52 protein-coding genes, 1 tRNA gene and 2 pseudogenes (1 of these 55 cut by a window edge) are annotated in these 57,446 nt (G+C 42.5%); 40 read left to right on the plus strand and 15 right to left on the minus strand.

From position 1 onward, the window contains the following. From LCH52_13015 to LCH52_13130, 24 genes and pseudogenes are all read left to right on the plus strand, one after another. A protein-coding gene (locus LCH52_13015) for a TonB-dependent receptor (GenBank protein ID MCA0389404.1) crosses the window boundary here: on the plus strand, positions 1-1,110 show its 3' portion. Its footprint begins 1,719 nt before the window's first position; the window shows 1,110 of its 2,829 coding nt (coding positions 1,720-2,829); its start codon lies off the left edge, out of view; the stop codon is at positions 1,108-1,110. Between the two features lie 17 nt (positions 1,111-1,127). Further along, entirely contained in the window at positions 1,128-4,706 is a 3,579-nt protein-coding gene (locus LCH52_13020) for a hypothetical protein (protein MCA0389405.1), read from the plus strand. A gap of 67 nt (positions 4,707-4,773) precedes the next feature. Then, positions 4,774-5,793 carry a PorV/PorQ family protein gene (locus LCH52_13025; GenBank protein MCA0389406.1) on the plus strand — a complete coding sequence of 340 codons (1,020 nt, stop codon included), beginning with the start codon at positions 4,774-4,776 and terminating at the stop codon, positions 5,791-5,793. A 76-nt stretch (positions 5,794-5,869) separates the two neighbouring features. After that, complete coding sequence (locus LCH52_13030; GenBank protein ID MCA0389407.1) at positions 5,870-7,225, plus strand: GWxTD domain-containing protein; 1,356 nt, start codon at positions 5,870-5,872, stop codon at positions 7,223-7,225. A 41-nt stretch (positions 7,226-7,266) separates the two neighbouring features. Beyond that, complete coding sequence (locus LCH52_13035; protein MCA0389408.1) at positions 7,267-8,136, plus strand: lysophospholipid acyltransferase family protein; 870 nt, start codon at positions 7,267-7,269, stop codon at positions 8,134-8,136. After that, positions 8,133-9,155 carry a glycosyltransferase family 9 protein gene (locus LCH52_13040; GenBank protein MCA0389409.1) on the plus strand — a complete coding sequence of 341 codons (1,023 nt, stop codon included), beginning with the start codon at positions 8,133-8,135 and terminating at the stop codon, positions 9,153-9,155. The genes LCH52_13035 and LCH52_13040 overlap by 4 nt, the downstream gene beginning before the upstream one ends. After that, a complete protein-coding gene (locus LCH52_13045) occupies positions 9,142-9,783 on the plus strand; it encodes a threonylcarbamoyl-AMP synthase (GenBank protein ID MCA0389410.1) in 642 nt (213 codons plus the stop codon). The genes LCH52_13040 and LCH52_13045 overlap by 14 nt, the downstream gene beginning before the upstream one ends. Continuing rightward, a complete protein-coding gene (locus tag LCH52_13050) occupies positions 9,784-10,224 on the plus strand; it encodes a hypothetical protein (GenBank protein MCA0389411.1) in 441 nt (146 codons plus the stop codon). Between the two features lie 7 nt (positions 10,225-10,231). Beyond that, positions 10,232-10,642, plus strand: coding sequence for a polymer-forming cytoskeletal protein (locus tag LCH52_13055; protein ID MCA0389412.1), 411 nt, complete (start codon positions 10,232-10,234; stop codon positions 10,640-10,642). Then, positions 10,632-10,883 (plus strand): AtpZ/AtpI family protein, encoded by a 252-nt coding sequence (locus LCH52_13060; protein MCA0389413.1) that lies wholly within the window; start codon positions 10,632-10,634, stop codon positions 10,881-10,883. Before LCH52_13055 ends, LCH52_13060 begins: the two co-directional genes overlap by 11 nt. Continuing rightward, positions 10,870-11,271 carry a hypothetical protein gene (locus LCH52_13065; GenBank protein MCA0389414.1) on the plus strand — a complete coding sequence of 134 codons (402 nt, stop codon included), beginning with the start codon at positions 10,870-10,872 and terminating at the stop codon, positions 11,269-11,271. The genes LCH52_13060 and LCH52_13065 overlap by 14 nt, the downstream gene beginning before the upstream one ends. Further along, positions 11,261-12,109: a F0F1 ATP synthase subunit A gene (gene atpB / locus LCH52_13070; GenBank protein ID MCA0389415.1), complete on the plus strand. Its 849-nt coding sequence runs from the start codon at positions 11,261-11,263 to the stop codon at positions 12,107-12,109. The genes LCH52_13065 and atpB overlap by 11 nt, the downstream gene beginning before the upstream one ends. A 32-nt stretch (positions 12,110-12,141) precedes the next feature. Continuing rightward, positions 12,142-12,360, plus strand: a complete 219-nt coding sequence (locus LCH52_13075) for an ATP synthase F0 subunit C (GenBank protein ID MCA0389416.1) — start codon at positions 12,142-12,144, stop codon at positions 12,358-12,360. Between the two features lie 25 nt (positions 12,361-12,385). Continuing rightward, positions 12,386-12,928, plus strand: coding sequence for a F0F1 ATP synthase subunit B (gene atpF / locus LCH52_13080; protein MCA0389417.1), 543 nt, complete (start codon positions 12,386-12,388; stop codon positions 12,926-12,928). A gap of 2 nt (positions 12,929-12,930) precedes the next feature. Continuing rightward, a complete protein-coding gene (atpH, locus tag LCH52_13085) occupies positions 12,931-13,491 on the plus strand; it encodes an ATP synthase F1 subunit delta (protein MCA0389418.1) in 561 nt (186 codons plus the stop codon). A 16-nt stretch (positions 13,492-13,507) separates the two neighbouring features. After that, complete coding sequence (gene atpA / locus LCH52_13090) at positions 13,508-15,052, plus strand: F0F1 ATP synthase subunit alpha (GenBank protein MCA0389419.1); 1,545 nt, start codon at positions 13,508-13,510, stop codon at positions 15,050-15,052. 12 nt (positions 15,053-15,064) lie between these two features. Next, positions 15,065-15,928 carry an ATP synthase F1 subunit gamma gene (atpG, locus tag LCH52_13095; GenBank protein MCA0389420.1) on the plus strand — a complete coding sequence of 288 codons (864 nt, stop codon included), beginning with the start codon at positions 15,065-15,067 and terminating at the stop codon, positions 15,926-15,928. Positions 15,929-15,936: 8 nt separating this feature from the next. Next, positions 15,937-17,244, plus strand: coding sequence for a signal recognition particle protein (ffh, locus tag LCH52_13100; GenBank protein MCA0389421.1), 1,308 nt, complete (start codon positions 15,937-15,939; stop codon positions 17,242-17,244). A 29-nt stretch (positions 17,245-17,273) separates the two neighbouring features. Beyond that, a pseudogene (gene rpsP, locus LCH52_13105) lies at positions 17,274-17,489 on the plus strand (30S ribosomal protein S16). Positions 17,490-17,766: 277 nt separating this feature from the next. Beyond that, on the plus strand, positions 17,767-18,000 hold the full coding sequence (locus LCH52_13110) for a KH domain-containing protein (GenBank protein MCA0389422.1): 234 nt from the start codon (positions 17,767-17,769) through the stop codon (positions 17,998-18,000). Between the two features lie 14 nt (positions 18,001-18,014). Further along, a complete protein-coding gene (gene rimM, locus LCH52_13115; protein MCA0389423.1) occupies positions 18,015-18,527 on the plus strand; it encodes a ribosome maturation factor RimM in 513 nt (170 codons plus the stop codon). After that, positions 18,517-19,206 (plus strand): tRNA (guanosine(37)-N1)-methyltransferase TrmD, encoded by a 690-nt coding sequence (gene trmD / locus LCH52_13120; protein MCA0389424.1) that lies wholly within the window; start codon positions 18,517-18,519, stop codon positions 19,204-19,206. Before rimM ends, trmD begins: the two co-directional genes overlap by 11 nt. Continuing rightward, entirely contained in the window at positions 19,203-19,550 is a 348-nt protein-coding gene (gene rplS, locus LCH52_13125) for a 50S ribosomal protein L19 (GenBank protein ID MCA0389425.1), read from the plus strand. Before trmD ends, rplS begins: the two co-directional genes overlap by 4 nt. Before the next feature lie 69 nt (positions 19,551-19,619). Next, positions 19,620-20,375, plus strand: coding sequence for a hypothetical protein (locus tag LCH52_13130; protein MCA0389426.1), 756 nt, complete (start codon positions 19,620-19,622; stop codon positions 20,373-20,375). A gap of 159 nt (positions 20,376-20,534) precedes the next feature. Here the strand turns inward: LCH52_13130 and LCH52_13135 are convergent, their stop codons facing one another. From LCH52_13135 to LCH52_13150, 4 genes are read right to left on the minus strand one after another with little or no spacing between them, the layout of a single operon-like run. Further along, entirely contained in the window at positions 20,535-21,725 is a 1,191-nt protein-coding gene (locus LCH52_13135) for a phosphoglycerate dehydrogenase (protein ID MCA0389427.1), read from the minus strand. 16 nt (positions 21,726-21,741) lie between these two features. After that, complete coding sequence (hutU, locus tag LCH52_13140) at positions 21,742-23,400, minus strand: urocanate hydratase (protein ID MCA0389428.1); 1,659 nt, start codon at positions 23,398-23,400, stop codon at positions 21,742-21,744. 2 nt (positions 23,401-23,402) lie between these two features. Beyond that, positions 23,403-23,744 (minus strand): hypothetical protein, encoded by a 342-nt coding sequence (locus LCH52_13145; protein MCA0389429.1) that lies wholly within the window; start codon positions 23,742-23,744, stop codon positions 23,403-23,405. A gap of 6 nt (positions 23,745-23,750) precedes the next feature. Further along, the gene (locus LCH52_13150) at positions 23,751-24,842 is read right to left on the minus strand and encodes an adenosine deaminase (protein ID MCA0389430.1); all 1,092 of its coding nucleotides are present in this window, start codon (positions 24,840-24,842) and stop codon (positions 23,751-23,753) included. A gap of 164 nt (positions 24,843-25,006) precedes the next feature. On the opposite strand from LCH52_13150, the gene LCH52_13155 reads away from it, so the two are divergent. The 6 genes and pseudogenes from LCH52_13155 (at position 25,007) to LCH52_13180 (ending at position 31,533) form a co-directional block, all read left to right on the plus strand. Continuing rightward, positions 25,007-26,173, plus strand: a complete 1,167-nt coding sequence (locus tag LCH52_13155) for a hypothetical protein (protein ID MCA0389431.1) — start codon at positions 25,007-25,009, stop codon at positions 26,171-26,173. A 2-nt stretch (positions 26,174-26,175) separates the two neighbouring features. Further along, positions 26,176-26,510, plus strand: a pseudogene (locus tag LCH52_13160) (DUF3467 domain-containing protein). Between the two features lie 216 nt (positions 26,511-26,726). Next, a complete protein-coding gene (locus LCH52_13165) occupies positions 26,727-27,650 on the plus strand; it encodes a T9SS type A sorting domain-containing protein (protein ID MCA0389432.1) in 924 nt (307 codons plus the stop codon). Between the two features lie 191 nt (positions 27,651-27,841). Beyond that, entirely contained in the window at positions 27,842-29,917 is a 2,076-nt protein-coding gene (locus LCH52_13170; GenBank protein MCA0389433.1) for a hypothetical protein, read from the plus strand. 10 nt (positions 29,918-29,927) lie between these two features. Next, positions 29,928-31,349, plus strand: a complete 1,422-nt coding sequence (locus LCH52_13175) for a DUF5723 family protein (GenBank protein ID MCA0389434.1) — start codon at positions 29,928-29,930, stop codon at positions 31,347-31,349. Positions 31,350-31,460: 111 nt separating this feature from the next. Continuing rightward, positions 31,461-31,533: transfer RNA gene (locus tag LCH52_13180), tRNA-Gln, on the plus strand. A 40-nt stretch (positions 31,534-31,573) separates the two neighbouring features. On the opposite strand, the gene LCH52_13185 is transcribed toward LCH52_13180, so the two are convergent. From LCH52_13185 to LCH52_13205, 5 genes are read right to left on the minus strand one after another with little or no spacing between them, the layout of a single operon-like run. Beyond that, entirely contained in the window at positions 31,574-32,569 is a 996-nt protein-coding gene (locus LCH52_13185) for an FAD:protein FMN transferase (GenBank protein ID MCA0389435.1), read from the minus strand. Further along, positions 32,553-33,224: a NusG domain II-containing protein gene (locus LCH52_13190; protein ID MCA0389436.1), complete on the minus strand. Its 672-nt coding sequence runs from the start codon at positions 33,222-33,224 to the stop codon at positions 32,553-32,555. The genes LCH52_13185 and LCH52_13190 overlap by 17 nt, the downstream gene beginning before the upstream one ends. A gap of 18 nt (positions 33,225-33,242) precedes the next feature. Beyond that, positions 33,243-34,385, minus strand: coding sequence for a DUF3570 domain-containing protein (locus LCH52_13195; GenBank protein MCA0389437.1), 1,143 nt, complete (start codon positions 34,383-34,385; stop codon positions 33,243-33,245). Beyond that, positions 34,378-34,599, minus strand: coding sequence for a DUF4266 domain-containing protein (locus LCH52_13200; GenBank protein MCA0389438.1), 222 nt, complete (start codon positions 34,597-34,599; stop codon positions 34,378-34,380). The genes LCH52_13195 and LCH52_13200 overlap by 8 nt, the downstream gene beginning before the upstream one ends. After that, on the minus strand, positions 34,589-34,888 hold the full coding sequence (locus tag LCH52_13205; protein MCA0389439.1) for a hypothetical protein: 300 nt from the start codon (positions 34,886-34,888) through the stop codon (positions 34,589-34,591). The genes LCH52_13200 and LCH52_13205 overlap by 11 nt, the downstream gene beginning before the upstream one ends. A 219-nt stretch (positions 34,889-35,107) precedes the next feature. On the opposite strand from LCH52_13205, the gene LCH52_13210 reads away from it, so the two are divergent. Next, positions 35,108-35,755, plus strand: a complete 648-nt coding sequence (locus LCH52_13210; GenBank protein ID MCA0389440.1) for a MarC family protein — start codon at positions 35,108-35,110, stop codon at positions 35,753-35,755. Positions 35,756-35,870: 115 nt separating this feature from the next. After that, the gene (locus LCH52_13215) at positions 35,871-38,018 is read left to right on the plus strand and encodes a response regulator (GenBank protein MCA0389441.1); all 2,148 of its coding nucleotides are present in this window, start codon (positions 35,871-35,873) and stop codon (positions 38,016-38,018) included. 13 nt (positions 38,019-38,031) lie between these two features. Here the strand turns inward: LCH52_13215 and LCH52_13220 are convergent, their stop codons facing one another. Further along, positions 38,032-41,016, minus strand: coding sequence for a CotH kinase family protein (locus LCH52_13220; protein ID MCA0389442.1), 2,985 nt, complete (start codon positions 41,014-41,016; stop codon positions 38,032-38,034). 156 nt (positions 41,017-41,172) lie between these two features. Here LCH52_13220 and LCH52_13225 point away from each other — a divergent pair, with 156 nt between their 5' ends. Genes LCH52_13225 through LCH52_13235 form a run of 3 tightly spaced genes read left to right on the plus strand, consistent with a single transcriptional unit; the run spans position 41,173 to position 43,311 of the window. After that, the gene (locus tag LCH52_13225) at positions 41,173-42,204 is read left to right on the plus strand and encodes an aldo/keto reductase (protein MCA0389443.1); all 1,032 of its coding nucleotides are present in this window, start codon (positions 41,173-41,175) and stop codon (positions 42,202-42,204) included. Next, on the plus strand, positions 42,201-42,878 hold the full coding sequence (locus tag LCH52_13230; GenBank protein ID MCA0389444.1) for a DNA alkylation repair protein: 678 nt from the start codon (positions 42,201-42,203) through the stop codon (positions 42,876-42,878). The genes LCH52_13225 and LCH52_13230 overlap by 4 nt, the downstream gene beginning before the upstream one ends. Positions 42,879-42,882: 4 nt before the next feature. Further along, complete coding sequence (locus tag LCH52_13235; GenBank protein MCA0389445.1) at positions 42,883-43,311, plus strand: GNAT family N-acetyltransferase; 429 nt, start codon at positions 42,883-42,885, stop codon at positions 43,309-43,311. Positions 43,312-43,356: 45 nt separating this feature from the next. Here LCH52_13235 and LCH52_13240 read toward each other — a convergent pair whose 3' ends face one another. The 5 genes from LCH52_13240 to LCH52_13260 all read right to left on the minus strand — a co-directional run bounded on the left by LCH52_13240 (position 43,357) and on the right by LCH52_13260 (position 50,933). Continuing rightward, positions 43,357-46,050, minus strand: a complete 2,694-nt coding sequence (locus tag LCH52_13240; GenBank protein ID MCA0389446.1) for an immune inhibitor A — start codon at positions 46,048-46,050, stop codon at positions 43,357-43,359. An 84-nt stretch (positions 46,051-46,134) separates the two neighbouring features. Continuing rightward, positions 46,135-47,286 carry a SpoIIE family protein phosphatase gene (locus LCH52_13245; protein MCA0389447.1) on the minus strand — a complete coding sequence of 384 codons (1,152 nt, stop codon included), beginning with the start codon at positions 47,284-47,286 and terminating at the stop codon, positions 46,135-46,137. 4 nt (positions 47,287-47,290) lie between these two features. Further along, positions 47,291-47,629, minus strand: a complete 339-nt coding sequence (locus LCH52_13250; GenBank protein ID MCA0389448.1) for an STAS domain-containing protein — start codon at positions 47,627-47,629, stop codon at positions 47,291-47,293. A 24-nt stretch (positions 47,630-47,653) separates the two neighbouring features. Beyond that, positions 47,654-49,033, minus strand: a complete 1,380-nt coding sequence (locus LCH52_13255; protein MCA0389449.1) for a sigma-54 dependent transcriptional regulator — start codon at positions 49,031-49,033, stop codon at positions 47,654-47,656. Continuing rightward, entirely contained in the window at positions 49,026-50,933 is a 1,908-nt protein-coding gene (locus tag LCH52_13260) for a PAS domain-containing sensor histidine kinase (GenBank protein ID MCA0389450.1), read from the minus strand. The genes LCH52_13255 and LCH52_13260 overlap by 8 nt, the downstream gene beginning before the upstream one ends. Positions 50,934-51,100: 167 nt before the next feature. Between LCH52_13260 and fumC the strand changes: the two genes are divergently transcribed. The 5 genes from fumC to LCH52_13285 form a co-directional block, all read left to right on the plus strand. Continuing rightward, positions 51,101-52,492, plus strand: a complete 1,392-nt coding sequence (gene fumC, locus LCH52_13265) for a class II fumarate hydratase (protein ID MCA0389451.1) — start codon at positions 51,101-51,103, stop codon at positions 52,490-52,492. A gap of 1,080 nt (positions 52,493-53,572) precedes the next feature. Then, positions 53,573-54,418 carry a hypothetical protein gene (locus LCH52_13270; GenBank protein MCA0389452.1) on the plus strand — a complete coding sequence of 282 codons (846 nt, stop codon included), beginning with the start codon at positions 53,573-53,575 and terminating at the stop codon, positions 54,416-54,418. Beyond that, the gene (locus tag LCH52_13275) at positions 54,379-55,740 is read left to right on the plus strand and encodes a T9SS type A sorting domain-containing protein (GenBank protein MCA0389453.1); all 1,362 of its coding nucleotides are present in this window, start codon (positions 54,379-54,381) and stop codon (positions 55,738-55,740) included. The genes LCH52_13270 and LCH52_13275 overlap by 40 nt, the downstream gene beginning before the upstream one ends. Positions 55,741-55,820: 80 nt before the next feature. Then, a complete protein-coding gene (locus LCH52_13280; protein MCA0389454.1) occupies positions 55,821-56,717 on the plus strand; it encodes a T9SS type A sorting domain-containing protein in 897 nt (298 codons plus the stop codon). Positions 56,718-57,194: 477 nt separating this feature from the next. Then, the coding region (locus LCH52_13285; protein ID MCA0389455.1) for a hypothetical protein at positions 57,195-57,446 on the plus strand (252 nt) is incomplete at its 3' end.

Below are 57,446 nucleotides of genomic sequence, written 5' to 3' on the forward strand. Positions count from 1 at the left end.
TACATTTTTGGAGACCCGAATAATTTCGATGCTGCTGACTTTGTGTCAAAAGAAGCAGAGATTTATTTCTCACCAAGAATTGGATTGGGCTTCCCTGTTAGTGCCAATACAGTATTCCATGCACAATATGGTAAATTCATTCAGCAGCCTTCACTTGATCAGATTTACACAACTTATCAGGACCTCGGTTCCCTTGTTACTGATAACAATCTTGGTGTAAACAATGGTCATGTAAAGAGCGAAATTACCACTCAGTATGAAATTGGTTTCCGTCATGTTGTAAGTGATCTTGCTGCAGTTAATCTTACTGCTTTCTACAAGAACACTGAAGGACTTGTAAACTCAGCAACCGTATTCTTCAGAAGATCTGAAGGTGGCGAGCTGTTGAGATACATCACCCCGACCAACACAGATTTTGGAACCATTAAAGGTCTTGCTCTTTCACTTGATGTTTCAAGAATCAGCTACTTCTCATTCTCGTTGAACTATACCTACTCTATTGCAGAAGGTACAGGATCATCCACAGGATCATCATTCACTGCTGCTTTCAGAAACAATAATGGTGAAATTCCAAAAGTCATTGCCCCTCTCGATTTCGATCAGAGACACACCGGTGTTGTTAACATCGATTTCTTTGTTCCACAGGGTCAGCTCGGCTTCCTCGAGAATCTTGCAGCAAATCTTTTGCTCAGATTCAACAGCGGAAGACCGTATACCCCGCTTGAGTCACAGAACCTTCTTGCCGGTGCAACAAACTATGGCGATACCAAAGGTTATGTAAACTCGGCTTACGGTCCCGGCAATTTTAGAGTGGACTTCAAAATTGAAAAAGCTTTCAAAATAAGCAATTTCATTTTGACTCCGTATCTCTGGATTGAAAACCTGTTGGATTCAGACAACCCTGTTTCAGTTTATCAATCTTCAGGCGATCCTTATACTACCGGTTGGATCAATACCCTCGAAGGTCAAAGAACTGCAGCATCGACTCCAAATCCGGCGATCTACAAATCAGATTACCGTGCATTTGAAAGAAATCCTGGCAACTTCGGTATTCCAAGACTCATAAAGCTTGGTTTCAAAGTTAACTTTACAAGTCAATCCGGTAAATAATATTGGGAACTTGGAATATGAACAAAAAAATATATATAAAAGAATTCATCCTCCTCTTTATCCTTGCGGCAGGTTTAGTGTCGTTTGGGTTCAGAGGTAATGACAACGGAGGCAAAGGCGGCGGCAAAGGGAACAACAATTCTCCTGCTCTGAAAGCCGGTGACTCCTACAGAATGTTTATCAATAACCTTAACATTCCGATGAACAGATCGGGTGTTATGGGTGATGTGTCTATTTTCGATCCCGAGACCGGAGGCAACACTTCCGGTGGTCGTTTCGCGGGAACTGTATTCCTGTTTTCAGGAGGTTTCTTCCTTAGCGGCAAGACCAATGGAGTGCTCTGGACAAACGCTGTTGCATCAGCTTCCCGTATTCAGGATTATGTACCTGGTACAGTGGCAGGTGGCAGAAACGATTCAAAAGCTCAGATATATGTACTCAGAGCTGCAGAAGGCGATTTTGCACCGGCATGGGATGAATGGAGAGATGCTGTAAAACTCGGCGCGTATTTTTACGATGGCGACGGTGACGGTGTTTACGATCCGATAGACAAAAACGGTAACGGTAAATGGGATAACACAGAAGACAGACCTGACCTTATTGGTGATGAAACTGCCTGGTGTGTTTATAACGATGCTACAGATCCTGCTTTGAGAAGATTCAATGATGTTTCTCCTCAGGGTATCGAGATCCGTCAGACAGTATTTGCTTTCAATACCAAAAGCTTTGTTGGTAACATGATGTTCCTCAGGTATTCACTTTTGAATACCGGTACGGTTGTAGATGTTATGGACTCAGTATATTTCGGTGTTTGGGCAGATCCTGATCTTGGTGATGCCTATGATGATCTCGTTGGTTCTGATACCATTATCAACGCCGGTTATGTTTATAACGATGGAGATGATGCGGAATACGGTTCCAACCCGCCGACATTCCTTATCGACTTTTTCCAGGGACCAAAATCCTACATTCCAGGTGTTACATTTACAGATGTAAACAACAACGGGAAATGGGATGACGGAATTGATATTCCACTTGATACAGCCCACTATGTTGGTGGTCAGGTAAGAGGAATAACATCATTTCCTGGTTCAAAGAACCTGGGACTTTCGTCCTTTATTCACTACATCCAGAGTCACCCGACACATGGTGATCCTAACACCCGTCAGGAAGCAAGAAACTACATGGAAGGAAAAAACCGTGTTGGAGATGCTCTCAATCCTTGTACCTGGGCGTTTGGTGAAGTCCGTGGTGGTGTAGACTGTGCAACAGTTGATCCGAGATTCTCATACTCAGGTAACCCTGTTACCAATGTTGGTTGGATCAACAACACTGGTGCAGATCAGCGCCAGATGTCTAACACAGGACCTTTCAAACTTGAAAAAGGTGTTCCTGTTGATATCGTTGTAGCTTATGTTCTCGGAAGAGGATCAGATGCCAAGAATTCTGTTACTGTTGCAAAACAGTACTCGGAAATTGCTCAGCTTCTTTTTGATTCAAACTTCCCTTCACCACCACCACCACCACCGGTTAAACCTACGCTTGTTACCGGAACTTCAACAAGTGGTGCAGGCTTCATAGATATTAACTTTGATACTTACGATCAGCTTAAGTATCGTGCTGTTGATACAGTATTGAACATCGACAGAAGAGTTAAAGGATTCTATGTAACAGCTTACAGAACGAACTCCAAAGAGTCTGTTATCGAAGGTGTGGAAAATGCTAAAATAGTAGCAAATTATGCACTCAACGATTCGATAAAAGGCATCTATACACTGTTTGCAAACGGTAATCAGGAAGTAAAGTTCGCTGATCTTCTACCGGAGTTCAAAATCGATTCTGCACTCTACGCCGATCCTTCAACCGGGAGACTGCGTATCAAGATTACTTCAAATCCTTTTAACGGAGATCCGCTTGTCAAAGGACAGACATACTACTTTACAGTTACAGCTTATGCGATCAACCATGCTGCAGTATTCCTGAAGGCACCTTACGATCAGAATAAATCTATCGTTTACGGTCCTGCAGGCGATTACATCGCCCGCTCAGGTGCAATAGAAGAGTATGAGACATCGATATTCCCTGTAGCATTCGGTGAAAACATGTATGTCCCTGCATCCGAGGGATCAACTGCTCAGATGTCGCAAGGACCTTCCAATGGTAAGGTACAGTATGTGGTTGTTGATAATAAAAAATTAACAGGCGATACTTACAATGTTGAATTTTTCAAAAATCAGACAGTTAAAACTCCTTATTCTGTATTCTACAGGTTAAGGAACAAAACAACTAATGTTGTTCTTGCTGATTCAATGACAAAATTTGACACTACACTTGCAATAGTAGCTGGTAAAGTGACGGACGGATTTATCGTGAAGGTTTCTCCGACAACCGCCGCTTTGGGAACACCGACCTATTCCGGAACCAGATGGTACAGACCATTTTCAGCAATAGGTGCACTGACCGGAGTATTTTACACCGGTGGCGATATACCAACTTCTGCGAAAATATCGTTGCCAAAGAATGGCGACAGAGCCTATTCCACTTATATCTCAGCTGACAAGATGAGAAGAGTTGAATTGCGTTTTGCTCCAAATTCTGGTAAAGCCTACAGATATCTGCAAGGCTTCACGGGCTCGTCATTTGCTAGGAACGGTAACTATACCTACGCAGGAGCCATAGCTACTTCCGCGGATACCGTCGGTAAAGGACCTGTTGGTAAGCTTGGTGAAGGATTTGTTGATGTTCCATTCACAGCATGGGCAGTTGACTCTAAATATGGTGAACAAAAGCAATTGGCAGTTGGCTTCGTTGAAATGTCAACTGTTATCAGAGGTGACGGTACGGCATTTCTGAAAGGAAATCCAAATGGCGAATGGGATCCGGGCGATTCGTTAAGATATTCCGGTGAAATAATCGTTATTTTCGATATGCCATATGATGCTACAGGTTCACAGATGGAGCTTACAGGTGGTGATTTTGGAACAGGTACAAAAGTTTGGGCGGATCTTGTGAAGGGCTATACAGTGCCTGCAGCAGCAGATCCAACCAAATATGATGCCAATTTCAAAGCGATTGCCAGCTCACCATGGCTTGCCGGTATGTATGTGGTAGGTTTGGAGAAACAAGACCCGGCTGTGTTCTATGCAGCAGGTGATACTCTGAAAATTCCGCTTTCGACATATCCGTACGTGAATGATATCTTTACATTTGCGACACAAAAGGGTGGTGATCTTACAACAGATCAAAAGAAAGCCCTTTTTGACAAAGTGAATGTATATCCGAATCCATTGTTCGCATACAATCCACAGTCAAGTTACAGTGGTAACTCGCCTGACAATCCGTATGTCACATTTACAAATATGCCAACGGATGTAACGATTAAAATATTCTCGTTGTCGGGTATGTTGGTTCGTACACTCACAACAAATGACAAATCGTCACCAACCTCGCCATTCCTTCGTTGGGATTTGGAGAACGGTGATGGCCTCAGAGTTGCGTCGGGTATGTACCTCGCCATAGTAAAATCACCTGAATACGGTGAAAAAATACTTAAATTTGCAATAATTATGCCGCAAAAGCAGATACAAAGGTTCTAACACAAAGTGGGCGGCGGTGTAAAAGCTGCCGCCATACTTGGAATCAGAAATTAGGAGTTAACTTAATATGAAAAGATACTTATCATTGCTGCTAATACTCGCCTTCGTACTGCCAAGCTATGCAGGTGATATATCCCGCAAGGGTACAACCGGTGCAGACCAGTTGCTTATACCTGTTGGAGCACGCGGCATAGCTACAGGAGGCGCGTTCGTATCCAGTGTTACCGGTATGGAATCTATATTCTATAATCCTGCCGGATTGGATGTTGACAGGAAAACCGAAGCGATGTTCAGCTATATGTCCTATATAGCAGACATCAACATTTCCTACTTTGCTGCGGGAACCAGCCTTGGAGATTTCGGTTCAATAGCTTTATCATTTAAATCGATGAATTTCGGTGATATTCCGGTGACAACCATCAACACACCGGATGGAGACGGAACAACCTATTCGCCAGGCTTCCTGGTTGCAGGTTTGACCTATTCGAAAATTATCACTGACAGAGTTTCCATCGGCGTCAATGCCAAGGTAATCTCTGAAACAATCATGAACACCAATGCTACCGGATTTGCTCTAGATTTTGGTGTTCAATACAGATTTGACAAGAACCTTACCATAGGTGCTGCGGTTAAGAATATCGGAACCAATATGCAGTATTCAGGTCAGGATCTTCAGTTCAAAACAAATGTACCTGGAGCTATTCCGGGATCAACAGGTGGCAACTACCAGGCTGTCACTGAACCTTACCAGATACCGAGTTTCTTTGAACTCAGTCTTGCTTACAAGTTTGACTTTGACAAAGATAACAAACTCATGCTGGGTGGTACATTTGTAAACAATAACGCTTTCGAAGACCAGTTTAAGTTGGGTCTCGAGTATGGATTCCAGGATATGTTCTTTGTTAGAGGCGGTTATGCATTGCAGACAGCCAACAATCAGGACAACATATTCGGTGTCAATCTCGGAGCCGGTGTCAACTACAAACTAACCGACGAAATCGGAGTTGTTGTAGATTATGCTTTCCGTCAGGTTAAAGAGTTCCCAAATCCAAACCACATAGTTACGGTAAAGTTATCGTTTAAGTAATCGATTTACTTTTTGTGAAGGCGTCCGTAATCATCGGGCGCCTTTTTTTTATCAGCCATATTATGGAGTGATTCCGGTGAAAAAGACAGTCGTTCTGGTATTGTTTTTCAGTTTATTCGCACTTGCCCAAAAGAAGCCCCTTTTCGATCTTGATTATGCCCGTTTTGCGGGTGATGACACTTCGGCAATAGTTGAAGTTTATTACAGTTTCTATCAAAATGCTTTTACCCCCTTTCAAAAGGAAAATAAAAATTTTATTCAAGGTTCAATAGGCATATTTATAGAGGATATAAAAACCAGCCAAGCCAGTTTCAAAAGGGAATATAATTTCACTTCCCCCGTTTACGATTCAATAAAGAATAATTTAACAGGTGTTCTTAGATTCAAATTGCGGCACGGGGAGTACAGATTTTCCTTTTCAGTTAAAGATTTAATGACTGAGGGGAGGAATGATACAGCCAAATTTAATATCCAGTTAAAAGATATTGGAAAAACGAAATTTAATATTAGTGATATAGAAGTTGCGACCAGAATCGAAAAGTCTGACAACGACTCATCCACCTTCTATAAAAACACCTTTGAAGTGGTACCAAATGTATCAACTGTGTTTGGGGAAAATCTTCCGGTGATTTTTTACTATGTCGAATTATACAATTTAAACAAGGATACTGATCCTGAACTTCTGATATTGGAGCGGGTTCTTACAAATGACAAAAATGAGGAAGTAAGCCGTAAGCGGAGATACATCCCAAGAAAAAATGCCTCAATAGTTGAAGCGAATACAGTTAATATTTCCAAACTCCCCACCGGATCCTACAATTTAACAATTGCCCTCTTTGATTCACTATCAAACGAAATTGCAATGGCATCAAAGAAATTGTATGTCTTCAATTCCAAAGTAGTGGATACAGTTGCTACAAAGTACTCTGACAACGAATTTCTTTCCTCTGAATTTGCCACTATGAGTGAAGAAGAGATTGAAGAAGCATTTGGCCAGGCAAAGTATATTATCTCCAAAGTTGAAGAGAAACAGTGGGATCAGCTTAAAGAACTCGAAGGCAAGAGGAATTTTATGTTTACCTTTTGGAGAAACAGAGATTCCGACCCCACAACGGCAGTTAACGAGTTTAAAAGAGAGTATTACAAGAGAATTGAATATGCCAACCAGGCTTATTCATCCTTCCAGAGAAAAGGCTGGCAGACTGACCGTGGCAGAGTTCACATTGTCTATGGAAGACCGAGCGAAATCAACCGTTATCCTTCACAACTGGATACAAAGCCTTATGAGATATGGAATTACGATGATATCGAAGGTGGCGTTGAATTTGTTTTTGGAGACATTTCCGGATTTGGCGACTACAAGCTCCTCCACTCAACAAAACGGGGCGAGTTGCGGGATGACAACTGGCAGAACAGAATAAAGACATTGTAATTGGTTATATTGCAAGTTACAAATTTTGAGAATTAGTAGCATTGCAGAACCTTTTAGAATATATCCTTTTTTCTTTATTTAGCAAGATATTCTGTCTCGCAGGATTTAAAAGGGCGTACTTGTTTGCGCCCTTTCTTACATTTATATTCCACGACCTCCTCAAACTTCGTCTAAAAGTTGTCTTAAAAAATCTCGAAATAGCCTTCCCGGAAATGACACCTGAGGAACGAAAAATTCTCGCAAAGAAGTGCTATATCAGCAGTGCCAAGACATTTATCGAAATCATGACAATACCGGCGATGAAATATGAGGAGATAAAAGATTATTTTGGTGACCCGGAGGTAAAATTTGTACAGGACTTCCATGCAAGAGGGAAGGGAGTGATTCTCATGACCGCCCACTTTGGAAACTGGGAAGTGGCGGCTCTCGGGTTTTCGAGAAAAATGGGAATCCGGTTTGCAGCGCTGGCACAGCCTCAGCGGAATGATTATGTTACGAGATGGATGGAAAAGCAACGAACCAAATGGGGGAATCACATCTATAAGACCGGAAATGCCGCGATGATACTTTTCAGAGCATTGAAGAACGGAGAGATAATCGCCGTGGTTGGTGATCAAAGAGGACCTGAAGATGGTATCAGAGTCCCTTTTTTTGGCAGACAATCTGCCGTAAACGAAGGAATTGCTGTTCTTGCGCTTAAAACGGGTGCACCTGTAATATTTTCCATTACAATCAGACAGAGTGACAACACTTATTTAACCGATGTATGTGAAGTATCCATGGAAAACCTGCCGGAGGGGAAACAGGAAAAAATTGTGGAAATCAGCAGACGGCACACGGCTATTCTCGAAGAGTACATCAGAAAATATCCGGAACAATGGTTTTGGATGCATAACAGGTGGAAGTATTGACTACTGCAAAATATCTTGTAGTGCAAACTGCCTTCCCGGGAGATTCGGTGCTGACACTTCCTTTTCTTCAGGAGCTGCGACGGTTGTATCCTGAAGGGCAGATTGATGTTGTCTGTTCACCTGCCAGCAAGGAGATTTTTGAAGCATCACCATCAGTTTCCAATGTAATTCCATTTGACAAACGGGGAGAGTACAAAGGTTTCAGAGGGCTTGTACGATTTGCTGAGAGCCTCAAAGAAACCCGCTACTCGGCAATTTATTCGCTCCACAGATCAATCCGGACAACAATTCTTGTCGCACTCGCCGGTGGTGAGGAGTCAATCGGATTCAACACAGCCTCATTCTCATTCCTGTATGATAAAAGGGTTCCGTATGTTTTCAGTGATCATGAGGTAAAAAGAAACCTGAATATGATCATGGATTATCCCGGTGACAAATGGAAAATTTATCCTGAACTCACTGCGAGTGAAGAGCAGAAGCAAAAAGTCATGAGTTTTATTGAAGCAACAGGGGGCGGAAAAATAATAGTTATTTCTCCCGGAAGTGTCTGGGAGACAAAGAGATATCCTGTGAAAAGCTACGCTGAAATCGCTTCCGGACTTTCTGCTGCAGGTTATAATATTATCGTATCCGGAAGCAACAGTGAGAAGGATACAGGAGAAGAGATAAGAAGAATTGCCGGAGATCGAATAATAAACAGTTGCGGAATTTTTTCCATGACAGAAACTGTTGAACTGATGAGGCATTCTGAACTTTTAATAACGAATGACAGTGCACCGACTCATTTCGCAATGGCAGCCGGTGTCCCCGTTCTCACCATCTACTGCTCTACCGTGCCTGAATTTGGGTTCTACGGCTACTCGGATAAAAGTCATTACTTATCGTCTGAGGTGAGCTGCAAACCGTGCGGTATTCACGGACATAAAAAGTGTCCGACAGGGCAATTTGAGTGCGGAACAAAAATTAAAGCGTATGAAGTCATACGAAAAGTAAAGGAAATACTGGATGACCGAGCATAAAAACACATTAAAACTTAATATTGACGATAAATTAAATGATGCTATACAGAAGGCAATCCACATCTACTTTGAAGGCGGTGTTTTCATCTACCCGACCGACACGATATACGGATTTGGGGCGAATCCCTTCAATACAGACGCACTTCAAAAAGTTACAGTAATCAAGAGACGCAGCATTTCTAAAAAGTTCATCCTGCTTGCAAGTGACATCGAAATGGTGCTGAAACATGTTGAACTCGCCGATGAGTCACACGCTGATTTTCTTCTGTCTCTATGGCCCAACCCTGTATCAGTGGTATTAAAGTTAAATCCCTACTACAAGAATATAATGGGTGATTCAACTGTTGCCTTCAGGATACCAAACCACAACTTTTGCAGAAAATTAACATCGGAACTGAAAATGCCACTCGTTTCAACCAGTGTTAACCGGAGTGATGAAACTGCGATGAATGACTTTCCGCAGATTTCACAGGAGTTCAGTCACGAAGTGGATGCAATTTTTTTCAGTGAGAAACCACCTTTAAATATAGCCTCGACAGTGATTGATCTCACCGAAAAAAAACCGGTACTTATCAGGGGAGGAATGATCGGTTTTGATGACATACTCCAGAAATTTAATGAAGTGTAAATGGACAGAATCAGGAAGAAAATTGAGAAGTTAAAGTTCCGGTTGCTTCTGTTGCCGGCGGACAATCATTCAGGAGTGCCTGTCACAGTGATAGGATTCCGAAAAGGGATGCTATATCTCTCTTCAATTGTGGCGGTAATACTTGTCTTCTCTTTTCTGCTCTTTCGATTCACAACATTAAATGAACTGGTAAATGTTCATTCCGAACTTTCAGACGAGGACAAGGCACTCATCACAAATCTTAATAAAAAAGTGGTCAATCTTGTTCACGAAATGAATGCGATTAAGGCTGAAAACGAGAGAATGAAGTTTTTTCTTACCTTGAAGGACTCTGCAGTTTCTGCAAAGAATGACAGCCTCAGGAACAGTAACAAGAAAAAGCCTGCGGGCGAACAAGTCACTCCGAAGACAACGAAGGATAAAAAAGGTAACAGGAAATAGTGCAGCTATGAAATTGAAAAAAGTAAACAAACTGTACAAACCCATAACGGTTATCTCTGCAGATGTGGTTATCAGAGGTGAAATCGAGGGAGGGTGCGATATGCGTTACGATGGCAAACTAAAAGGAGACATCAGGGTTGACGGTCTGCTTTTGATCGGCAAAACCGCAGAAATTACAGGAAATCTTGTAGCCGCGAGTATCGCAATAGCAGGAAAAGTAAAAGGCAATGCTTATGCCACGGAGAGAGTGGAGATTAACCCGACCGGTGAATTGACGGGTGATATCCGGAGTAAAAGCCTCGTGATAGAAGACGGGGGAATTTACAAAGGTAAAGTGGAAGATGGAGTTGCGGAGAACATCGAGCCTTCGACAGACGGTGAGGGGGAAATCTCTGATGAGCCGGTGAATGCAGAATAAAAAAGAAGACAGCATAGCTGAAAGTTTTAGAGTGGTTGCCCCTTACATGGGGCTTGGAATACAGCTCGCAGTAACCATCGTTGGAATGGTTCTGATCGGTGACTGGCTGGACAAAAAGTACTCGACTTCCCACTGGTTATGGATTTTTGCCCTTATTGGGGGAGCGGGCGGGATTTACAATTTTATCAAGACCGTAATGGACCTCGAAAAGAAAAACAAATTGAAGAATGACAACAGATAAAAAGGTACTTGCTGCATCAGTTCTGATGATAATAATCTTTGCATTAACGGGGTTAATTGCAATGATAGCGGCTCCTGAGGGGTTATTTCCCGTGAGGGAATTCTTCTGGGCACAACTTCCCGGAGCTCTGAATTTTGCTCTGGGAGTGGCTGCAATAAAGTATGCATCGAAAAAAGATGACAGAAATTTTATGGTTATTGTTCTCGGTGCGATGACACTTTCGATGGCTTTTACAGCAATATTTATAATATTTTTGCTCCACTTCTTGAATTTGAGCCAAAAATATTATATAATTACAGTCTTTATTTTTTATTTTTTGTACCTGACTCTACAATTGATCTATTTAGTAAAATCAGAGAAGAAGACGCTTCCCAAAAATGTACAGTGATACAACAAAAGCAATAACTGACTCGTTAAGCAAAGCACACGGAAACGGCGGGAGCCAAAGCAGTGACTGGATATTACACCACATTATGGATGGTAATTATCTTGACTTCTCCCCGTTTGGCAAGATTATGCTGCCTGAGTTTTACATTGGTGATATTCATGTCGTAATAACCCGGCACATAGTATTCATGTGGCTGGCTGCCATTTTGCTTACCTTCCTGCTTATCAGGGTTGCGAAGCGATACAAAAAGACTCAGATTCCCAACAGACTGACAAGTGCTGTCGAGATTCTTATACTTTTTGTACGCGATGAAATTGCAAAACCGAGTATTGGCGGGGGATACGAAAAATTTGTTCCGTATCTGTTGACTGCATTTTTCTTCATTCTGTTTGCCAATTTCCTTGGCTTAATTCCTTTTTCTGCAACAGTAACGAGTAATATCTCAATTACAGCTACTCTTGCGACCGCGACCTTTGTCGTTACACAATGGGGAGGAATGAGGAAAAACGGTTTCTTTGGCTATTTTAAAGGACTTATTCCACACGGCATCCCGGTCTTTCTCCTCCCGATTATGATCGTGGTTGAGTTGCTCGGGTTATTCACAAAACCGTTTGCACTGGCGATTCGTCTCTTTGCGAACATGACCGCCGGTCACATAGTGATATATGCCCTTATTGGATTGATATTTGCAATGAACACACTGGCTGTGGCACCTGTCTCAGTTGGTATGGCACTTTTTATATACTTGCTCGAAATACTTGTAGCAATGCTACAGGCTTACATATTCACGATGTTATCTGCTGTGTTTATAGGTATGGCAGTGCATCAGGACCATTAAAGAAAACAAAAAATTCTATACGGAGGAATGAAATGGATTTAGCTCATTTGGCAGCCGGTATCGGTGCAGCTTTAACAATCATCGGCGGTGGCTTTGGTATTGGTAAATTGGCAGCCGCAGCAATGGAAGCAACAGGCCGTCAGCCTGAAGCAGGTGGTGGTATCAGAACCACTATGATCATTGCAGCAGCTCTTATTGAAGGTATCTCACTGTTCGCATTGGTTATTTGCTTCATCCTCGCCGGTAAATAAGGCTAATTAACCAGAAGGTAATAAAATGACTTTTAGTTCGTTTGTCTTTCTAACAGCTTCGGAAGAAGGCAGCAAGCCGAGTTTGCTTGATGTGAATGGCGGTCTGGCTTTTTGGACCACTCTCACATTCATAGTATTGCTTCTTGTTCTTGCCAAATATGCCTGGAAGCCTATTCTCAGTGCTCTTGATGCAAGAGAACAGGGGATAAAGGATGCTCTGGAAGCCGCAAAGAAGGCGAAGGAAGAAGCTGATCTGCTGATTGCACAAAACGAAAAGGTGCGTCAGGAAAATGATGAAGCTGCGAAGAGACAGATCGAGGAAAGCCGGAAATACTTCGAGGAGCAGAAAGCCAAAATGGCTCATGATCTTAAAGAAGAGTTCGACAAGAAGAGAAAAGATTTCGATTCCGAGCTTGTAAACCTTGAGCGTGAAATGGTTGACAGAGTGATTGAAAAAGTCGCCGATGTTACCGTAGCTGCAGCCGAAAAAGTGATCAAAGCTAATCTTGATGCTGAAAAGAACAAGGTGTTGGTTAATAAATACATCGACGAGATAAGGAACAACTGACAATGTCTTTCAGCAAGGTAGCCGTCAAATACGCTTCTACCCTTTACTCTTCGATCAGTGCGGTGCCGGAATTCGAGAAAATATTTCAGGATGCAGAAGACATTCTGAGGGTTTTCGACGAAAACCCCAACCTTAAGAGAATCATTGGGATTCCTGTATTCAAAGACTCGGACAAACTTGCCATCCTCATGAAGATTTTTGAAGGCAAGGTTGATGAGTCGTTAACCGGATTTATCGGGTTCCTCGCCAAAAAAGAGAGAATTTCGAATACATATGAAGTGTTTCAGGCATTTTTGAAAGTTTCTGATAAAGACAGAGGTTTCAAGAGGGTGGAGATAACCTCCGCTTTCGAGTTTGATCCCGAGGAGTCTGCCAGAATCAAGAAAGAGCTTGAAGACTACTTTAAGTGTAAACTCAAAGTGAGTGTTAAGACTGATCCCGGATTGGTAGGCGGTTTTATAGCCCGGACTGATGAGATAATAATTGATGCATCGGTCAGGAATCAGTTGAAGAAACTGAGAAAAACATTCAGCCGCGCCGGCGAATCACTAAACAAAAATTAAAAATGGGACTTGAGATATGATAAAAATCAAACCGGATGAAATTGCTTCGATATTAAGAGATCAATTATCCGGCCAGCGATCGGAAGCTGATATCTATGAAACAGGTACGGTACTTTCCGTTGGTGATGGTATAGCGAGAGTATATGGTCTTTCCAAAGTTATGGCGAGCGAGCTTGTTGAGTTCCCTAATGATGTTTTTGGAATGGTTCTCAACCTCGAGGAAGATTCCGTGGGTTGTGCTCTTTTCGGTGATTCATCTCTTGTAAAAGAGGGAGATGAAGTAAAAAGAACCGGAAGGGTTGCTTCGATGCCCGTGGGTGAAGCAATGCTTGGAAGAGTGATTACACCTCTCGGTATTCCGCTTGACGGAAAGGGCGCCATAAAGGCTGAGGGATATCAGGAAATTGAGAGAAAAGCCCTCGGCGTAATGCAGCGCCAGCCGGTGAAGGAACCGCTTCAGACCGGTATCACAGCCATCGATGCCATGATTCCTATAGGAAGAGGACAGAGAGAGCTTATAATTGGCGACAGGCAAACCGGAAAAACCGCAATTGCAGTTGATGCCATTATCAATCAGAAATTTACACACACTGAGGAAGCCAAGGCTCTCGGTGTTAATCCTGTTTACTGTATCTATGTTTCGATCGGACAGAAAAGATCGACAGTGGCACAGGTGGTAGCAAAGCTCCAGGAAACAGGAGCAATGGCTTATACCACAGTTATTTCAGCATCTGCGTCAGATCCTGCACCACTTCAGTTTATTGCTCCGTATTCGGGGGCATGTCTTGGTGAATATTTCAGAGACAGCGGCAGACATGCACTGGTGATTTATGACGATCTTTCGAAGCAGGCAGCAGCCTACAGAGAGTTGTCACTCCTTTTGAGAAGACCTCCGGGTCGTGAGGCATATCCTGGTGATGTGTTCTATCTCCACTCAAGATTGCTTGAGAGAGCATCAAAACTCAGCGATGATCTCGGTGGCGGAAGTTTAACCGCACTTCCAATTATTGAAACCCAGCAGGGTGATGTGTCGGCGTACATTCCAACGAATGTTATCTCGATTACAGATGGTCAGATTTATCTTGAACCAAACCTGTTTAATGCCGGCGTTCGTCCTGCTATCAATGTGGGTATCTCCGTATCCCGTGTTGGTGGTAATGCACAGATTAAGGCAATGAAGAAGGTTGCGGGAAGTCTTAAACTCGACCTTGCACAGTACAGAGAACTTGAAGCATTTGCGAAATTCGGAAGTGACCTTGATGTTTCAACACAGAGAACCCTTTCAAGAGGCGCAAGACTGGTTGAATTGCTCAAACAGGGCATCTACCATCCTATCCCGATCGAGAGACAGGTTGTTAGTGTATTCATAGGCACCAAGGGATATCTCGACAATGTCGCTGTGGAATCAGTTAAGAAATTTGAGAGAGAGTATCTCGAGTTCATCGACAGACAGTATCCTGATATCCTCAAAGGGATCAGGGAAGCCAAAGAAATAAAACCTGCTGTTGAAGAACTTATTAAGAAATCAGTTGCAGAATTTTCAGCAACATTCAGTAATTAATTGCATTAAGAAATGGCAACTCTTAGAGACCTAAGGAACAGAATCAAGGGTGTAAAAAGCACCCAGCAGATTACAAAAGCTATGAAAATGGTAGCGGCTGCCAAATTGCGTCGTGCCACTGAAGCTATTGTGAGTGCCAGACCTTATGCAAACAAACTTGGAAGTCTTGTAAGTAATCTTTTTACTGAGGATGACAAGCTCACCAATCCCTTCGTGTTAACGCGTGAAGTGAAGACCGAGCTGATTATTGTAGTAACCGCCGACAGAGGACTCTGTGGTGCTTTCAACACCAATATTATCAAAGAAGCTGCACATTATGTTGCTGATTTGAAGAGTAAAGGGATCGAGCCTGTGTTGTTCACCGTCGGAAAAAAAGGTTACGACCACTTCAGAAAAAGAGATGTGAAGCTTGCCGGCGATGTAACAGGACTGTTTAACAGTCTCAATTTTTCGTATGTAGGTAAAATCCTTCCGTCAGCGATTCAGGGATTTCTTTCAGGTAAATATGACAAGGTTACTTTTATTTATAACGAATTTAAGTCGGTAATCTCTCAGAAAGTGATTCATTCACAATTTTTACCTGTTCCGATTGAAGTAAGTGAAGGAACTTCCGGCGATTTGTTTATCTTTGAAAAGTCGCAGAAGGAAATTTTGAATTCCCTGCTTCCACAGTATCTTGAAACACAGTTGTGGAAGGCACTTCTCGATTCCAACGCTGCCGAGCACGGTGCAAGAATGACCGCGATGGAGAATGCCACCACGAATGCATCAGAGCTTATCTCCTCGCTCAAGTTGACATACAACAAGGCAAGACAGGCGGCGATCACTAAAGAGCTCCTGGAAGTTGTTTCGGGCGCTAATGCCCTTAGAGGTTAATCCTTTAAATGTTTAAGGATCTTAGCGATAAACTGGAGTTAGCCCTCAAGAAAATAAGGGGGCAAGGGAAACTTACCGAATCGAATGTCAGTGACACGGTAAGAGAGATAAGAAGAATTCTTCTTGATGCGGATGTAAACTACAAAGTTACAAAAGATTTTATTGAGCGTGTCAGGGTGAAGGCGATGGGGCAGGAGGTAATTACTTCCATCACCCCGGGACAGTTGATTACCAAGATCATTTATGATGAACTGGTTGATCTTCTCGGAGGTTCGTCGCAGGAACTGAGTCTGAATCCTTCCGGAAAGACCATTCTCCTTATTGTCGGCTTGCAGGGGTCGGGAAAAACCACTTTTTCCGGGAAGCTTGCAAGAAGATTCAAGGGAATGGGAAAACGACCTTTGCTGGTTGCAGCGGATATCTATCGTCCTGCGGCAATAGATCAGCTTAAAACACTCGGTACTCAAATTGATGTTCCTGTGTTTTCACTTGAGGTGAAGGACGCCCGCAAAATAGCCGGGGATGCAATCAGGTTTGCGGAAGCGAACCGGAACGATGTTATCATAATAGATACAGCGGGAAGATTGCATGTGGATGAAGAACTTATGTCGGAAGTAGCTGATATTAAAGAATTGGTGAAACCAACAGAGGTTCTTTTTGTTGTTGATTCAATGACAGGACAGGACGCCATAAACTCGGCTAAATCGTTCAACGATAAAGTTGATTTTGACGGAATTGTTCTGACCAAGCTCGATGGTGATTCAAGAGGCGGATGTGCCCTTTCGATCAGGGAAGTGGTTGGCAAACCGATAAAGTTCATCAGCACGGGTGAAAAACTTGATGCAATTGACATCTTCTATCCTGACCGTCTCGCCTCGAGAATACTGGGAAAGGGAGATGTAGTAAGTCTGGTAGAAAAAGCTCAGGAAGCTTTCGATCAGAAGGATGCAGAGGAACTTGAAGAGAAGCTGCGTAAAAACAGGTTCGATTTCGACGATTTCCTGAAGCAGATAAAGATGATAAAGAAAATGGGTTCTTTGTCATCCCTTATTTCAATGATACCGGGAATACCGAATCAGATGAAGAATGCTCAGGTTGACGATAATGCACTGGTGAAGGTTGAAGCTATAATCAATTCGATGACCAGAGTGGAGAGGGGAAACCCTAAAATATTGAACGGTGGTCGCCGTCGCAGAATAGCAAGAGGAAGTGGCACCACAATACAGGATGTGAACAGGTTGATCAAGCAATTCACAGAGATGCAGACGATGATCACCAGATTAAATAAGAATAACTTTTTTAGAAAACAGAAATAACATATTTTGATATCCGGAGGAAACCAGATTTGGTCAAATTAAGACTCAAAAGAATGGGCAAGAAGAGACAGCCCGTTTATAAAATTGTCGCAGTAGATTCACGCGTGCCAAGAGATGGCAAATATCTTGAAGCCGTTGGTCAGTACAGTCCAAAAGACGAACCACATACAGTAATCATCGATGAAGAGATTGCATTAAAGTGGTTGGGATTTGGTGCACAACCAACAGACACAGTTAGAAGCTTGCTTCGTCAGACCGGTATACTCTACAAGAGACAGATGCTCAGGAAAAACTTCCCTGCAGATGTTATCGAAGCCAACATGGCTAAATGGAGAGAAGGAAGAAACATTCCTGCGCCGGCGGTAAAAGAAGTTAAAGCTGCTCCGGCTCCGGTAGTAGTCGAAGAGCCAAAGAGTTCTGAAGGTACAGCAGAAGTAACGGGTGCTTCTTCTGAAGAGAACATTTAGTTCGGTCTGTACTTAGCACTATCTTAAAGCCCCTTGCTCTAATGGAGGATTCCGAATGAAGGAATTTGTTGAATTCATCTCCAAACATCTTGTCGATGCGCCTGACAAGGTAATCGTTGAAGTCAAATCAGAGGAAGAAAAAAAAGTTGTCTTCGCACTGAGGGTAGATGCTAATGATATCGGAAAGGTTATCGGAAAGCAAGGAAAAACCGCACAGGCGATAAGGACACTATTGACTGCAGTCGCTGCCAAAGAAGGCAAGCGAGTTATTCTTGAAATAGTTGATTAATTCCTGCTGTTACTGTGGACGGATATATTCTTATTGCCAAAATAAGTTCTGTTTACGGTAAAGGTGGCTATTTAAGATTACAGTCTTTCTCCGATTTTCCTGACCGTTTTTTTAAACTCAAAACGGTCTTCGTGGAGTTCTATGCTTCCTTGAAATCTCTCAAGATTGAAAAGGTAAAATTTGACGGTGAGGATTTGCTTGTCAAGTTTGAGAAGTTCGATTCCGACAAAGATGTTGAGATGTTTACGGGCAAGGAGTTGTTTATACCTGAGACTGAAATAGCTGCACTTCCTGATGATACTTTTTATATACATGATCTGATTGGAAGCAAAGTGGTTTACAGGGATCAGGAGCTGGGTATTATAGAGGATGTGATGGTATTGCCTGCGAATGATGTGTATGTGGTTTCGAAAGAGGGAAAAGAGACACTCGTTCCGGCGGTCAAGGAATTCATAAAGTCATTTTCACCTGAAGGGAAACTTCTTGTGTTGAGCGACAATTTCCCGGGTTATGACGATGAGAATTGATATTATTAGTGCTGTTCCCGGGTTCTTCGATGGACCATTGAACAACAGTATCATAAAAAGGGGACAAACAAAGGGCAAGGTTGAGATACATGTCCATAACCTTAGGGATTACGCATACGACAAACATCGCATGATAGATGATAAACCCTTCGGAGGTGGTGCGGGAATGGTTCTTAAAGTGGAACCCTTCTTCGATTGTATCCTGAAACTGAAGTCTGAACGGGATTATGACGCTATAATTTTTACCGCACCGCATGGTAAAATTTATGATCAGCAGGATGCCAACAGGTATTCACTGATGGAAAACATAATGATAATTTGCGGTCACTACAAGGGAATAGACGACAGAGTAAGGGAAGCATTTGCCACCGAGATAGTATCGATAGGCAATTTTGTCCTTACAGGTGGTGAGCTGCTCGCCATGGTTCTGGTTGATTCTGTTGTCAGAATAATACCCGGTGTGTTGAATGACAGCGAATCGGCATTGGACGATTCATTCCAGGATGGTGATATGATTGGTGCACCATGCTATACGAGACCTGCGGAGTTCCGGGGCTTGTCCGTGCCTGAAGTATTGCTTCAGGGTGATCACGGAAAAGTGAGGGAGTGGCGGGAAGATCAATCAAAAATTTTAACAGACTATTGGAAAAAGATAAATAAGATTGGAGCACAGGTATGACAAGCCTCTATGATTTCATCCCGGAGGAAAAAAGATCCGAATTCGCCGATTTCAATATTGGTGACAGGGTCAGAGTTCATGTAAGGGTAATTGAAGGAGACAAGGAAAGAATTCAGCCATTCGAAGGTGATGTAATTGGTATCAAGGGAAGCCTTGAAAACAAGACATTCACCGTCCGCAAGATTTCAAGCGGCGTTGGTGTGGAAAGAATATTTCCTTTCAACTCCCCAAAGGTTGCAAAAGTTGAGCTGGTAAGAGAAGGAAAGGTTCGCAGAGCCAAACTTTATTACCTCAGAGAGCTTTCAGGAAAAGCAGCCAAAATCAAATCAAAGAACCTTCGTTAATTTTTGTTGTTTTGCGATAAACGGGCTGCGGCAGAGTAGTTTGCTGCAGCCTCTTTTTTTTATTTCGAAATGAAATTAGGTATCTCCCCGAATATTGTCACAAGCATGTTTGCCACATTTTTAAAGAGCAAACTTGACTGTGAAATATTGTTTCTTCCCGTTTCCAAACTTCTCGATGCAGTAAAAAACAGAGAGATAGACCTTGCCCTTGTACCACCCCTCGATTTGCACAAAGGAGGAGATTTCGTCGTTTCAAGTCTCTACGGAATTGTGGCTGATTCGGTATTCTCAACAACCTTTCTCTACTTCAAACCTGGTGAGAAGGAAGTAAACGAGATCACCATGAAAGGCGACATTTCATTTCACGACATTACTCTGGTGAGAGTGATATTCAGGGAATTGTACGGGATTGATCCAAAAATGACCTCTTACACCGGTGATATCGGTCAGGTGGAGAATCTTTTAGTGGCAGGAGATGACAACTATCTTTCCGGCAGATATGAACTGGGAATGAACATTGCGGAAGAAGCAACAGAATGCCTCCAGTATCCCGCCATTTCATATATACTTGTCGCATCCAGGGAAGAGGCACTTGAATCGGTTCACCGGAAAGTGAAGGAAATGAACGATGCCCTTTTCGAGTTCGGGGGCGACTGGCTCTCAACAACCGGAATATCTGAAAGAACGCTGGAGTACCTGCAGGAAAACCTTCATCATCTCTCGTTTGAATTCAGCGATGAAATAGTTGAATCACTAAAAAATCTGATTTCTGTCCCCTACTACTATAATCTTACAGAAGACATCCCCGAGTATACCCTCGTCTAATCCCTGCAGCAGTTACACTTCAAACAGTACCTTCAAAACCCCCGTTTAAAATAAAAAACCGGAACACAAAGTCATACTTCACATTCCGGTAAAAAAGAGTTTTGTATCAGTTTGAATTATCAGCAAATCAACTAATAACTAATAACTCACAACTAATAACTATAAAGCCACATGCGCCAGATTGATGATTTCAGGGATGTTCCTGATTTCTTCAAGGACACCATCAGTGAGCGGTTGTTTTAATTTTACTGTACACTTGGCAACCAGACCACCGGCAAACACTTCATTCTCAACTTCCTCTATATTCACTTCATCTTTTTTCATAACATTGAGTATTGAAGCGATAACACCGGGTTTGTCGTAGTGTTTAACGATAAGCTGATAGTGTGACTCTTCCCAGCGGGCTTTGTTCACCCAATGAGCAATAACGCCACTGTTAATGTAGCCTCCGATGATATTTACAGTTTCTTCTGCAACAGCATCCTGAGCCTGTTCAGTGGATGCGCCAATGTGATGAGTAATGTAGATATTTTTGTTGTTCATCAGTTTTGATGAAACCTCACCGGCTTTACCTTCAGGTTCGCCGGTAAACACATCGAATCCACAGAAGATGTTTTTCTCTTCAATGGCTTCGAGGAGGGCATCTTCATCAATAACTTCGGCGCGGGAGGTGTTGATAAGGATACTGTTTGGTTTCATCAATTTAAACATCTCTTTATTGAAGAGTTTTCTTGTACCGTCAGTCAGGGGAAGATGGATGGTTATTATGTCGAGAATAGGAAGAATTTTGTCCATTTCTGAAAACTCTTTTACACCGTAACCTTCAACGCGGGAGATATCTTTAGCATAAACATTCATACCGAAAGCGGTAGCTCTGGCTGCCACTTCCTTGCCGATGTTACCAAAACCGATGATTCCGAGGTTTTTCCCGTAAATTCCCTGGGCTTTTGAGTAGATTCCCTTGTTCCAGACTCCATTTCTGAAGTCGATCACATTATCAGGGATTTTCCGGTCGATTGCAACCATCAAACCTATTGCGAGCTCTGCTACTGCGATAGAGTTCTTGCCGGGGCAGTTGGTCACATAGACGCCTTTTTTGTTGGCAGCGGCGATATTGATGTTATTCACACCTGCGCCTGCACGGACGATGAGATTCAACCTTTCGGCTGAGTTAATAGTCTGTTCGTTTACTTTGGTGGAACGGACAACGATGATATCCACATCTTTGGCAGCTTCGGGAAGGTCATTTTCGCCGAGCTTTGGTTGATAGATTACTTCAATATCTTTTGATCTCAGTAAATTAATATATTTTTCGGGAAACTGATCAGCGATCAATACTTTAAGTGACATATTTTTCTCCGTATGATTATTTCAACATGGGTATTTTAACCGACTTGTTGCGGGCGTTTTCCTTTGCCCGGTCGTAGCCGGCGTCTGCATGTCTTACTATCCCCATACCGGGGTCAGAAGTAAGGACTCTTTCTATTCTTTTTGCTGCTTCGGGCGTGCCGTCAGCAACAATAACCATTCCGGCGTGAATGGAATTACCAATACCGACACCGCCACCGTGATGAACGGATATCCATGAAGCACCATTAACGGCGTTAATCAGAGCGTTAAGGATGGGCCAGTCGGCTATGGCATCACTGCCGTCTTTCATTGCCTCGGTTTCTCTGTATGGGGAAGCCACTGAACCGCAATCAAGGTGATCCCTGCCGATAACTATCGGAGCTTTCACTTTTTTGTCAGCAACGAGTTGATTGAAAATCAATCCCATTTTTGCCCTGTCACCGTAACTCAGCCAGCATATTCTAGCAGGAAGCCCCTGAAAATGGACTTTTTTTCTTGCAAGTTCAAGCCAGTTGATAAGGGAGGTATTTTCAGGAAATGCAGCTTTAACGGCTTCGTCGGTTATATAAATATCTTCCGGATCACCCGAGAGGGCTGCCCAACGGAAAGGACCGCTGCCATCGCAGAAAAGCGGACGAATGTACTCAGGGACAAATCCGGGTATATCGAAAGCATTCTCAACACCGTTTGCCTGGGCTTCGCCACGGATGTTATTTCCGTAATCGAAAGTGACCGAACCCCGTCTTTGGAATTCGAGCATCGCTTTAAGATGAACAACTATGGTTTCCTTTGCGAGAGCAATATATTTGTCAGGGTCTGATTTTCGAAGTGCAAGAGCCTGTTCGAACGACATTCCCATCGGTACATAACCGTTTAAAGTATCGTGTGCGGATGTCTGATCTGTAACGATATCCAGGATTACATTTCTCTTCAGGAGCTCGGGAAGAATATCAGCAGCATTTCCAACAAGACCAACGGAGATATTGGCACCCGATTCTTTGGCATCGAGAACAATTTTCAGAGCTTCCTCGAGGTCTTCACTAAGAATATCGATGTAACCTGTCTCAATCCTTTTCTGAATTCTGGATTTATCGACATCAATTCCGAGGAATGTGGCACCGTTCATGGTGGCAGCCAGGGGCTGTGCTCCACCCATACCTCCGAGACCGGAGGTAAGAAGGAGTTTCCCTTTAAGTGAGCCGCCAAATTTCTGGCGGGCACACTCTGCGAATGTCTCATAGGTTCCCTGAAGAATGCCCTGTGTGCCGATGTAAATCCAGCTTCCCGCGGTCATCTGTCCGTACATGGTGAGTCCGAGGGCTTCAAGACGACGGAATTCATCCCAGTTTCCCCAACGGGGTACCAGCATCGAATTTGAAATGAGGACCCTGGGAGCATCCGGATGACTTCTGAAAATTGCAACAGGCTTTCCCGACTGAACGAGAAGGGTTTCATCGTTTTCAAGTTGTTTGAGGGACTCAATAATTGCATCGAACGATTCCCAGTTGCGGGCTGCCTTGCCTTTGCCACCATAGACAATCAGTTCGGCAGGATTTTCTGCAACCTCGGGGTCAAGGTTGTTCATCAACATTCTCATTGCAGCTTCCTGCACCCATCCTTTGCAGGAGAGGGTTGAACCGTGAGGAGCTTTGATGATTCTTTCTTCCTTTACCATCTCTATTTTTCCTGAAAATATTTGGTCAAGAGTTTTCCGTATTGTTTTTCAAGCGAGGAGAAAAAAAACTTTTTGAAAAAACCGGCTTTGCTGATCTGTTTTTTCAAGTGGTTGTGGTTTGCAACAACCATGTTTTTCAGAGTGAAATACTCATCTTTTGTAAACTTTACGGAATCGGATTCATTAATTTTATCAAGGATGGTGGAAAAGATTCTGTTCTGTTTAACCATCCCGACTTCCTGACTTCCACTCGTCTGTTTTACAGCCTGTTTTACAAACTGTGTCAATACTTTTTTATCACTTTTGTCGATATCGAGTGTATAATTTCTAAGCGCGATCTTCATGTTATCCTATAATTGAAGTGAAGTGAGTTTTTCTCTCATTTTCAGATATCCCGGTTTAATCACATCGTAGATAAGGCGGATTCTCTCATTATGATGGATAAAAGCGGATTTCATTGCATTAATTGTTATTTTTTCCACATCATCGAGGTGGAGGTCAAAAATTTGAACGGCTGTTACAAATTCCTTTGTCATGGTGGTATCACTCATCAGACAGTTGTCGGTATTGATCGTGACTCTGAATTTGTTTTTATATAAAATCTTGAAAGGGTGCTTTTCGAGGGATTCAACGGCACCTGTGTGCACATTGCTCAGTAGGCAGCACTCGATCGGAATTCTTTTGTCGAGCACATACTGGGCAAGATCACCCATTCCGGTAACGGTCTCACCGTCCTCTGCGATAATCATGTCTTCAACGAGTCTGGTACCGTGACCAATTCTGTGGGCTCCGCACCATTGAATCGCCTGCCAGATTGATTCCTTACCAAAGGCTTCACCGGCGTGGATCGTAATATTGAAATTTTCTCTTTGGATATACTGAAAAGCCTCGATGTGCTTTTTGGGGGGATATCCACCTTCTTCACCTGCAAGGTCGAAACCAACTACACCTTTTTCCCTGAAATTCACTGCAAGTTCGGCAATCTCAAGTGTATCTTTCATGTTTCTCATTCCACAGAGAATCAAACCGAATTCGACTTTATATTTAGTCTTTCCCTCTTCCAGACCTTCAAGGACGGCGGATACCACATCATCCATGTAAAGCCCTTTGAGAGTATGGAAAATGGGTGCAAACCTGATCTCCACATAACAAACACCATCGTTGTACATGTCTTCCATCATCTCGAAAGCAACTCTTGTCAGAGCCTCTCTCGTTTGCATCACAGCACATGTGTGTTCAAAACCCTGCAGGTATTCAACGAGGTTACCCTTGTTGGCTCCGCGGTGGAACCAGTTCCTCAGTTCCACGGGGTCCTGAGTTGGCAGTTTATCGTATCCCGTCTCACGGGCGAGTTCAATAATGGTCTCGGGTCTCAAAGTCCCGTCAAGGTGTTCATGCAAGAGCACCTTGGGTACAGTTTTAATAATTTCTTCAGTTGTCAATAAAAACCTCTTTTTAAATACTAAATTTATCATTATTAGAGAAGAAAATCAATTTTGTTTGAGGATAGTTTGATAAAATAATAGAATGCCGGTTATAAATCTTGTTTAAACAATGAATTTTGAGTAATTTAGGGTACCATAATTTGTGAAACTTTGGAGAAAAAATGAAAAGAATTAACATCCTCTTGTCAGGAATGATCCTTCTGGGATTGATGTTCTCGGGATATCAGTGTTCTTCCGCAGAAATGTCAAGTGCAAAACTTTACATTCAGCAGAAGAATTGGGAAAAAGCCGCTGAATCATTAGACAAGGAAATTGCAAAAAACCCGAAAAGTGACGAAGGTTACTATCTTCTTGGAATCGTGAAGAAAGAAAAAGAAGATATCAAAGGGATGGTTTACAATTTTAACAAATCACTTGAAATCAGTTCGAAATTCAAAAAAGAGATTGATGCTCTTACACAGGCAACCTGGGCAGAATCGTTCAATGCCGGTGTAAACAACTATAACAAAGCTGCACAGTCGAAATCGAAAGATACGACAGCAATGTTTCTCGATAAAGCAATTGAGAAATTCAATACTGCAATTTCACTCGAACCCGATTCAATAGAAGCCTATAAAATAGTTTCCATGATCTATTTGAACAAAGGCGAAACAGACAAAGCCATTCCGGTGCTTCAGACCATTATTGACAAACAGGGACCAAGCTATGCGTATGCTCAGCTCGCCGAAATTTACATAAAAAGAGGTGAAGCTAAAAATACTGCCTTCAAAACAAGTAAAAACAGCGCTGACAGCGTAGCTGCTCACGACAATTTTACAACTGCCAAAAAGACCGCTATAACAGGTTTGAACAAGCACCCTGGTGATGAAACCCTTTTGGCTACCCTTGCGATGGTTTATGGTTATCTGAATCAGGCTGAAGAAGGTGCTGCACTTTTTGAGGGTGAAGTAAAGAAAAACCCGACTAACAAACTTAGCAGACTCTACTACGGTATTTTCCTTACAAATATTCAGAACTATACTGCATCAGTTGTTGAGTTCGCAGAGATTCTGAAGATCGATCCTAATTTCTATGAAGCCTTTTATTATGAAGCATTTGCTTACTACAACTGGGGACTTACCATCCTTAAGAAAGCAGATCAGATGAAAGAGGACGGAAGACCACAGGCTAATCCTAAATTCGAACTTTGTGTGGAAAACGCCAAGAAGTTCACCGAGAAAGCGCCAAAAGAGAGAAGAGGCTATGACCTTCTTTTCAAAGCCTACTCGAGATTGAGCAAGACAAAAGAAGCTGAAGAAGTTCAGAAAATTTTATCGGAAATGAAATAACGATGAATCAGAATCCAAAAGATACAGCAATACCTCAACAGCAACAACTTAATGTGGAGCTGGGAGAGAAAGAGGCGGAAGGAATTTATTCCAACCTCGCTTTCATCACACATTCCCCTGCGGAATTTGTGATCGATTTTACCAGGATACTCCCGGGTATTCAGAAGGCAAAAGTGATGTCGAGGATAATAACGACACCACACATGCCAAGATGCTGTTGAGAGCACTGGCTGATAATATCGATAAATATGAATCCAGATTTGGTGAAATAAATGTCGATTTTCAACAGGAGCCTGCTTTTGGGTTTCCGCCTCCAAAGACGGAAAAGTTTAACTGATCGAGTATTTTTGAAGCTGCCCCTCAAAAGGCAGCTTTTTTTTTGATCTGTATCACTTCTAAAAGGCAATAATAATATTTTTCGATTAAAAAGTGTTGCATTTGTCTGTTTATTTGTTAAATTTCGCTCTCGATAAATGCAACTAAGGTAACCCTTCGGGTTGCAGCTTAATAAGTTTTAATAACACAACAACATCATCATCACAAGGAGTCCAATATGAAAAGATTTACACTTTTCATGGTTGTTATTCTGTTCTCGGGCATACTGTTTGCTCAGCAGAACAAGATTAATGTGGTCATCTCCATCAAGTGTACAAACGCACCGCAGTTTTCCATTTGGAATGACACAATTCGTGAGGGGCAGAAATATGCTTTTCAAGCCAAGAATCTTCCTGCACCTTATAATGTGGCACAATCACTCTACAATGCAATGGTTGGATCATACATCATGTTTGAGGACGGGTGTATAAACCAGGATATTCAGGTAAGAATCACGCTAAACGGAGTAAATTGTTCCAATGGATTATTCAATCCGGCTAATCTTGCAAACCTGTTTATCAACTGGAGGATAGAGGTTTACTCATTTAACGGACTTGATCCACTAGGTTCACCCTTTAATTTCACATCACCAAACAAATTCAGACTTGTTCTGATGCGTTCGCAACAGTTCAGCCAGTTCCTCACAATGGCAGGTATCAACCCTGTTGCTGTGCTGGCATTTGCGTATTTAACTGCTACAAATACATTTGATCTGACAGGAATTACCACCGAGCTGTTTCCGGATTCCATCAGAGTAAGAGTATCCCATTTTTCAGATCTCGTCGGAAGTACTCAGGGAAGTCTGACCTCCACGAATGAAACGATAACGGAGATACCGGCTGCATTTGCTCTCGATCAAAATTACCCAAATCCGTTTAATCCTTCCACAAAGATTCGCTATTCAGTACCCGAAAGGTCGGATGTGCTGATCAGAGTCTTTGACATAATGGGAACGGAAGTGGCGAAAATAGTGAATGAATCGAAGGAAGCCGGGGTCTATGAGGCATCATTCGATGCAGCAGGATTGCCTTCAGGAATGTACATGTATGAACTGAGAGCAGGAAGTGTCGTAATCAGTAAAAAAATGCTGCTGCTCAAGTAAGTTACAAAGTTACGAGTGGACGCATAAATTTAGAGAGCATTTGAAGGAAAATGCAGGAAACAGCCTGTATTTGCCTTTTAGTGCTCTTTTTTTACATAAAAAGACCTGATTGTAAATAAATCATTTGCAAACAATTCAAATTATAACTAATTTTAATAGTTATCGTTAATAATTATAGAACCGAGATCGCAATGAAGCATTTTAAGAAGAGTTTTACCGGAGTTGCCGGTATGATCGCCGTATTGTCAATAATGCTCTTATCCGGGTGTGAGATCAAGGAACCGATTGCCCCGGTGTGGGATGTCGAACTTAATCTACCGTTCGTGAACAGGACCTACACTTTAAAGGAGATTGTAGAGAGAGATACAGCAAACCTGAAAGTGAGAAGCGACACAGCCATAATAATTTATGAACAGCTTCAGGATCTCAACTCTGTCAAGATTGAAAACAGAATGACGCTTGATGCTCCCGTGAAGAGCATAAAGACAACCATAGGCGCCATCAAGGTGAACACAGTTGCCTCGATAAGTGAAGAGATAAAAATGACCCAATGGCTTAATGTTACGCCTGGTCAGAATCAGATAGTACCACCGGTTACAAATACACTGGTAGTTCAAGACCTTAAGAAGATAGGTTCCTTTGAAGTTGCAGAGTTTGACGGCGGAACAATGTCTCTTAAGATCAGAAATGAAAATGGTCCGATTCCTCTTAGCATAAGCCGCATAATCGTGAGAGCCGGAAAGAACTACACATACAGAGGTGCTTCAATAGCTGAAAACACCCGTCTGCTTACCGACAATACAGCATTCACCCTGACACAGAACCAGGAAAGAACCATTTCGTTTCCTCTAACGGGGCAGAAACTGGTGGACTCGTTAAGGGTTGAGGTACTGTTGTCATCAACAGGCAGCAATGGTCAATCGGTGCTCCTTCCTGCCAATCCGGTTACAAAAATTACAGCCGACTTCGCAAATCTTAGCGTGAGCGGCGTCAAGACAGTAATTCCTCAGCAAAATCCAATTGTAAAAAGTGATGTTGTTGCCATAGACGACTCCACACAGTATTCCCTGATGAAATTTGATTCGGGAAAAATGGATATCACCGTAAAGAACTCGATCGACATGCCTCTGCAGGTTACGATGAGTGTTAACGAGTTGAAAAAACCGGACGGATCAGCATTCAGCCAAGTGATAAATGTACCTGCAAAGGGAACAGGCACCTTCTCGATCGCAAGTCTGAAAGATTACACTCTAAATTCAGGTGGTGTTCTTAAGAATACCATTACATATTCTGCATCAGCAACAAATACTGTTCAGCCGGGAGTTGTAAATACACTTCTGAGTACAGACAGTCTGGTTTCCACTGTTTCCATGTCAAACCTCGTGATTTCGAGCATAACAGGAAAAGTGAAACCGGTGCAACTCAGAATTGTGGAGACAGACATCGGAATTAATCTGAACGATTTGCAAGGTAAATTCAGATTCGGGAAACTCGATCTTCAGGATTCTGATATAAAATTGATAGTTCAGAAAGCAACCAGTTTTGAAGTGAGGTTTACCGGTAAACTCAAGGGGACAAACGGTGTAAATACCGCTGAACTGGATCTTCCTGTATCAACACTCGGTGTGGGACAAACCACGATCAAGCTTGACCCTGTGAAGGTGGAGCAGTTTATACTCGCATTCCCGAATACTTTGCCAAATAAGATGACAGTTGTTGGCGTTACAACCCTGAATCCAAACTTTAAGGAGGGTACAGCCCAGATGATTGACTCGGTTTATGGAATTGGCAGGCTTGATTTCCCATTCCATGTTGGTATTACCAACGGTACAATTTCAGACACTGTCGCAGTAGATATCGCAGCCGGGGATACAGCCAAGCTTAACAGTTCCAATTCTGCAGATGTCACTATGGTTTTTGAGAACGGATTTGCGGCAGGTTTGAGAGTTAGTGGAAGATTTGTTGACAAAGACTATCGGACTGTAATGAACATCATACCGAAAAATGCAGGAAATGACTCTGTACTGACGATAAAGGGAGCGACTGTTGGCTCTGATGACCGGGTTATTGCTGCAGCGAAAGACAGTATCAAAATGACTCTGGTAAATGCTGACTTTAGAAACTTTACAAAAGTCAAGCATCTTATTCTTGAAATGCGGATAAATACTTCTCGAGCGAATGGACTGCCGGTCAAGTTCTATGCGCTTGATCTGTTCAAGTTACGAGCTTTCGGTAAATTCTCTTATAAAGTTGATGCAGGAAAGTAGAGGTACCACTATGAAAACTTTTAAATATTCAGTATTGGCATTGGTGATTTTCTCTTCTTTAGTTTCTGCACAGAACGGTGGGGGCATAGCCAGCAGTTCTGATCCTGTTGCCACCGCAATGGGAAAAACCATGACTGTAACTTCCCGTGGCGTATATGCATTGGGTGCCAACCCTGCACTGATAACATGGAGTGAGCCAAAAACATTTGAGTTCTCCGTAATTGGACCCATCAATATAAGAGCAGGGTTCGATTTCATGACCCTCGACGACTACAATTATTTCTTTGGTGGAACTACTGACGCCTCTGGAAAAACAACCGGCAGATATCTCACCAATGACGATGAACTCAGGTTCAGAGAATTGTTCAAGGATGAGAGCAGTATGATTGTGGGTGCTTCATTCACCATGTTTTCTGCGACATACAATGCGGGTCCTTCGATAGGTGCTTTCGGATTCAACATTACCGATCAATTCTATTCCAAAGCCGTAATTCCGGAAACATTTGCCAAACTTGCTCTGGAAGGAAATGTTCAAAATCAGTTATATGATTTTGGTGGTACGAAGTTCGGTGCCAACTGGATGAGAAAGTATGGTTTGACATATGCCAGGGATTTCAAACTGTTCAACTGGAAACAGGTCTCTGCCGGTATTACGATGAATCTGGTACACGGATACGGCTATGCCGCTATTGATTACATCAGGACCAGTTTCAGTTTCGATGCGAATAATCAGCTAACCGGAACCGGTGACTACAGAGCAATCTCTGCATTCTCGCCTGATTTTGGTATCAAGTATGATTTTGATTCAACTGATATACAAAAAGGGAAGAATTTCTTCCCCTTCCCTTCACCGGGAGGAACCGGATTTGGAATTGATCTTGGGTTTGCAGCTCAGATCAATGATAAATGGTCAATCGGACTGGCAATTACTGACATCGGTTCGATAAACTGGACACAGAAGACTGCCGAATTTAAAGCAGAAGGAGGAATCTTCCTTAATGACCTTCTCGATCAAAAACAAAGAGATTCACTAGTAAATGTTCTAAAAGGAAAAGCAAAATCGACAGGTGAATTTTCGACAGCACTCCCCGGGGCATTGAGGTTTGGAACCGCCTTCAAAACTGGTGGCAGCAGTGGTGACTGGTTATTCGCTTCCGATTTTAATTTTGGATTCAATGATCAACCCGGCAACAGTACTGCAATGAGATGGTCGATGGGTATGGAATGGAATCCAAAAGCAAGCTGGCTACCATGGTTCAGGACAGGATTCTCGGTAGGCGGTGGTACGATTGCGAGCTGGTCGTTTGGTGGAGGATTCAAAATATGGAAAATATACTTTGATGGTGCAACCTACGATTTCCAGTATCTCTTCAGCCCTTCAAAAGCTAAAAGAGTTTCGGTATCACTTGGTGCAAGATGGAGATTTGATTAAAATTTCTGACTAAAAAGATTAAAGAGGTTGTTCATTTGAGCAACCTCTTTTTTTTTGATTTTGTAAATTAAATCTGATATCCGTATATTTACAGTCTCAATTTGAAATTATTGCCCTGTGGTGTAATTGGCAACACGCCTGACTCTGGATCAGGAGAGCCCAGGTTCGACCCCTGGCGGGGCAGCAAAAGAAAAGCTCTGACGAAAGTCAGGGCTTTTTTTATGTCATTCCTGTACGAAGAGGTATTTCGATTTGAATTTTGGGGAGAAATGCAGTGTCAGATTCGCATCGATGATCAGGTAATCGGGTGCAGACGGCGAACTATCTCCATGAGTGATGAAAAGAATTGTAGCGAGGGCGTCAGATTTTTCTGAAGATTCGGCGACAACCGAAACGCTGGTGCTCCCGATGGCAGGAAATCCGGTTCGGGGATCGATGATATGATGATACCTTACACTGTTTTTCTCAAAATATCTTTCATAGTCGCCACTTGTTGCTATTGCGAGGTCAGCAATCTCAACACTGCCGATCAACTTTCCCTCATTCCTCGGGTGCTTTATCCCGATAACCCACTTCTGATTCTCATTTTTCATTCCCGATACCAGGATATCACCGCCGGCATTAAAAAGAAAAGATGTAAAACCGTACTTTTTTAATATGTCAGAAGCTCTGTCGATGGCATACCCTTTCCCGATACCACCAAGGTCAATCGACATTCCTTTACGCTGCAAAAATGCCGTGGTATCCTTTTCATTGAGTGTCAGGTTCCTGAAATTTACAAGCTGTTTGCAGGAGTCTATTTTGTTTACCTGTGGAACATCTGAGGGTTCTTCGTCTCCGTTAAAACCCCAGAGTTGCGTAAGAGGTCCGATTGTGACATCAAAAATACCTGAAGATAGAACAGAGTATTGAACCGAGCGTTTTAAAATGGAAAAGGTTTCAAACGATATTTTGACTGGTGCTTTACCGGCAGCATCATTGATTCTGGAAATTTCAGAAGAGGGAATCTGCCACGCAAGAAGTGAATCGATTCTTTCGATTTCACGGAAAGCGAGATACAAAGATTTTTTTGCTTTTTGAATATCACCGGCGAACACCTTAACATCTACTACAGTCCCGATAAGATTTTTTGAGGCATTCACCTCGTATAGGAGGGTCGTATCCTGAGCCAACAGGGAGCATGCTCCCATCCATAATAAAAAACTAATGCGAAATGGCATCAAACAGACTGCTCTGTGCTCCGTAAACAACGGCTCTTACTCTGTTGGGAATGCAGACCAGGGATTCACCGGCGATGGAGGCGGTTCCCAGTTTCATACATGTTTTGTGACCACAGGGCGCTCCAACAACTTTAATACCGGCTTTTGAGAGTTGGAACTCTGAAGCCCCTTGTGCACCTTCAACACTGAATGTAACAAGTTCATTGTTTAGTTTAATTTCTTTAACGAGGGAATTGTTGCTAAAAATCCGGATCGATTTATTTTCGTCTGAAGTATCGGCAACAGAGAGAAATCTTACAAATTTTGGATTTGTCAATTTTGCAGGCAAGCCGAGTTTGGATGATATTTCCGCCAGGAGTCCCGATTTCTGATCATGCTCCGAACGGAAGTTGACAAGTTTTCCCTTGTCGACGAAAACTATATCACCAAGAAACTCTCCAGTGAGGTCGAATTCCTCGTACTTCAGTCTTTCAGATGCTCCGGTTTTTGCGAAGAAGGACTGAGCCAGAGCTGCTGCCGCATCGGCGTCATTTGTAATAATGGCGAGGGATGATCCTGTCACAAGCTCCGCCGGTGTGAAGCTTTTTGCAATCGAAGGGAGTGAAAGTGCTCCCGCCAATAATGCTCCCGTTTTGATAAAATCTCTTCTTTTCATGAATATGATGCTCCGAAATTAAAAATTGTATTTATAACCGAGTGTGAAAATATATGCATAGAGCATTCTGTAGCGGCTGTGCCAGTCAGGCGTGGAAGTATTTCTCATATAAAAATTGAGTCCGACCGAAAGCTCTGCTGTCTCTTTCATAATCGAGTTGAGCAGAGGTATGTTTTTAAAGATGTCACTTGCAAATTTAAAGCTCAATTCAAACTCATTGCTCACTGATTCATTAAGTTTTGAATCGACAGCCATCAGTTCGACGGGTCCGGAATATTCCGGCAGGAAAAAATATGCCTTGGTCTGATTGTAGATTCTCCATCCCAAAGCCGCTCTTATATTTTTGCTGAGGTGTCTCTGATACAGGATGTTTGCAGTATTCGACGAAATATCCCAAGTGTCCCAGTAATATCTGTAGCCCAGTTGAAGTGACGAGAGTTCATCGAGAGAAAAGACTGTTCGCAGACTTGCGGCCCGTCTGTCTCTTGAATCGGGATAAGCAGGGGAGTAAAATCGCACCCTGCCCAGTTCATTAATGGCAACCACCTGATAGGCGTCATTCAGGAAACCGGTATTGTTTGAATACCAAAGGTTCATCTGCATTACCCATGCGGGTGAAATGTTTTGAGTAAGTCCTGCACTTAGGGAAATAACATTTTTATCCTTTTGCCAGTCTCTGTTATCAGGAGCGACAATATCCCAGCTCTTTACAACACCCAAAGATATAATAGTGTTTTTTAATGCAAAAGGGAGTGAAATGTCGGCCGCAATGGTTCTGGAATAGTAATCGTGCTCGGTGGAATAGATCGCATTCAGTGATGCTTTTACTTCGCCAAAAAGTTGAGTGACGCCACCTGTAAATTCATGTCTTATTTCGTCAGGGAATTTGCCCCCGCCTTCGGTTCTTCTGGAAGCGGAAGTGACACCGTCCACTCTGAAAAGACTTTTCATTGATGCAGCGGAAATCATGTCGACAAGGTACCGTCCGTTGATTGAGGTGGTGGCACCAATCTGTTTTGTAACAGAAATAACGGGATAGGCGACGAATACTCCAAAATTATCGAAATAACCGTTCAGATTGACTTGCAAATCGCTTTCGGGCAGATTCTGGCAAAATGAGAGAGTAACCAGGAGTAGGGAGATAATTAAAGCTCTAACCACAACCGCAGCCTCCGCTCTGTGCTCCCGTGCCACCGACTGACCCCTCACGATAATCGAGATGATGTTCAAAAATTCCCTTCTCAAGGGGATTCGAATCAATCATCATGACCGGGTCACCTAGCAATCCTTTTTCCCAGGGCTTCACTGTTGCGCAACCGGCAAAAAGGAGTGCTAAAAATAAAAGAGATGCGAATAAAACAGTTTTAATCTTCATTCCATTTTTCTCCATGACACTGGTAGCAGGATGGTGCAATTCTGTCTTTCCCATCTATGAATGCGGCACCTCCTTTCAGGTTCGACTGATGGCAGGAGCCACTGCTGCACCCTGAAACGGGTGAAAACGGGTCCTTGAAGCCCGGTTTGTGAAAGGCCGTTCCCAGTTTTTCTGTATGTGCGTCAAGCCCCTTGGGAAGAGTGGTTTTCTCCTCTTTCGGGAAGGGAAAATCGCATCCTGACATCATAAGCAGTGTTAGCACCAATGCCGCAAAGTAGAAAAGTTTCATAAGTTCAATAATTAATGGGGAATGGCATATTACTATTAAATACGATTTCAATTTACACAAAAAACTGAAAATAATCAATTCCGCAGAGGGTATTTTTTTATACTCAAAATAGATAATAATTTGCGGTTTTCAAGGGAGGCGGTATTCAGGTCACTCAACTGTCTCTTCTAACTGTTTTATGCTTATATTTGGCTTGTTTTATAACAATTTTACAGAAGCATGAACGAACTGATTCAATTTGGAATACTTAGTTTTGTGGCATTTTTTACGCTGATAAATCCTGTTGCCACGATGCCTGTCTTTATGACAATGACAGCATCGCTTGATGAGAAAAACAGGGCGCGGACGGCAAAGAAAGCATCGATAGCAGCATTGATAACATTGTTGCTTTTTGCATTTTCAGGGCAGTTGTTGTTTAAATTTTTCGGAATATCGGTGAACAGTTTCAGAGTGGTAGGTGGAGTCATTTTCTTTATGATGGGGATGGACATGCTTCAAGCCCGTCTTGTCACAGTAAAAATAAAAGAATCTGAAATTCGAAGCTATGTCAACGACATTTCAATTACACCGCTTGCCATACCCATGATTACCGGACCCGGCGCTATCACTACATCAATCGTTCTGATGGAACAGGCAGTCACGATAGAGATGAAGGCAGTACTCGTGCTGGTCATAGTCCTTGTTCTCCTTCTTACCTGGATCATTTTATTAAGTTCTTCGAAAATCATAAATCTACTCGGTGAAACCGGTAACAATGTTTTGATGAGATTAATGGGACTTATTGTCATGGTTATTGCAGTGGAATTTTTCTTTTCAGGATTAAAACCAATTCTGGCAGATATTCTCAACTCTAAAATATCATTGTAAATCCTGTTAACCTGGAATAATATTTAAATAATTTAGTATATTCCGCAAGGGACGATAAGTTTTTTGCGAACAATTTGTTAAGAAAGCACCCTTTCATGCTGCCGGAACATAATTAATGGGAAATTCCATTTTCCTTGGACTGGTTCAAAATACCGCACTGCTTGTGGCACTCGGTTTAATCTATAATTTGATCCGGGGTTTGAGTTTTATTCCGAACAGGTATGTCAAACAAATACTAATCGGAATATTCACAGGTGCCATCGGGATTGCGCTGATGGGAACGACCTGGGTACTGTCTGAGGGAGTTGTTTTTGATACCCGTTCAGTGTTGATATCCTTTGCAGGCTTGTTTTTTGGCACCATTCCCACTGTTATCGGGATGGTGATGCTTGCCCTTTACAGAATAAGTATGGGTGGTGATGGGGCGACCATGGGTGTGGCAGTCGTAATAGTAACAGGAACCATCGGATTAATATGGAGGCAGGTAAGAAAAGACAACCTTATTAGACTTTCCCTGGGTGAGTTGTATCTCTTCGGGCTTCTCGTTCATATCGGTATGATGGCTTGCACGATACTGTTGCCAGATGCAACAAGAATGTCAACGATTGCAAAAATCGGCATTCCGGTACTTCTCATTTATCCTGTTGGCGAAATGCTCCTCGGTTGGATGTTGATTGCGGGAGAGAAACACAATCTTACTTTAAAAGCGCTTGCTGAAAGGGAGAAAAGCTTCAGGGGACTTTTTGATACCGTAGATGAAGCCATTTTTGTGCAAAACTGCGGTGGAGAATTCCTCGATGTAAACAGGGGTGCATCAAAAATGTACGGCTACCCTCGGGAAGAGTTGATCGGGAAAAAACTCGATTTTCTTTCAGCCCCGGAACAGAATGACCTTGCATTGCTAAAAGAGAAATTGAGCAAAACATTTGAAGGAGAGCCTCAGGAACTGGAGTTTTGGGGTCTCAGGAGCAATGGAGATGTTTTTCCGAAGCTACTAAAATTTTATAAGGGTACCTTTTACGATCAGGACGCGGTTATCGGGCTTGCTCAGGATCTGACTGAAAGAAAAAAGGCAGAGATGGAGTTGATAGAAGCTAAGGAAAAGGCAGAGGAAGCCAACAAGCTGAAATCCAATTTCCTTGCTAACATGAGTCACGAACTCAGAACCCCGATGATCGGGATAATCGGATACTCCGAAATGATGATGGAGCCCGAATTCAGCGAGGAATCGAGACACATCGGTTCGATAATTTTTAACTCAGCCACAAGATTAATGCAAACCCTGAATCTTATCCTTGATCTTTCAAGAATTGAGTCGGGGAAAACAGAATTGAATTATACTGTTTTGGATATAACAGGCCTGGTTCAGGAGGTCGTCCGCCGATACGAAGCCGCTGCAAGGAACAAGGGCTTGCGAATAGGGGTAAAAACGGATCATTCAGATTTGATGTGCAGGGTGGACGCCAGGTTGTTCGACCAGATTTTGAGTAATCTGGTGGATAATGCCATCAAATTTACTCACAAAGGTGAGGTCGAAATATTCGCAGGCGAAGAGGAGTCAGAGAGTCAAAAATGGCTGACGGTGCAGGTAAGAGACACCGGAATCGGCATTTCAGAAAAGGATCAGACTCTGATCTGGGAGGAGTTCAGACAGGCGAGTGAGGGTTGGGGACGCGGTTATGAGGGCTCCGGGCTTGGTTTATCGCTGACAAAGAAATTTATAAAAATTATGGGCGGGACCGTCTCTGTCTCAAGCAGGTTGGGCTTCGGTTCCATATTTACATTCAAACTTCCGGTTGACAAAGCAATCGGAGAGACAATACTAACAGAAAAAGATGACATAGTCAATTCATCAAAAAAAGGAGTGAGTGTTGTAGCCATGAGGGAAAAGGAGAATATCATCATAATTGATGATGATGAAGTTACAATAGATGTTTCAAGAGCTTTCCTGAGAGATAATTATAATGTTGATTCAGCGGGTACAATCCAGGAAGCCCTGGAAATGATAAAAAAGAACAGGTATTCTTTGATTCTTTTGGACATTAATCTCGGGAAAGGAGTCACAGGTTTTCAGGTTCTCGATGAACTGAAAAAGATGCCTGACTACAAGGATGTTCCGGTAATCGCAGTCACTGCGTATGCAATGGTTGGCGACAGGGAGATATTCCTGAAAGCAGGGTGTAACGACTACATTTCAAAGCCATTCACCCGTCAGACACTTATAGCCGCATGCGACAAGGCGACTGGAAACCTGTCTCTCTGAGCAGGTTGCCCTCTTACTTGAGGACAACCATTTTCTTAACAGAGTTAAATCTTCCTGCCGACATTTGATAGAAGTAGATGCCACTGGGCAACCCGGTGGCATCGAAAATAAATTCATAAGTTCCGGCGTCAAATTCACCGTTTGCAAGTACACCAACCTCATTCCCGAGCACATCAAAAATTTTCAACTTCAATTCACCTTTCCACGGAAGTGTGACCAGAATTTTAGTTTCCGGGTTGAATGGATTGGGGAAATTCTGACTGAGGCTAAAATCGGAAGGGAGATCAGAAGTTTTCAATATGCCTGTGTATACATCATTCTGGGCAGAAGGGGTTCCCAGTCTTTTACCGGTTCTCCATGATGAAGCGAGGGTATTGTCGAGTGTCGGATTGACCAGTGCGAGTGAATAACCGTCACCGTTCGCTTTGGGGTCCCACGGGTCTGCGATGCCGTATTTTACACTGTCTACAAGATTGTCTAACGGATCCAGAAGGAAGACAGTCTCACCATCACTCGATAGACCAAACGGGAAATTTCCTTTATAATTCACTGCCGAAGGGTGGAAAAACTTAAATTTTACAGAATCCTCACATACAGTCAGGTAGCCAGCCGGCGGGATTATTGAACCCTCCGGAAGTATGAATTCATTTCCTTCACCCGAGTCTTTGACCTTGTAGCCGGAGAGATTAACAGCCTGCCTTGCAGGATTGAATATCTCTATCCAGTCACCTGTATCGTAAAGTGAATTGCTTTTATAATTTATTTCATTTATCACCAGTTGTGAATCGGGCGGTGTCCAGGGCTCAAAAATTGCTTTGAGTGTAATATTCGCTGTTGGGAGAATCTCAATCTTTTCAGTAGTTTCATTCACAAATCCTTCCCATCTGACGAACCGGTAACCCGCATTTGGCAGAGCTCTCAACTTGAGTGGTACCCCTTTAAAAAAGACGGGTTTGGCATTCCACTTCATCGGTACTGTGTGGGCAATTACTTTCCCGGCTGTTGAATCATTTGATGTGAGATGAACTGAAAAAGAGCCGGGGAGTCCAAATCTGTCATAAAAGAACTGTCGCATCGATCCCGGTCTGAGGTTTATAAATTCGCGAATGAGGTCGATCTGAACATCCCATGTTGCTCCGAAAGAGATGGAATTGGGCCAGCGAACCTTGTGTTTTGGCATTTCATTCACGAGGAGGCCACGGATACTGTCGAGCACGGACAATGAACGGGAAGTTTCAAAAGTGGTACTGATGTGAGCCGCCATTCTCTGAATGAACTCATTTTTGAATTCCGGGTTCATCATCAGGCGTCTGAAAATTAAAGTAGCCCAAGGGGGATTTGTGGAAATGGTATTTGTGGTATCGAGTGCATATCTCAAAGTATTTGTGTTATACATTCCCTGAGAGTTTCCGTTGTAGCAAAAATCAAGATCATAAAGAAGCCATCTCCACTTTGCACCCGGTTTCCGTTCGCGCCACAATTTAACATTGTTTGCGGGCCAGTCACCGTTAGCACCAAATATTTCCGCCACATTGTAATCGATATAAGAGTCGATATCTATAATTGATTTTGCGTGTTCATAGTTGGCAGGTACAGCAAGGTCGTTGTTTTTCAGGAAGTTGTACATTTCGTAATAAGCTACTGAATCGCCTGTGCTTACATCTGCCACTTTCGAATACTCGATCAGATCGAGGTCGGCTTCCGCGACATTATAGTGATATTCTATATAATGTTCGTTCAGCTTTTCGCGGATATTATGGATTCCCCAGTATCTGCCGTTAATAAAAAGAATGGAGGGTCTGTATTCCTGCTGGTCGATGTTCATCCTGCCTTTGATGAGGGAAGAAATCATTCCCTCCCTTACCATCGTGCGGTACCAGTCCTGTCCGGCATTTCTAAGAACCAGATTGTTGAATTCATAGAGATAGGAATCTTTAAACACTTTATAACGGATTTTAGAATCGCCATATTTATCCCTCATGTAAACTGCAAGTGATTTTTCGGGATAGAGCCGTGTACATCCGCCATAAATTTTGACTCCGGCATTTACTTTAAAAGCCCGTGATTTATCAGCCTCGTAAAATTCGAGGGAGACAGGCCGTTCCCAATCCTGATTCCAGTTTCTGGGACCTGAGGAGCAATAAGCAGTGATGCCGTTGGTTCCCTGTACATAGATACCCGCCGTGTCGCTGAAGAAATTTGCCGGGTCGGTAGAGAGGGAAAAAACAGGGAGATCGGTGGTTACATTAATAAAATATGTGTTGGTTACAGTCTTTGAAGGGAGGCTTTGCAGTTTGAAAGTCTTTGCCCTGATAACGGTCGTTGAGTCGAGTTGAACAGGAGAAGAGTAGAGCCGCGAATTTGCTTTTGGTTCGGAGCCGTCTGTCGTGTATCTGATTTCGCTTCCTGCCATTGAGGTGGATAAAGAAACACTGACAGGAGAAGGGAAGAAACCTCCGTTGAGAGTAAATTCCGGATCGGGACAGCGGGCTGTTATGTTTGACTCAAAATTGATGGTGCCGGGGGTTGCGGGGTAGAAAGTATACCAGTTGTTCTCGCCATCGGGAAATCTGCCGTAAGAGATATCACTCGTTTGAGTTCCAAAACGCATCGTATCAATCATTAGAGAATTGGGTCCGAAGAGTCCCACCATTTCGCCACTTGCGGTCAGCTTAAAATTGGCGTGCAAGCCGGTATTATGATCATCGCACCAGATAATTAAAAATCCGTTTGCGGGGATAATAACACCTGAAGCAGGCAACTGCCACTTCTGTGGCTCGCTAAAAATGTCGGTCAGGAAGTACCCCGAAATGTCAACAGCAATCGAGTCAGGGTTGTAAAGTTCGACCCAGTCGCCAAATTCATTAAACTGGGGGTCGCGGATAGTATTTGTGTTGGATGCCATCACCTCGTTTATCTTAACACGGACGGGGTTTTGAGCCATCAAATTAGTGGAAACAGCAATAAATAACAATAGTAAAGCAAATGTCTGCTTCATGGATAAACCTGTATAGAATAAATAAAACTGAAACCAAATATAACCTTTTAAGTTGTGAAAGCAGGGGAATGGAGATTTTTCTCCCCGGTTACAAACCTGTTGGTAAACTTTTGTATATTTCACAGATTTTTTAATAAATATTTGAGAGAAAAGAAGATGAGATACAAATTGCTGGGAAGATCCGGTGTAAAGGTTTCGGAGTTATGTCTGGGTGCCATGTCATTTGGAACGGAGTGGGGATCGGGAGCTGATAAAGAGGAGAGCAGGAAGGTTTTTGACAGATATGCGGAGGCGGGGGGCAATTTTATCGATACAGCGAACCGGTATACAGAGGGGACAAGTGAGAGATATCTTGCTGAATTCATGGGGAGTGAACGGGACAAATTTGTGGTTGCCACCAAATACAGCCTCTATACCAAAAGAGGGGATTTGAATGACGCAGGCAACAGCAGGAAAAACATGTTCAGGTCAGTTGAAGGTAGTCTGAAGAGGCTCGGAACTGATTATATCGACATTTTATATGTCCACATGTGGGATTTTACAACCCCTGTGGATGAAGTGTTGCGTGGTTTGGATGATCTTGTCAGGATGGGCAAGGTTACCTATGTCGCTATCTCAGATACACCTGCCTGGGTGGTTTCAGCCGCACAGGTGATGGCTGAGTTGAAGGGTTGGTCGCAGTTTGTTGCACTTCAAGCCGAGTATAATCTGCTGAAAAGGGATGCAGAGAGAGACCTTTTGCCGATGTGTGAACATTATGACATCACCTGTACTTCTTGGGCTCCCATTGCCGGTGGAGTACTTTCAGGCAAATATCTTCAGGACCCGGGTGCCGAGGGGAGAATAAAATCCGGAAGCGTAAGGAGAAGTGATAAAAGTAATGAGATCACAAGAAAAGTCGTGGAAATAGCCGGTAAACTTGGGGTATCAGCGACCCAGGTGGCGATGAACTGGCACAGGCAAAACCGCTACAGAATTATTCCCGTGATAGGAGCCAGAAAAGAAGAGCAGATAGTTGACAGTCTTGGCTGTCTTGATTTTGAGATCCCTGCGGAATTTATGAAGGAACTTGACAATCTTACCGCGATAGAGCCGGGTTTCCCTCATGATCTGCTTACCGGGGCACAGGCAACCGATCTCCTGTATGGAGGTCTTTTCGATAAATTTGACAATCACAGAAGAAAATGACAACAGAAGAAGTACTTTCTGAGCTGGAGGCTTTTGGCAGGGAAGATGTTAGAGAAGGAAGAGCAAGGTTTGGCATTAGAGCTGTCTCTTCCTTCGGTGTCCCGCTTCCCGGAATTAAGTCGATTGCAAAAAAGATAAAAAAAGATCATGAATTGTCGCTCGCCCTTTGGAGAACCGGAAACCATGATGCGAGAATTCTTTCATTTATGATTGCAGATCCTAAAAAATTCACTGTCGATGACGCCGAGGAGTGGATGCCCGAGATGCTTTCCTGGGATTTGACCGACGGGGCAGCCATCTACCTTTTTCGAAAATGTGACTGGGTAATTCAGAAGGTAAACGAGTGGATTGGAAGTGACGAGGAATTCAGACGCCGGCAGGGTTTTGTTCTTATGGCGGTGCTGGCTGTCCATGGCAAAAAGCTGCCGAACTCACTTTTTATCGACTGGCTTGACGACCTCTATGATGGAGCAAGTGACAAAAGGAACTTTGTAAAGAAGGCTGTAAACTGGGCGATCAGGCAGATCGGAAAGAAGAATAAGACACTCAGGCAGCATGCTCTTATCACATGCGAGAGGATACTTTCTGACGGAGAAAAACTGAACTGGATTGCACTGGATGCTAAAAGAGAATTGAATGATCCAAAGACAGTTGCAAGAATAAAGGAAGGTTAGCTTTATGGTACGGGAAAAATCTTTTGGAGAATACACTTTTACCACTGACAGCGAAAAAGTGGACTACGCAGTGGTCATCGGTTACTTAAAGAGAAGTTACTGGGCAAGTGACATACCGCCGGAGACATCCATAAGAGCAATTAAAAATTCCCTCTGCTTCAGTATACTGTTTAATGATGAAATGGTTGGTTTTTCGCGGGTAGTAACTGATTTTGCCAGATTCGCATATCTTGCGGATGTTTTCATTCTTGAGGAGCATCGCGGGAAGGGACTGTCAAAATTACTGATGGAGTTTATTCTTGCATACCCGGGGATAAAAGGGTGCAGATTCCTTCTTGCCACCAGGGATGCACACGGATTGTATGTAAAATACGGCTTTAAGGTCCTGGACGATTCGTGGAAGTATATGTCCAGAAAGGAAGAGAAGAAGTAATTCAATTCACGGATAAATCACTTCTTCTCTTCAAAAATGCTGTGGTTATTTCAAATAGAGCATTTTAAGCTTTTTTGAAAATCCAGGGGTAACCATTTCGTAGAAATAGATTCCCGATACGAGGTCTACGGGTTTAAAACTAACCTGATGACTTCCTGCCTTCTGTGATTCGTTCACCAAAGTTGCAACTTTTTTCCCGAGAATATCATAAACGCTTATTGTAACCATTCCGTCAACGGCTGTGCTGTAGGAAATCACAGTTTCAGGATTGAACGGGTTAGGGTAATTTTGCTGCAAAGAGAATGATCGAGCCACATCCGACTCCACTTCGACAGGACCGAAAAATTTGTATGTTCCGTCGAAATCGGTCTGTTTCAGTCTGTAGGAGATTAAACCTGAAGCAGTAATTCTGTCAGTGAAAGAATATTCCGAAGGCGATTCTTTGGTACCTGCTCCGGTGACAAAACCTGCATTAATCCAGGCAGAGCCATCGACAGACCTTTGCACTTCAAAACCCTTGTTATTGAGTTCGGAAGCGGTTGTCCACTTCAGATTTACGAAATCACCTTCTTTCGAAGCCGTGAAAGCGGCAAGCTCAACAGGGAGTGCAGAAAATACATAGATACCGATATCATCGATGTACCAGCCGTCTTTCACGAGAGAGATGTCTGTTCTCAGTTCGAATTTTATTTTTACTGATTTGTTTGCATAGGCGGAAAGATTTATTTCTTCCCTTTTCCAGTTGGAGGAAGTGCCGTCATAGATTGGCATGCCGGCAGGAACCTGCTTACCGCTCCCTGATGCGGGTTTCGACAATGATCCTGCGAGAGCAGACCAAGTGGTGCCGTTATCAGTCGAGATCATCACAACACCACAATCCCATTGGGTTTCGATATCCCACTTCGTAAAGAAGGAGAGTTTGGGATTTGCATAACCGGTAAGATTGATTTGATTTGTCGTTGCAATTGTCACTGTGGCATTACTTGCATAATTCCCGGTTTTGGAATCTGTATATGAAACAGGAGCGGAATTAAAAGATGTAGTTGTGGCTTCCCATTTTGGAGTGGACGGTGTAGCGGTTATTGTCCAGAGAGTTAACGGGTTATTTGTGGTGTCATTAAATACAAACTGAGGAACGCCTGTAACAAAACCAATTGTATCAATTCCCATGGTAACACCATTTTTCGAAGTGACAAGTCTCAACTTGCAGAGTGTATCAACGGGTGCAAAGGGTGAAACCGCAAACGAAAGAGGAGTTGAAGTTGTGAATGTACCTCGTGAAGGGATGGTCGGAATGTTTATCGTCCCGTTGCCGACAGATACAAAACCCGATATCGGTTCAAGAGTTACGGTGATATTATCCGCACCTGAAAGTCCCTTGTTTTTCATTGTGACACTCATTTCAACCTGGTCGCCGGGTGAAATATACTGGCGGTTCAACTGGTAGTTTGAGAGGCTCACGAAATCACCAGCCACCCAGGTATAGTAGAGATTTGGCTTAAGGTTTTCAATTGCAAGAGGGAATATTCTGGACTGGGGGGGCCAAAATCCATCGGCGTCACCGCCGACTTCGGGAGTCATTGCGAAGATTTTACCATTGTTTTCGATATCACCATCATAGAGAAAATCGTCGGAACTTCCCCGCACAGGATAGAGAAGCTGCCAGGCTGTTCCGGGTGAATATCCATTCATTGCGACCATGTCTGAGGCAAATTCGATAAAGATTGTGGAGTCAGGAGCCAGGTAAGTCCAGCAGCCGTAGGGATATATCAGCAGATTGCTGTAAGTGTGATAATTAAGGGCTGTCCTGAAGTTTTTACCGATAACAAAGTTCCTGTATCCCTGTGATTCAAGTTCCGAGAACTCGGAGGGACCTCTGTAATCGATGGCAGAAGGGGTTGTACTCGAGCCCCCGTTCGGAGAATTCCAGTAGGTATAGGGACCAAAATTTCTGTTTAGATCAACACCGTAAGAACCGCTGTTGAGGCTTCTGTTTTTCCGCCATTGTCCACCTCCCGATGGGTTTGTTGACCGGTTGTATTCGTATCCATCAGGGTTTAAGCAGGGGATAAACCAGATTTCACGATTGTCAACAAGGTATTTTACGGAAGGATTTGTATTGTAGTTTTCAAGAAGATAATACATATAGTAGATTACACTCATCATACCTGCAGGTTCTCTGGCGTGAGTAAGTGCGGTGTAGATGGCTCTCGGTTCATTTTCCGTGACATCCGGGTTATCGGAAATTTTTACCGCATATATTTGTCTTCCTTCACCGGTGGCGCCTATGCTTGACTTTACAGTGATGAGGTTCGGGAATCTTGCCCTCATAGTGTCGAGTTGGGCATTTATTTCGGCATAAGTGTAGTATCCACCCATCGAACCGTAACCCAGACCTTCAACTCCGTAGGATTCTTTGCTCGACTGAATAACCTGAAGTTTTTCCTCTTCGGTAAGCACGGGGAGATTTTTGTAATAATCATTCCAGTCATCTATTAGTATTTCATAACGGATACCTGATTTTTGGAGATTTTCCACATCCTTGGCAGAGAGGAAAACAGAGAGTGAGTTGTCTTTCCCCATAAAAGCTTCATCAATAATCACATTATAACTTCTTAGAAGTTCGATATCGCTTTTAAGGTCGTTTGGGAATATTTTTACTTTCTTGAATATTTCCTGGGAGTGGTTGAGTGAGGTCAGGGTCAGTAGAAAGATACAGAGTGTGAAAATTTTTTTCATTGGGCTGTAAACCAAAAAAATTAATGAAATGTATAGTTAAAAAATTGACGGCGGTGACAGAAAAACTGCAAAACGGTGATTCCCTTAATTCTTTTTTAGGGCGATGACGCTGACATCATCATCGAATTTCATATTGGTGTATTCATTCATCCTGTTTTTAATGAATGTAACCGGATCGAGATGGGCAGGAATAAGTTCAATAAGTTTGAGAAGGTTCTCCTTGCCAAACTGAATTCCGGTCGGATCGCTCGCTTCTGTGATGCCGTCGGTATAGAGGAAAACAGAATCGCCGGGTGAGAGGGTAACGGAGGTTTCATCGTACTCGCCGTTTTCTGCAAATCCGAGGAGCAAGCCATTACACTGAAAAAACTGAGCCTGTCTTTTATATGAATCGTACCAGACCATCGGAAGATCTCCTGCACCTGAGTAGTTTACGATACCGGTTTTTTTATTCAGCAGAACGATCGACAAGGTGGCAAATACATCTGAAATCTTGTTATCATGGTAAATTGAAAGATTTACTTCCCTCAGAATTGAGCTGGCAGAAAGTTCCTTTGAATTCTGTAAAATGACGCGGACTGCACTCCTTATATAACCTGCGTAAGCAACGGCAAAATACCAGGCACCCCACTTCTTACCCATGACATCGCCGAGTATAAGGACGGTTTTTTCGCTGTCCACATCGAAGTAGTCGATGAAATCGCCTCCCGGGACACCACCAAAGGGTTGATGCCAGTGAGCGAGAGAGTATCCCTCGATTGCGGGAGGGGAGTCAGGCACCACCTTCAGACTTATGTTGTCCGCCGCCTTGTGAATTTCAGAGACAGCTTTTTCTCTCTCTTTCTCGAGGTCTTTTAAAAGAGCATTAACCTTTGCCACCAGAACTTTCGGACCTGAAGTTTTCACAACATAGTCGGAAATTCCGAGATCATACCCTTCGAGGATATCATCTTCCCCCGATTTGGCGGTGAGGAAAATGAACGGAATCTTCTGCACCAACGGATCTTCGAGCACCATTTTCCGGAACTCAAACCCGTTCAGATTCGGCATCATGATATCTGATATGATGAGATCAGGCAAAATCTGTCTGGCTTTGTGGAAACCTTCGAGACCATTGGAGGCGGTCTGGCAGTCGAATCCCTCCTTGTTCAGGCTGTATTGAAACAGTCTGGAGAGTGAAGTATCGTCGTCGACCAGTAGAATTCTGGCTTTAAAGGTTTTCTCAGGTTCAGGCATTATATCAGCTAAAGCTCTTTATTGCATCCGGTGTGTTATTGAAAGCTTCAAAAATTCTATACATCCTGGTTAACTCAAACATCGACTGGACTGCGGGTTGAAATCCAACGAGTTTAAGGTCGCCATGATGCTGGGTGATTTTTTTAAGTGTTACTACGAGGGCACCAAGGAAAGTAGAATCGATAAATTCACAAACCGAGAGGTCGACGATTAATTTTTTGCTTCCAAGGTCGATTTGACCGAGGAGTATTTTTTTAAATTCTTCAGCTTCGTTTAGTGTTGCTCTCTGAAGTGCTACGGCAACAACGACAACATCACCATTTTTTTCGACTTTAAAGTTCATTTATAACTCCTTTATTTAATTGTTTCAGGGTTGTTCGGGATTGATTCTGTATCTGCTCATAAGGCGGTAGATAGTAGCTCTTCCCAACTTCAATTTTTTTGCTGCTTCTAATATATTCCCTTTTGTCACTTTGAGTGCATGTCTGATTGCTTCCTCCTTTATTTTTTCGAAGGGAAGCACGACCGGGGAATTCAGGAATTTTTCGACGCTCGACTCCTCGACCGATGGTGTTGCCGATCTGATATGCATCGGCAGGTCTTCAACATCAATGGTATCATTTTCTGTGAGGATCAGGCAGCGTTCGATGGTGTTTTCCATTTCTCTCACATTACCGGGCCAGTCATAATCGAAAAGAAGTTTTAATGCCTTTGGAGTAAAGCCGAGGCATTTTTTATCGAGTTTACGGTTGAAGTGTTGCAGAAAATGCTCAGCCAGCACTATAATATCCCCTTTTCTGGCTCTGAGGGGAGGAAGATTGATCGGGAATGAATTCAATCTGTAAAAAAGGTCTTCACGGAATTCCTTGTTTTCAACAGCATGTTTCAAATCACGGTTGGTAGCGGAAATAATTCTGACATCGCATTTAATTGTTTCGGTACCGCCGACTCTTTCAAATTCCTTTTGCTGAATAACGCGAAGAAGTTTGGACTGGAGAGATATATCCATTTCACCAACTTCATCGAGGAAGATTGTTCCTTTGTTTGCAAGTTCAAATTTCCCCATTTTTCTTTGGTGAGCTCCGGTGAAAGAGCCTTTTTCGTGACCGAAGAGTTCGCTTTCCATCAAATCGCGGGGTATGGAGGCACAGTTTACTACAACAAAAGGGTAGGATTTTCTGATGCCGTTGTAATGAATTGCTTTGGCAATAAGTTCCTTCCCCGTACCGCTTTCACCATGGATAAGCACGGTGATGTCGTTATCGAGGACTTTAGTGACCATTTTGAAGACATCCTGCATCTTGCCGTCGGCAGAGATAATATTGCTGAAGCTGTAAGTCTGGGTTACATTTTCTCTGACTTTCTCGAGTTCTTTTTCAAGGTCATAATTTTTGAGGGCATTTCTGATCGCAGGTTCAAGTCTTTGGGTATCAATCGGTTTCGGGAAATAGTCGTAAGCACCAATTCTGAGGGCTTCAAGCGCCACATCCACCCTTCCTTGTGCGGAAAGTATAATAACCGGAAGTTTTGAATCGAATTTTTTCACCTCTGCGAGGGCTTCAATTCCGCTGATTCCGGGAAGCATAATATCGAGAAGAATGAGATCAGGTTTCATCGAAAGTGAAGCGAGCATCTCTTCGGCATTATCAAAGGTTTTTACTTTGTAATTCCATTTTTCGCTAACCCAATAGGTGAGCAACCTTAAAATCGGTGCCTGGTCGTCGACAACAAATATCAATTTATCCATTGTTGGAATACCTCTTAGGATTTAGTTGTAATTTGATGATTACCGTGGTTCCGTTGTTTTCTTCACTTTTCAGATTAATATATCCTTTGTGCAGATCTATTATTTGCTTCACGAGGGCGAGTCCGAGTCCTGAACCCGGCAGCGAGTTGTCAGTTCTCGAGACCTTATAGAATTTTTGGAAGATATAAGGTAAATCTTTTTTAGGAATCCCGACTCCGGTATCGCTGATTATGGCTTCCAGTTCATTTTTTCTTAACCGGACAAAAATTGTGATTCTGCCGCCGGGATTGGTAAACTTAACAGCATTACTGATAATGTTTTCGAAAACCTGTGTCAATCTTTCTTTGTCAGCATTTATTATCACAGGAACATCGGGATATTCCTCAAGAATGGTGATGGATTTTTCATCGGCATTTTTTCTGAACTCAGACACTGCCTCGGTAATGAGGTCGATCGGGTCGAAATCAGATTTGTCAAGCACTACCTTCCCGCCCTCAAGTTTTGAGATATCAAGAACATCGTTTATCAGATCAGCAAGCCGTTTAGATTCGGTAAGAATGATTTTGTTGAAGTCGATTCTTACTGATTCCGGCATATCGGTATCAGAGTCGATGGTTTCGGAAAAACCGATGATGGAAGCGAGAGGTGTTCTAAGTTCGTGTGAGATGTTGGCGACGAATTCACTTTTAAGATGATTCAGTTCCTCGAGTACGGAGATTCTTTGTTTTACACGATCCCGTTCAATGGAGATAATCCGGTTGGCTTCGATGAGCTTATTGTTAAGGTCATTCATCATCTCATGATCATGGATTCGGGATGTTACATTTCGACCGATACCCACAATCCCGTCGAACCGGTTTTTTTGTGAGTAAACGGGGCGGGCATTAATTTCAAAAGTGAGCCTTTTCCCGAACTTAGTGATGAATGCAGCCTCGAAAGTTACAAGTTTGGAAGCCTTCAGCAGTTCCTTGAAGGAAATGGCGATCACTTTCCGTTCCGGTTCATCGATGAAAGAGATGAAATGCTTCCCGATCATTTCTTCAGGGAGAAACTCAAGAGAGAGCGCCCCGAGTGCATTTACGGAGGAGAAACCCCCCGTCTGGTCGAGGACAAAAATAAGGTCATCAGCGGTTTCGAAGAGTATTCTTAATTTTTCTTCGGAGCTTCGGAGTTTACCTATCAGTTCCTTGTCATCTGTAACATCAACGATCAGGTTTGAGATTCCGGTAATCCTGCCTCCTGAGGTGACAGTATGAACAAAGTGTCTTACATACTTAAGTTGCTGGTCGTCGGAGTAAATTCTGTAGTTAATTGAAGAAGTGTCGCCCTGTAGAGCACCTCTTAATTTAAGTTTGAATTGCCTGAAGTCAGCAGGGTGCACTTTTCTCATCAGTGCAGTGGCGGAGATATTTTCAGGTTTGAAACCGGGAGAGAAGAACCAGTCGATATCTCCGGTCAATTCTGTTATTCGCGAATTTGGAGTATCCACATGGAAAGAGAGAGTCCGCGAAAATCCGGTGAGACGGGGTGCCACATTCATCTGTTGTAAATCACCAGGTACTGCCGTTTTTGTGCCGGACTGTGATCCGGAATATTGTCCTGTGACCGCTGAAAATTCCACTTCATAGAATGCTGCACCGGGAGTTTTAAGATCGTCGACCGAGTTGATTCGTGAGGAGACGAATTTTAATTCTTTCTCCAGTTTTTGAATCAGAGACGAGAAGGTTTTAAAGTCTTTAACGGATGCAGCCTGCGAGTTGATTATCTCCTCTGCTCTTTGGGAAACTTTTCCTTCGCTGTAAACAATCTTGGCACCTTTATCCTCGTTTACCTCGAGTAAAAGAGTAAGAGCCGGTTTTGGGGAAGTGCTGATCTTGGAGTTCTCCGCGTTAGCTGGCATATTGGAAATAAGCAAAGTGGCAATTAATTAAGTGTCTTAATATAAGACATTATTTAGATAAAATGAAGAAAGTTCTGAAAAAAAATGAAAAAAATGAGGTAATTGTTCGACACATGATTATCATCTTATATTTTAGTTGAAACAAATATTTTTTTTTCGGAGGTGAAATGGAACATAGAATTGAAACCGACACCATGGGTGAGGTTCAGGTGCCCGCAGACAAGTATTACGGAGCACAAACGGGAAGATCCTTAATGAATTTTAAGATCGGCGGAGAGAAAATGCCCGCTGAATTGATCAAAGCATTTGGCATTCTGAAAAAAGCTGCTGCTTTGACAAACAAAGAACTTGGTCTTTTGAGTGAAGAGAAGACTGCCCTGATCGCAGAAGCGGCTCAGGAGGTAATCGACGGCAAGCTTGAAGGGAATTTCCCATTGGTGGTTTGGCAGACGGGCAGCGGAACACAGTCGAACATGAATGTAAATGAAGTGATAGCCAACCGTGCGATCGAACTTGCAGGAGGTGTTGTCGGGAGTAAAAAACCGATCCATCCGAATGATGATGTGAATAAGGCACAGTCTTCAAATGATACATTTCCGACTGCGATGCATATTGCAGCAGCAATGGCTGTGAATGAAAAACTCATCCCAATGGTTACAAAACTTCGCGACGCTCTCGCAGCAAAATCTGAAGAATTCAAGGATGTGATAAAAATTGGCAGAACCCATCTGATGGATGCCACACCTCTGACACTCGGACAGGAATTCAGCGGATACGCTCAACAGTTGACCAACGGACTAAAGAGAATTAACAATTCACTTCCGTTTGTTTATGAACTTGCTCTCGGTGGCACCGCTGTTGGTACGGGGTTAAACACTCACCCCGAATTTGCAGTAAAGGGAGCTGCGAAGATTGCCGAACTGACAGGGCTTCCTTTTGTAACAGCACCCAATAAATTTGAATCGCTCGCAGCACATGACGCCATGGTCGAGCTTCACGGTGTATTGAAAACCCTCGCTGCATCGCTGATGAAGATTGCGAATGATGTAAGATGGCTGGGAAGCGGCCCCAGGTCGGGTATCGGAGAGTTGAACCTTCCGGAGAATGAACCCGGAAGCTCCATAATGCCGGGAAAAGTTAATCCGACACAGTCCGAGGCAATGACAATGGTTTGTGCTCAGGTTTTCGGGAATGATGTGGCGGTCAATTTTGGCGGTGCATCGGGTAATTTTGAACTCAATGTATTCAAGCCTGTGATAATTTACAATGTTCTTCAGTCAGTCAGGCTGATTTCTGATGCGTGTGAGAGCTTCACCGACCATTGTGTGGTTGGAATTGAAGCCAACACTATGAACATCAAAAAGCATGTTGAGAATTCGCTGATGCTGGTCACTTCGTTAAATCCTCATATCGGCTACGATAATGCAGCAAAAATTGCGAAAAAGGCACATAAAGAACACAAAACTCTCAAGGAAACTGCATTGGAGCTCGGACTTCTCACAGAGGAGCAATTTGATAAAATTGTAAGACCCGAAGAAATGATTTCTGCAAAGATGTAGTTCTTCCGGTAGCTGAAAGTTGTAGATGAAAGAGGCTGTCAGGAAAATGGCAGCCTTTTCACCTTTGCCGCTATTTTTTCCTGTAAACTAGGCAATTATTCTGCCCTCGAAAAATCATTCTGGAACTCTCTGAATTAAAAATAATTTTTCTATAATGCAATCGGGAAAAGGTATTACTCTTTACCTTTTTTTATTCGGATGTTGTTATAAAATTAAGGTGAGCGTTGGATTTTGATTTGATTCAATGTTGCACAATTCATTGTGAATAAAAGGTATCATGAGTTCATTGTTTATAGTTCTTAAAGCCGGGCTTATTATCAACACTTGGGAAATATTTTTGTTTTCTGCAGGGAAACAGACCGCACCTCCGTTTTGGTTTGGTAACTTTCTGCCTTCTCTTTTTATCTCCTATCCCGGTTTTACGGGTATCCCAATTTTTATGTGCCTTCCCAAAACTTTTCATTCTAAATATCTATTTTTTGATCAACCAACACAAACTTTGTGTGAGGAAATTATATGTCTAAATTAACAAATAACCCTTTTCAATTTGTTTCGTTTTCAGTTCTGCTTATTATAGTTGTTTGCACAACAGAGGTTAGTGCCCAGTTTGATTCGCTGATGTTTTTGGATGCAGGATATTATTTGAACGAATCTTGTCTCTGATGGTCAGTATCATCGAACTACTTTACAACACCCCGATGATAATTTTTTCATTAATGATATGGGATTTGCGTGGGAAAATGAATGGTATAAATAATTGACTTGACCAACGATTTTTATAGGACTATGTTAAACTATAATTTAAGTAATTTATATAATTCACGGGATAAACTTTTGTTGTTTTGGGCGGCAAATCAGTTCATTATCTTTGCATAGATGATACTATGATTGGATACTTTCTAATTTCGCAAAAAACAGCAATAATTTTTGTAAAGGAGTATTAAAATGAAGTTTTATGGGTTTCTTGTTACCATTACATTGGTGATAATTTTAACAACATGAGTCTATAGTCAATACGAGATCGATTTATCATCTGATGTTCCCGCTAATTATCAAAGTACAGGAGTGATTCCCACTCGCATGATAGAATCCAGTGGTATCATTAGAGGTGGTATGGAAATCACTGCTCAGGGAATTCTGAAGGTACCAATAGTTTTTGTACGGTTTGCCGGGGATAACGCAATTTCTCCCGGTGGTCTTTGGAGTGACCCAAATGTTCTTCCCACACAATTTGCCAATTTGCTAAATCAGTCTATTCCTATCGGCAATATCTATACAAACAACAATTTATCCAAATATTATGATTTGTTCTCCGGAGGCAATGGATTAGGGGTTGAGGGTGAATTCCAAGTGATTGGTGATGTATTCTATATCACTGTCAGTAAAAGTTATAACCAGTATACTTCTAACGGAGCCGTTGCTAAAGAAGTTATTAATATTTTGGACGGATTGATTGACTTCAGACAATATGATAACTGGAGATTTAAAGACAACAATGAATTATACAACCATCAGTATTTACCCTACAATCCTAAACCCGGAACTTCTGGGGATGGGAAACTGGACTGTATGGTTATATTTTCGCGACTTCGGGTAATTAACGATGAAGAAAGTATTGGTGGATATGCCGAACTCGGTCTGAGTGAAACTATAGTTAAAGATGGAATTGCTATTAGTAATGAATGCGGGGTAACAGGCTTTAACGCCTATAAAAGATGGCCGGAGAGCATTATGAGCATAATAGCACATGAACTTGGGCACTATCAATTTGGGATGGTGGATGGTAACACTGGTAGCCATTTTGATGGGAGGTATAACAATGATACCTCCTATAATTATGGGAATCTCCATTCTTTTTCTTTAATGACAAGATACGGCGGTCATCATTGTTTAATGCCTATGAGAAATACCGCTTGGGGTGGTTAGACCCACAAATAATAACATCAGATATGAATTATGTTGAACTTAACGAAACTTTTATAGGAAACAATAATAATTCTGTCCTTGTTCTAGTGAGGTATGACAATGATGGCAAATTAAAAGAGTTCTTTTTACTCGAAAATTATCATTCCACCAACTCTTACTCTAGTGCCAACCCTTTCCTTGTCACACAATTATTTGGGAACGAGCATGTTTTCACAAAGGGTGTCTTGGTTTATCATATCTCAGAGGAAAACTTTGCATACCCTACGATGTCGGATGTTGATATGGAATGTGCAGATGGGAGGTGGGATTGGCAGGTGATTCAAGGAGGTTCAACGCCCTTGGACAGACTTGACGATTTGATCGACAAGGCTGTTCCAAACGAGAATGATGGTCAAGATGAGAGAGATTATATTCGAGCTATGGCTGGTAATCAATATTATAATGATTATATGGCACTCACTCCAGGTACGACATCTGATATTGAAAAGAAAAAGCAAAGACGATATTCGTCAAATGATCAATTAGGAGATATGGATGACTTTTTCAATTCGGGTTATAATACAGTTTTTACCAAATGGAGTAATCCTTCAAGCCGAAAACGAGACAATACACTTCCGGAAGTGGGGTTTGAAGTTATTGGTTATGATAACAGCACAAAAAAATTCATCCTAAGCGTAGCAACAAGTGCTTCGGGAATTATATCCCTATCACCTTCGAAACCACAGAACCTTACAATCTCGAAAAGCGGTTCTAATCACCCTCTTCTAAACTGGCCTGCGAATGGTGAATCCGATTTGGCAGGATACAAGATTTACAAAAAGACAACCTCTGCTCAAGGGTGGAATTATTACACTTCCGTAACGACAAACAGTTATGAAGACCTCAATGAAACTTATTTGGTGTCTGGAGGTATTGGTTACGAACATCCTGTCTACTATTATGTAACTGCATTTGATACTCAGTCTAAAGAATCAGACCCGTCCAAAGAAGTCACAACACTCGTCAAAGGTGCCCTTTTAGAAAAAGAAGGAATAGATGCAGAAACCTCAAAAGCACCAATTGAATTTGGATTGTTTCAAAACCACCCAAACCCCTTCAACCCTGAAACTGTTATCCGTTTCACTTTACCCGTCGCAGGATTCGCCAAAGGTGTGGTGTATGATATCCTCGGACGAGAAGTCTGCATTTTGCTTGATGGTGAGACTCCGGCAGGGCAACATCAATTGAAATTTAATGCTGAAGGTATAGGGTCTGGTGTCTATTTCTTTCGCCTTAATGCAAGTAAATTTTCAGCGACGATCAAGATGACAGTAAATAAGTAAATTTATCTTTGACGGGAGGTGTTTTTACACCTTATGTTTAAGGTTAACAAAACAATTTCAAAATAATAAGGAAATTAGTTATGAAACTTATCAACACATTGTTTTTATTTTTAATACTCACAGGTTGTACAATTGCTCAACTTGATACCACTGATTATTTTCCAATGCATGTGGGAGACAAGTGGCAGTTTTCTTCACTTGGTAGTGACGGTTATACTATATTAATATCGGGCGATACAATAATGCCGAATGGCAATCGATATTTTATTCGTGAATATCGGACTGATCCTAATATCCCGGCTGATTATCCCTGGTATCTTCGAAAACGACAAGATGGCTTTGTTGTAAGATACATTCCGGGGTCTGATCAGGAATATGAGTGGTTAAACCTTAATGCACAAAAAGGTGAAATTTGGTTAAATCTTCCGCCTGACAGTACTGAAGGATTTTGGGGAGTAAAAGATACCGGCACTTATCACAACACACTAACAAATTCCTTTCTCAAATACAAATTATATGATTGTGTTCGCTTACCGGATACGATATGGTGCTCGGAAACGCCTGACACCGAACCACCAACCTTAACTCAGGGACTGGGTATAACAGGGACATTTTTTTCGCATTGTTACGGAGCAATAATAAACGGAGTAGCCTACGGGACAGTGTCGGTCGAAGAAGGAACCGAAATACTTCCATCACAATTCTACCTTTCTCGGAACTATCCAAACCCCTTCAACCCCGAAACAGTTATAAAATTCTCACTTAAAGAGAAGAGCAGCGTAACGCTTACTGTTTACAACATCACGGGTCAGAAGGTGGTGGAACTTGCCACGGGCGAGATGGAGAAGGGATTTTATGAGCGTAAATTTGATGGAACGAAATTCTCATCCGGTGTTTATATTTTCTGCATTGAAGCGCAATCGCTTGAGAGCAAGACAACTTATTCCAAAACTGTGAAAGCTTTGCTGCTTAAATAGGGCTGAGGGATGAATGTTGATGGCTGAAAAGCCCGCACAAGAATGTTAAATTATTAAGGCTGTCTCGAGAGGGTCAGCCTATTAAAATATCTATGGTGAAATAAATTTCAATTATTGGTGTAATAACACATGTTAAAAATATTTTTTAGATCTCTTGACATTAATTACAAAAATTTGTAATTTAATTTCAGGATATAATTAAACACGGGAGAGCGATGTAAAAGCAGGAAATAAAATAACCGGGACAAAAATTGTCCGGTTATTACAAGTTATCCGGCAGGATGTTCAAGGATTTTTACCGGTCCCTTTATGAGCAAATATTCTATCGTAATGTACCTTCCACACCCTGTAGAGAACCATATGGCGGTTCTTCTCCGGGAAACCTTTACAAAACCAAGTTTGATGCACTAAGACATTTTAAGCAAATAAGATGTCGTTAAGCCATTGTTTAGATACTTAATCTTTATGGAAGACTGTATGAGTAAATACCTAAAAACATTTATGCTGTTGCCCTGTTTAATTCTATTGATGAGTTCTGCTTTGGAGGCCCAATATTTTGATTCATTGATTTTCAAAACAACCGGGCTTTACTGGAAAGAATCGGTCATCTATATGGGAGACCAAAACGGTGATGGCTGTGATGATTTTATGATTACGAAGATGGACACAACCGCACCCGGTTCTGAAGGGAAAGCGTATTTTTATTATGGTGGTAACCCTGTCTCTGAT

It is taken from the genome of Bacteroidota bacterium, assembly GCA_020161395.1.
Taxonomy (GTDB): domain Bacteria; phylum Bacteroidota; class Ignavibacteria; order Ignavibacteriales; family Ignavibacteriaceae; genus UTCHB3.

Bases quoted from the DNA above. Each gene is read 5' to 3' on its own strand.
- LCH52_13240 (MCA0389446.1), bottom strand. From the start codon at position 46,050: ATGAAAAAAATTTTCACACTCTGTATCTTTCTACTGACCCTGACCTCA.
- LCH52_13055 (MCA0389412.1), top strand. From the start codon at position 10,232: ATGAAATTGAAAAAAGTAAACAAACTGTACAAACCCATAACGGTTATC.
- hutU (MCA0389428.1), bottom strand. From the start codon at position 23,400: ATGGTAAAGGAAGAAAGAATCATCAAAGCTCCTCACGGTTCAACCCTC.
- LCH52_13020 (MCA0389405.1), top strand. From the start codon at position 1,128: ATGAACAAAAAAATATATATAAAAGAATTCATCCTCCTCTTTATCCTT.
- LCH52_13225 (MCA0389443.1), top strand. From the start codon at position 41,173: ATGAGATACAAATTGCTGGGAAGATCCGGTGTAAAGGTTTCGGAGTTA.
- LCH52_13075 (MCA0389416.1), top strand. From the start codon at position 12,142: ATGGATTTAGCTCATTTGGCAGCCGGTATCGGTGCAGCTTTAACAATC.
- LCH52_13165 (MCA0389432.1), top strand. From the start codon at position 26,727: ATGAAAAGATTTACACTTTTCATGGTTGTTATTCTGTTCTCGGGCATA.
- LCH52_13025 (MCA0389406.1), top strand. From the start codon at position 4,774: ATGAAAAGATACTTATCATTGCTGCTAATACTCGCCTTCGTACTGCCA.
- LCH52_13200 (MCA0389438.1), bottom strand. From the start codon at position 34,599: ATGAAGATTAAAACTGTTTTATTCGCATCTCTTTTATTTTTAGCACTC.
- atpA (MCA0389419.1), top strand. From the start codon at position 13,508: ATGATAAAAATCAAACCGGATGAAATTGCTTCGATATTAAGAGATCAA.
- LCH52_13060 (MCA0389413.1), top strand. From the start codon at position 10,632: ATGCAGAATAAAAAAGAAGACAGCATAGCTGAAAGTTTTAGAGTGGTT.
- LCH52_13250 (MCA0389448.1), bottom strand. From the start codon at position 47,629: ATGAACTTTAAAGTCGAAAAAAATGGTGATGTTGTCGTTGTTGCCGTA.
- LCH52_13245 (MCA0389447.1), bottom strand. From the start codon at position 47,286: ATGCCTGAACCTGAGAAAACCTTTAAAGCCAGAATTCTACTGGTCGAC.
- LCH52_13235 (MCA0389445.1), top strand. From the start codon at position 42,883: ATGGTACGGGAAAAATCTTTTGGAGAATACACTTTTACCACTGACAGC.
- LCH52_13175 (MCA0389434.1), top strand. From the start codon at position 29,928: ATGAAAACTTTTAAATATTCAGTATTGGCATTGGTGATTTTCTCTTCT.
- LCH52_13185 (MCA0389435.1), bottom strand. From the start codon at position 32,569: ATGCCATTTCGCATTAGTTTTTTATTATGGATGGGAGCATGCTCCCTG.
- LCH52_13270 (MCA0389452.1), top strand. From the start codon at position 53,573: ATGATAGAATCCAGTGGTATCATTAGAGGTGGTATGGAAATCACTGCT.
- ffh (MCA0389421.1), top strand. From the start codon at position 15,937: ATGTTTAAGGATCTTAGCGATAAACTGGAGTTAGCCCTCAAGAAAATA.
- LCH52_13210 (MCA0389440.1), top strand. From the start codon at position 35,108: ATGAACGAACTGATTCAATTTGGAATACTTAGTTTTGTGGCATTTTTT.
- LCH52_13190 (MCA0389436.1), bottom strand. From the start codon at position 33,224: ATGAAAAGAAGAGATTTTATCAAAACGGGAGCATTATTGGCGGGAGCA.
- atpG (MCA0389420.1), top strand. From the start codon at position 15,065: ATGGCAACTCTTAGAGACCTAAGGAACAGAATCAAGGGTGTAAAAAGC.
- LCH52_13145 (MCA0389429.1), bottom strand. From the start codon at position 23,744: ATGAAGATCGCGCTTAGAAATTATACACTCGATATCGACAAAAGTGAT.
- LCH52_13155 (MCA0389431.1), top strand. From the start codon at position 25,007: ATGAAAAGAATTAACATCCTCTTGTCAGGAATGATCCTTCTGGGATTG.
- atpF (MCA0389417.1), top strand. From the start codon at position 12,386: ATGACTTTTAGTTCGTTTGTCTTTCTAACAGCTTCGGAAGAAGGCAGC.
- LCH52_13135 (MCA0389427.1), bottom strand. From the start codon at position 21,725: ATGTCACTTAAAGTATTGATCGCTGATCAGTTTCCCGAAAAATATATT.
- atpB (MCA0389415.1), top strand. From the start codon at position 11,261: ATGTACAGTGATACAACAAAAGCAATAACTGACTCGTTAAGCAAAGCA.
- LCH52_13205 (MCA0389439.1), bottom strand. From the start codon at position 34,888: ATGAAACTTTTCTACTTTGCGGCATTGGTGCTAACACTGCTTATGATG.
- trmD (MCA0389424.1), top strand. From the start codon at position 18,517: ATGAGAATTGATATTATTAGTGCTGTTCCCGGGTTCTTCGATGGACCA.
- LCH52_13110 (MCA0389422.1), top strand. From the start codon at position 17,767: ATGAAGGAATTTGTTGAATTCATCTCCAAACATCTTGTCGATGCGCCT.
- fumC (MCA0389451.1), top strand. From the start codon at position 51,101: ATGGAACATAGAATTGAAACCGACACCATGGGTGAGGTTCAGGTGCCC.
- LCH52_13280 (MCA0389454.1), top strand. From the start codon at position 55,821: ATGAAACTTATCAACACATTGTTTTTATTTTTAATACTCACAGGTTGT.
- LCH52_13255 (MCA0389449.1), bottom strand. From the start codon at position 49,033: ATGGATAAATTGATATTTGTTGTCGACGACCAGGCACCGATTTTAAGG.
- LCH52_13215 (MCA0389441.1), top strand. From the start codon at position 35,871: ATGGGAAATTCCATTTTCCTTGGACTGGTTCAAAATACCGCACTGCTT.
- LCH52_13045 (MCA0389410.1), top strand. From the start codon at position 9,142: ATGACCGAGCATAAAAACACATTAAAACTTAATATTGACGATAAATTA.
- atpH (MCA0389418.1), top strand. From the start codon at position 12,931: ATGTCTTTCAGCAAGGTAGCCGTCAAATACGCTTCTACCCTTTACTCT.
- LCH52_13220 (MCA0389442.1), bottom strand. From the start codon at position 41,016: ATGAAGCAGACATTTGCTTTACTATTGTTATTTATTGCTGTTTCCACT.
- rplS (MCA0389425.1), top strand. From the start codon at position 19,203: ATGACAAGCCTCTATGATTTCATCCCGGAGGAAAAAAGATCCGAATTC.
- LCH52_13065 (MCA0389414.1), top strand. From the start codon at position 10,870: ATGACAACAGATAAAAAGGTACTTGCTGCATCAGTTCTGATGATAATA.
- LCH52_13230 (MCA0389444.1), top strand. From the start codon at position 42,201: ATGACAACAGAAGAAGTACTTTCTGAGCTGGAGGCTTTTGGCAGGGAA.
- LCH52_13260 (MCA0389450.1), bottom strand. From the start codon at position 50,933: ATGCCAGCTAACGCGGAGAACTCCAAGATCAGCACTTCCCCAAAACCG.
- LCH52_13050 (MCA0389411.1), top strand. From the start codon at position 9,784: ATGGACAGAATCAGGAAGAAAATTGAGAAGTTAAAGTTCCGGTTGCTT.
- LCH52_13130 (MCA0389426.1), top strand. From the start codon at position 19,620: ATGAAATTAGGTATCTCCCCGAATATTGTCACAAGCATGTTTGCCACA.
- LCH52_13170 (MCA0389433.1), top strand. From the start codon at position 27,842: ATGAAGCATTTTAAGAAGAGTTTTACCGGAGTTGCCGGTATGATCGCC.